The following is a 57671-nucleotide window of genomic DNA, read 5'->3' as shown; positions in this document are numbered from 1 at the left end:
CAACGCGCTCGAACAACTGGAGAATGTTCGGATGCCAGCCGGCGAATGCCGCAAGCAACTCTTCCCGGCTGCTCGGCGCATTCCACGACTCTTCGACCCACTCGGCGGTCTCGTTCACCGCCACGATATTGACTGCCTGGCCACGCCGGACATAATAGGTCACAATGTGCGACTTCGGTCCCAGCCAGAACGATGAGTCGGGGCTCACAAAATCAAGCGAGCCGTCCACAGGCACGACCGCCCTGAAGCACATGTTGCCGGTAAACTTCGGCGCATCGTCGCCAAACAGTTTGCCCCGCACGATTGAGCGCACACCATCAGCGCCAACAATCAGGTCGGCCTCAAACTCAGAACCATCCTCGAAGATTGCCACTGCGCTGCTCGCGGTCTGCCGGACATCAACACACGCGGCCGAAAGCGTCGCTACGCCATCGGGCAAAGACTCGACCAGCAACTGGTGCAGATCGGCCCGATGAACGTGGAAGAACGGTGCGTTGTACAGGCGCGGGCATTCGTCGGCCAACGGAACACGGAAAATCTCCCTGGCCGTGTCCCAGTTCCGGCCAACGATGGCTTGCGGCACGAACGCGACCTTGCGTAGCGCCTCCCCCAGACCCAACGCCTCCAGCACCTTGACCGCATTGGGCGTGACCTGAATGCCGGCGCCGATCTCGCCAAACGCGGGGGCACGCTCGAACGTATGCACCTCGATTCCCTGCTGCGCAAGCGCGCTTGTGAGGGCAACACCTCCAATACCGCCACCGACCACGCCGACCCGAAGCTTCCTAGTCATCTTGCTTACTCCCGCTAAATACCCGTCCAAACGGCCACCACTCATATTTATGTGGCCGTACTTTTAATTTCTAACCGCAAACAATCGGCTCTCAGACAGCACTCGTATCCGGGCGATGAAGCGATACCAGCAAGGCACTGTTAATCTGCTGCATTGCAGAATGCATCCCCTCCGTCACCTTGGGCGACAGCCCGCTATCGCTGGTTGCAGCAAGTAGATCGGTCAGCACCTCAGACGCATGCGCCGAAGTACTGTCAGGCAAGACCGCCGCAATTGCATTCAGCGCGCCAACAAGGCCAAGAATCTGGCCACGCAGATTTTCAATATCGTTTTCCATAAAACTCACTCCTCCTGGCTTTTGTGCGCCTGCGCTTGGTCACCAATGACACACAGGCCTAGTTGTCCCATAAAGACTTGGAGACTTGCATTAATTATATATCTGTACAATTGTTAACGCAAAGAGATTTTTGCACCTTGGCGTGTGACGTCGTCGAGAGTCGTCAGCTTTTTGAACAGCCCCTGGGCGCGACACTGATGCGGGCAAGCAATAGCCCCGGATCTCTTTGAAATGGCCTAACGCTTTACCGTCGCCTTTTTGCTTCCTGATCAGCAACCCAACCGCAAGGTAAGGAACACGCAAAGCAAGGAAATCGAAGCGAGGAGCCTCCCACGGCTTCAGCACGAACCCGCCCAGGAAATGTGCATGCACCAATGAAAACTGCTTTACGGCCGCGCAGGCAACGACACCGGCACTCGTACTGCTTTCGCTAGAGACAAGGAATGTTTAAGCGTTTGCGCTGCCGCCATCCGAATTGATATGCGTCGCACAGAGCAGTCGATCACAATCACGTGGCCGGCGCCGGAGGCAGCACACTGCGCGCGGTGCGGCAGACTGCTTTACATGAACCTGCCCACCGACCTCAACGCCCTGGCCCGGAACTGCTGCGCGCGCTAAGCGGCTGATTGCCCAGGTCAAGGACAGAGGCTGGGAGATTGATGAGAAGACTTGGGACGTCGGCGAGAAAGAACGGGAACTGCGTTACCCGCAGCCCCGTATCGAGCGAGATGAACTCGCTGGACGAAGCGATCGACGTGGATCCGGCCACCATTGAAGTGGAGCTCAAGCAGCTTCAACCACACGCCACAGGGGAGCCGTCACTCAGCAACCGAAGCGCGCAGCGCTGCCGGCGCAACTGCCACGCACAAAGATCCACCATCAGCCGGACAGCACCGTAGGTCAGTGTGACTGCGAGCGTGCGCATGGGCGAGGACATCAGGGGGAATCTGTACTACAGACTAGAGCGTGTTAGGCACTTTGAAGTACTGGCACTGCGTGAACGGGCATGAGCATTGCGAAGACCACGAAATGAAGTCCTGCAAGGGTTTCGGGCAACAGTGATTGCAATGCTTCAAAGTGGGTGGTGCATCCAAAAGCTTTACCTACAGGTCGAGAACGATGGCCGAAGACGGTATGGCCTGGCATGCCAAAGCGACATCAGGTTCGTCGAGTTGTTGCCCGTTCATGTGTTGAAACTGACCTTCCAGCACTCTGACCGCGCAGCTTTCACACTGACCAACCCGACAGCCGCTCGGGGCTCCTATCCCCAGACCTTCGGCGAAAGAGAGGAGACTTCCATCTGCGCTTTTCCATGTAGCAACCTTGCCGCTCCGAGAAAACTTCACCTCAAATGAGAGGCCTGTGGGAATTCCATCACTCGCAGGAGTCTCAGATACAAACTGCTCGCTAAAGATCCTGAACGGCCTCACGCCACGCTCGCGCAGCAACGCAGTCACATCTTTGACCATTGGAGCAGACCCACACATGTAGAAACGTGCGCCCCGATTCACCAGTTCCTCAGAGATCAAATCTTTCGAAATGCGACCAAGGTATTGATAGTCCGTTCCTTCCTCGTCTGAATCTAGCGGCGCTGTGTAGCAGTTGACAACACGCAGAGAGGGCAATCGCTTCTGATGCTTCTCCAGTTCGTGCTTGAACGCATGTATAGAGCTATTCTTGTTGCCATAAATCAGAATCGTCTCATGCTCGCTCGCAGCATTTTGAAGCGAGCGAATATACGAAATGAATGGTGTGATACCGATACCCGTCGCGAGGAGTACGACCGGCTCCCGGGTATGTATCGGAATTGTGAACACGCCCCCAGGTGCGGCCACCTCGACGATATCACCGACCTTCAGTATTTGATGAACAAAGGAAGACATCACGCCGGGCCTTCCTTTTAACCTCGAATCTTCGCCGACACAAATCTCATAGGTTGTGCGACCATCGACGTTTGCGGCACTTACCAGGGAATATGCCCGCTCTATAAATTTGTCGGTGTTTCCGCATGCACTACGGATTTTTAAATATTGCCCAGCGACGAAGTTTGGGAGCAACTGTCCGCGGTGTGACTCAAGACGTAACCACCTTGCGTTTTTCCCCTCAAAACGCATTGCGCTCACCCTCATTTCCCGAAATCCGTGCCACGACAGGTCTTCTATCGGTTCGATGCTGCACCGCACCGCCTTGTGGTTCGTTGAGCCGCTAATGGGATCACGCTGTTCGGATGAGACCAGATAATTGAAGTTTGTGTTTCCCTCTCCAAATAGTTTCGTCTCGGGAACCCCGAGCCCTTCCGAACCTTCCCAGAAACCAAAATCGCCCACTAGTACGTCGTCATGCAAACGACCTTCTATCTCCGCTATGAAGCAGGCGAATCCTGACTTCGACGTAGCGCGTACCCACTGTCCGGCGCGGATATCGAATCTGGACGCGACCGCTTCGTTCATCTGAATAACAGGGTTGCGTGCGCGCTTGCGAAGGCTGGTGATTGAGCGAAACGAACTGTGTGTGTAGTAGCCGCTCTTCATGCAAGTCAAGACCAGCGGATATCGATCATCTGTCTCGACCTCTTCCAAATGGAACGGTACCGGGGGATATCCGTATCGCAGAAATTTTTCCGAATATAGTTCAACCCTTCGTGTTTCAGTAGCAAAGCCAACGACCTTGCCGTCCTCTACTTCCGCATATTTTCTGTTGCGATGCTCAAGTGGGCGGACCATCCGGTTATCGTTTCTCCGCAGATCGTCCACAGTGAAGCCAAGTGGCGCAAGGATATGGTTCCAGCCGGCCTCGATGCTACCTCCAAAGAACGCATCACTGAACCCAAGCCGACACGCAAGGTCGAAGACGATGTCAAGATCTGACCGGCTTTCGCCTCTCGCCTTCACAAATGCGGGGCGAAGCTGGATGAGATTTTCTGCATCTTCGCTGATCTCGAAGCCGATCCGAAGCGACTCACGCTCCCATGGCGTGCTCACCGGCAGGACGATGTCTGCGTGGCGTGCGGTGGGAGTTTCGATCATGTCGCACTGCACGTGAAACTCAGTTTCTTGAAGTCCGGCTCTGATCTCTTCCACATCCGTCTGGGTTGCGAGATGATTCGTGCCAAAGCCCACAATGGCTCTGATCCGGTACGGTTTTCCAGATCTGACTGCGCGAAAGACATCAGTGGGCTTGACCCGCCCCTCCGACGGTGGACCGATTGGCCGCTCAGAAAGCCCAATAGCCTTCGCGAGTTGGCTTTTTTCTAACAGGTCGGGCTTATCGACCTTATTGACTGGCTGCTTTGAATAGATTCGATTGCAGCCCACATCGTCGAAGCAGCCGCGCAGCGCGTACAATGTAGCAAGTGCTCTTTCGGTTTGCGCAGCGTTGGGGCCCTGTCCCACGCCCGTCCAGGCGTGATAGGCGATTTTCTTGCTTGATCCAATCAACTCTGCAGCCTGTTGCAGGTTTTCAATAGAGACACCCGTCACCGCCTCTACCCTTTCAGGCTTCCACTCGGCGCATTGCGCTGCAAACAGACGGAACGCGGTATCACATACGTGTGTCCCGTGTGGAGTTTCGATGTTCAACGAAGCGTCCAGCTCAAAGTCGATGCTACCCTGATGCTCCGCCGCCATGGTGGTGTCATAAATCCGCGGGGCGCATGACTTCTTGTCCCAAACGACAAAGCTGTCGTTGTCATCAGGCCAGATGTCTTTTGCACGAAGGAAGAGCCCCGTATGTCTGCTTACGAGAAGAGGCGCATTTGTCCAATTCCTGACGAACTCATCGTCATAGCGGGACCGACAAAGTAAGAGATTCGATAAACCAAGAGCGAGCGCGGCATCTGTCCCGGGTTTGACCTGAAGCCAGACGTCGGCGGTCGATGCGAGAGGTGTCGGACGTGGGTCAACGACAATAAGCTTTCCTCCGCGCTTGCGCCCTTGGGTGATCGCTTCAGACTGTGCGAGCCATGTGCTCGTGGGATTGTGGCCCCAAAGAATAGACAATTCGGCACGAGAGTAGTCAGCGGTCGGTATTGTTACCCCGAAAGTGAATTTGTGTGCGTTGTCCTTGTGCCAGTTACAGATCTCCGTTGAGCCGAGGACGTTTGGGCTACCAAAAACACGGACGAAGCGATCGATCCACTCTATCGAATCTCCAATTGCGGTCCCACTCTTGGTAGTGACCGCAAATGCCACGGACTCAGCGCCCGACTCACTCCGAATCTGTGACAGCGTCGAAGCCACCGTTTGGAGTGCCTCCTCCCACGAAATCCGGACCCACCCAGGATCAATCGCGTTCTTCGGGTTTGTCCGTTTCATAGGATAGAGGATGCGATTCGAAGCCTCGATAATTTCCGGGCCCGCGCGCCCCTTCATGCACATAGCGGCACCGGTCGGGTGGCTAGGATCGTTTCGCACTGTTACGAGCCGATCTCCTGCGACCGTGTTAATTGTGCCGCATTGAGACCGACATAGTGTGCAGAAACCTCGGATCTCTTTCATGCATAGCCTGCTTGTCTGTTCGTTGGTGAAAGATCCAGCGCGTTCGCAACATTTTCAACTGCCCTGTGGCAGCGTAGACCATCGGGTTCGATCTGGGCGTCGAAAAAAGTCAATTTGCAGCGATTAAACATCATCGTCTGTTTGTGCATCTGCTGACGTCCAGATTTATCGCAGTCAGAAACGATGTCTGAGGTTCACCCGGATCGCCACTTGACTGGATGTAGTTGAAGGCGTCAGTGAGGCAATGCTCGCGACTGCAGGTGCCCCAGTCGAATCAATGCCGATTGCCCGTTGCCAAACGGTCACAAGGTTGATATCGGTCCGTCTGGACAGAGCGTAGTCGACTCCCGCATTCCACTGCAGGTATTGGGCCGTACCTGTTCTGGAGTATATGAAAGCGCCACCGAGCTGCCAAGCGGGGACGATCCGGTAAAGGATGTTGGCTTCAATATCGTTAAACTGTGGCGTACCACCGTGATGCGGAGTAGTAGGCGTGAAAGCTACATTCTTGAACCGGGTGTTCGAGTAGATCGCTCCCAAATCGATAGCGCCAATCTGGTAGATACCGCCGACAGCGATAATTTGCAGCGTCTGAGCCGAGGCAAATCCTCGGTAGATAGGCGATGTCACTGGTGTTGTGTAGCCGGGCTGATTCGGCAAAGTGGTTCCGCCATAAGCCGGAATTGATGGGTCATTTATGTTCAGATATCCAGCACCAAGCGTAAGACTTCCGATCTTATATCCTGCTCCGAAAGACATTGCTCGCTCACTCGCGAGATCGCCCGCCACACCACCCGGAGCGTACATTGCCTTGAAGGAAAGACCGCTAACAACAGGACTTGCATATTGCACGGAATTATCAAATCGAATCGTCGACTGCATGTTATCAACGTCACCGGGATGCGCTCCCGTCCAGCCCGCCCATCTGATGGCGCTACTTAGCGCACCGACATATTGACTTAATGGTTCATATTGCCGCCCCGCGGTGATTGTGCCAAACGGTGCTACGATCCCAACGAACGCTGAGCGACCAAACAAACGCCCGCCCTGGCCTAGCTTTCCGGTCGAAAGATCAAATCCATTTTCGAGAGTAAAAATGGCTTTATAGCCACCGCCCAGATCTTCCGCACCCGTCATCCCAAATCGGCTTGTGTTAGTTTGACCGGTCGTTGCCTGAATAACGGCTCCGCCTTTCTGATTATTCGAGTAGATGAACCCGTCCTCGACAATACCGTATAGCGTCACCGACGATTGGGCGAGTGCGCTCCCGGAAGCCAGAATCAATGACGTAGCGAAGGAAATTTTAAACATAGTTACAAGTTTTCTCATTAGGATTCTCCAAAACATGTCGGTGCCACAGCCTCTACTCCTAGAGGTGGTTTATTTTCGTTAGTATTTCTAATTATTTATTTTTCTTCAAGACGCTTTTAAAATACTTTAGGACGAAAGAAAATTGTCTCTGTCCTTCATCCCTTGCCCTTCCAGAAACCTTAGCTTGCGTCGCGCTGCGCATTGGACGGCGCAGATCCTTTGCAACGGTTAGCACTATAGAGCCAACCCATGATTGCTATGCAGATCGAAGCGACAAATGCCGGCCCGGCTGCTGCATGAAAAATCGCATCGGGCGACCAGTCTGCGGCGTACAGGAGGCCGGCGAGATATGTCCCGCTCGCCCCGCCGATCCGGCCGACGCCATATCCCCATGCCACTCCGGTTGCCCGAAGCCCGGCGGGATAAAAGAGTGAACCTAGCGCGACAACGCCTTTCTGCCCCCCACCGACGGCAAAGCCGCAGCAGAATACGGTAAAGATCAGTAGCGCACTTGCCCCACCTAGCACGGCAGATACCGCTAACATCATGATCGCACTAAGCAGATAAAGGCTGGACAGAACCATGTAGGGGCCGATGCGATCCATTAAGGGGCCCAGGACCACACCGGCGACCATACCTCCGACACTGCTAATTGCTGTCACCCAAACGATAAGGTTAACTGGATAACTAACTGACGTAAGGACCGTCGGCAGCCAGCTTTGCAGGAAAGAGTATTCGGCAGTGCTCATGGCGAATACTCCCCAGATCAGGAACGTTCCCGCGCGCAGATCTGTCGAGAAAAGACCTCTCACGTCGGTGCTGTCCGCCTTCGGATCGTTTGAGATAACCTTCGCCCCAATCGGCAGATCCACATGCGGATAGAGCCGTTTGAGCATTAAGAGAAGGTTCTCGTCGCCGTGCCGGCGTGCAATGTAGGGTGCCGACTCTGGAATGAAGGGCAATAGGAAAAGGGTTAGAACGAGCGGGCCGATTCCCCCGACCCAAAGCGGCCCTGCCCATCCGTACGTCGGTATAAGCGCGCCGCTGCAAAAGCCCGCAATGGTGTAACCGAGAGAATATCCTACGTAAGTCAGCATAACGAAGGTCGCGCGCAACCGTTTCGGACTATACTCGGACGTGAGTCCGACGGAACAGGGAACTGCTGCCCCCAGAGCAATTCCCGTCACCAGTCTCAGGGCGATCAGCTCGTTGGCGTTTGTCGCAAGCAACGTCAACAAGGTTAATAGGCCGGTCGCGACTGCTGAGATGATCGCCATCTTTTTCGGACCAAATCGATTCGCAAGAGGCGAGATACCAAAATTACCAATTAGAAGTCCTACGAAAGCAGCTGAAAATATGGTACCTAGAATCGGTTTCGGCAGGTGCCACTCTTTCGCCAGTACCGGCACAATATAGCTAGCGACCTGTATATCGTATCCGATGGAGAGCAGCAGCAGCGCCAAAAGGACAAGCGCAACAACTTGCGTTTTCTTGACGGATTCACGATCGATCACGTCGTGAATGTTGACATTTACTCCTCCCACCATGCCCTCCAGCTTCAATAGTCGTATCGATCGTGCGGGGGTCTGGCAAGGAGAACACCAGCCCTGTCAGGCCATTCTTTGGGACAAATCTGTTGTCGCCGTGCAAACTATTATATAGCCATAAAATTATACATAGTTGAGGTTTACCCTATGTGACGCAAACCCGCCTCGCGTGGACCCTATTGGGCACTGGCCGGCAATAAGACCGCTGGACGACTGCGAAAAATCCGTATTTTTGGCAACGTTGGGCGGCGCCCGCGCTGACGGTTGTCACTGCGTTCTGAGGCAAGCCGCAATTTTGCTAAGGACAGGGTGCGCGGATCTCGTCAAGGCTGCGGGCGCGCTTCGCGCTATCGTCCGATTGCAAGCCGGATACATGCATGCACACCGTTTCGACATGACGAACAAGAAGCTTGCAAAAGGCGCCGGGTCCATACATGCACGAAAAAGAGCGAATACCCCAGGCAGCATCCCAAGGCGCGGTAAACATCCCCGGGGCATTCGCCGAGATCGGCTCGATATTCCAGGGCTGGCGAAAGAAGACGACGCCGTTGAAGACGTATCGCGTGATGCACTCACGATGGAATCAAGCTAAACCTGCAAGACAAAAAATGCCAATCTGCGAACTGCAGGCATTGCTCCTGCCTAGGAGTGGATGTCTCCCACCTGCGTATGACCGGCTTCCTAACGGAGCGCGCAACATCGTCGACAGGACTCGAACACGAGCTTTGGGGATGCCTGGAGGTATCCAAACGTATAAGCGCACTATGTCCACGTAGAACCCCTGTGACCGTTCGTAGAATGGTTTTCCTGGAGTCGTCCGTCTATCTTGATTCCATGGACTTCGCGATTTCATGTGAATGTCAACCATGTCAAACGTTCTGCATAACTGGGTTTATATCGGTAGCAACGCGTACGAGGGTACACGTTGATCCCCTGGTTGGATAAGAATGTGTATCGCCGGACTGTTGACCTTAGCAGAATCTGTATCCAGTGAGCGCCACGATGAGCACGAACGCAAGGGATTTGCTTGAGCTGCGCCGAGATGATCCGACGTCAGCAGAACTGCGGAAGATGGCCGCGAACATCATCGCCGTCGGCGTCGCAGATCAACACAAGGGCTGCTGACATGAGCGCTCTCGGAAAGTGGCACAACCGACCGCTGCAGGTCCGTGTGTTGGATCGCTGCGATGAATGCGGCGAGTTGAAGGAAGACGTCCGGAAGCAAGTGAACTACTGGCCGAATATTACCGCGGTCTGCTGTGCGAAGTGTTTCGCCGAAATGACTGGGGAATGCAGCGGCTCTGCACCCTGCTAGGAGCCAACGATGACCGGAACGATCGTGACTGCGGGCCTGTCCGCCTGGGGCATTCTGGTGCTGTTCGCGTGCTCACTATGCCGCGCTGCCCGTGATGCTGATCGTCGAATTGATTGGAACTGTCGCAGACCGCCGGCACACGTCCGGCGTCGCGCGAGCCGGATCGTACCCTAGCAGAAGTGCGCAGTCGGCCGCTTAGCCAATCTCCTTGCACGGAAGCCGTGCGCCGTCGTCTGTGCGGGGACTGAATCATATAGGTTCTGTCGCATTAACGCGGAGACGGTAAAATTCGAGGTTGACGAAAACGCTTTGGCCGCGCGATGAAGAAGACACTGGCGCCACGAACGACGCTCGCTCCGGGTATCGCCAAGGTTCTGGAGCGGCTGCACTATCCGCTTGAAGTGATACTACTGTGCGTGCGATGGTACGTTGCCTACTCGCTGAGTCTTTGCAATCTTGAGGAAATGCTGGCTGAGCGCGACATTGGCGTCAATCATTCGACGGTGCATCGCTGGGTCATCAAGATGATGCCGCTATTCGAAAAGACATTTCGCAATCTCAAGCGTCCGGTCGGCAAGAGCTGGCGGGTTGACGAAACCTATATCAAGGTCAAGCGCTCGTGGAAGTATCTTTAGCGGGCAGTGGATAAGGCGGGAAACACCATTGATTTTCTGTTCCGAGCCAAGCGGGACAAGGCTGCTGCGCAGCGCTTCTTCGAAAAGGCAATCGTTCAGTATGGCTCGCCCGAGACGGTAACCATCGACAAGAGCGGCTCCAATCTGGCCGCGCTTAACGCGGTGAATGCCGAGCGCCAGATGTCCATCAAGGTTCGTCAGATCAAGTACTTGAACAACATCGTGGAGCAGGACCATCGGGCCATCAAACGCCGGACCCGGCCGATGCTCGGGTTTAAGGATTTCAACTGCGCGCCCGTCATTCTGAGTGACATCGAGGTGATGCACATGATCAAGAAAGGGCAATGTTCGGGCAAAACTAAATGTCGTCAGCCATCAGCGGGCCGACCTGAACAATCAGCTTGTTCAGGTCAAGTCGGACCTTTGCGGGAGTCGTGCGCCTGAACAGCGCACGAATGCGGCTTACCACGTCCGCCGTGGCTTTAGCATCACGGACGACAGCCTCTACGCTGAGTCGGGCTTGCTCGATGTCGGGCGGCGTCGCAGTGAGCCAGCGCCGGCACGCCTGCCCATTGGCCAACACGGCCTGTGGCGGCTGATTGATTTCGTGCGCGATGGACGCGGACAACTCGGCCACTGTTGCCATCTGTGATGCCTGCGCAAGCTCTTCCCGGACGTATCGCAGCGCGTCTTCCGCTCGCGTGCGCTCGATGAATTGCCCGACCCGGTAGCCGACGGTGGTCATCATCTGCAAGAGCTCGGGATCGGCATCGCGGACCTCGCGGCTGAAAAATTCGAACACGCCCACTACCCCGCTCCTGAGCGTGACCGGGAAGGCGAAGGCGGCGTGGAACCCTGCGTTCGCGGCAGATTCCGGCCGCTGGAACTCAGGAGTGGCGCCATGTCGGGTATGCATACGGGTGCGCCGCTCGACCATGCTCGCCCGGGGGAGCCCATGCCGATGCCGGCCGTCCCCGACAGCTCGGAGCCGGCCCGCGCTGAGGCGGCGAGGGCCATGCCCGCACGCGCACCAGCACGTCCGCTTCCGGATCGACGCGCCAGAATGTGCCGTGATCCCACTCGAGTGCCTCACACATTTCACGCAGAATGCGCGGCGCCGCCTCTTCGAGCGAGCCCACTTCCGATAGCGTCCGCGTGACGCTGAATTGCGCGAGCAGCCGCTGCTCGCGGTGCCTGGTGATGTTACTGGCGAGCGCGATGGCGAAAAGGCGGCCGCTGCGGTTGAACGCTCGTGCACGCACCTCGACGGGAAAGAGACTTCCGTCTTTTCGCTGGCGGCGGCCGCTGAGGGTCACATTGCCATCGTCCCGCCGACGCGAAGAACTCCAGAAAGCGGATACCGGCCCGTTCACCCGCTGCATCGACCAGCGCAGGCACAGACGCCGCCCGTGCGGACGGAACGATCAGGTTCATGCGTCGCTACACGCCCAGAATCCTGCCGACCGCTTCATTGAATTCGGCCTTCGCTTCATCGATCGCCTCGTCGGCTTCCTCCTCGAGGTTATCGACGTTCGCATCGATCACCTCCTGCAGGGTCAGATAAGCAGCAATGATGCTGTCCAGCTGGTCGTCACCGACCCGCGCATAGACGGCCTCGCCGAGCGCCTCCATGAAGTCACCGCGGCTTCCGCCAATCAGGCCGTCCGCGTTGGTTTCCAGGTCATCCTTGAACTGTTCCACGTCTGCCATGCTTTCCTCCGGAAGGTTCAGATACAGCGTTGCTAGGACAGTGCGCAAGCCCTGCGCCTGTCGTCAGGCGGTACGTGGGACCACGTCGGAACCTTATCCGATCAGCGGTTTTCCACTTGGGGCCGGCGCTGGCTCGGTAATAGCGGGCCCATTGGGCGGCGGCTTCGGCGCGGCGACCGCCACACGTCGAACTGACCACACACGTCGAATTAAAAGCCGTGCCGAATGGAAAGTGTCGCGCCGGTACTGTGCGAACCAAGAGCCGCGACGCGTGCCGTGCCCGAAAATACCCAATCATCGACTGTCAACGAGAGCCTTCGCTGCGGTTGTGCACGGAGCGTAAGAGTCGGGTTTGGCAACTCGACGAGCGAGAGTTGCGGCGCCGTCGACTGACCTGGATGTAGAAAATTCGACGCCTGCTGTGGCGCCGGTTCAGGCATTTGTATCGCTTTGCCGGTGCCGAGATGAAACTCGTGCATTACCTGAGCGCTACAGAAGCCCTGTATTTGCCCGTAATACGGCCTTGCTTGACTTGCCTGGAATTCCATTTCATAGCGATGCAAATAGCTTAACGGTTGCGGAATGGGCGGAACAAGCTCCTTGGGCATCGGCTCGAGGTTCGCAACCGTCATCTCTTCGGGCGAATTGATGATTGGGCCGTCCGCGAACGCATATCCGCTCAGGACAAAAAGTATTACGCCGACAATCCTTTCTTTCAGGCACGTCATGGCATTCCTCCGATGAAGGAATCGAAACGTCCCAACCACTGGCCGTTACTTCTAAGAAATCGGCTTCGCGGCTTCGCTTGCGTCCAGACATTCTAGTCATGAGTGGCGCAAAAACGGCCGAAAGAGGACTGGTAGATGTTCGGATATGTTGCGGCACGGCGTATGCGAGAGGACGACCAGAAACGCTACCGCGCGCGGAAGGGAGGAGCGATGACTAGGGATTCATTCGTCGAGCAGATCGAGCGAAACGCCAAGGTCATCAACGCCATGCACTACGCGCGCTATGCCTTGGTCCGACATCACATGCTGCCGGTGACAGTGGAGGGGTAGCAATTTCGGATGGACTTCTCGCTTGAAATTGAAAAGCTGACAGAGGCCATGGAATTGCTGGGCGTTGACATATCGCGTGGACTGCTTGCGCCTCCCTTCAGTAAACCGGACGCGGATGACGGTTGATGCGTTGCCAAGACAAGCCGATTGATCAGCGCCAATGGACGCGCAGGAAGGTCGAAACAAAGATGAGGGCATCCGCCGTCTATCCGTCAGGCCCGCTGATTGCGGCTTGGTCCTAAAATCAGCAGGAGCGAGTATGCAATTGACGATCGACCAGTTCAAAACGCAATTGGCAGAGTTGCTTCGGGATCTAATGCCATGCACGTCCGCCGACCTGACGGACAACACCATCGCCTATTGGGATGGACGCAAGGTTGTCTACTGTTATCTGAAAGACGACAGCGATCTGATCGATAAGGAATTCGAGCTTGACAATCGTCTCTGGAAACATTGGGAGGAGTATCTGTCGGAGTGGATGGTTGAACCGACATTCAGCGTCAGGCCTGAGCTGCAGGACCGGCTGAGTCAAGCGCCGACGAACGGGCCTCGATAGTTGATGTCGGCCGTGGAAGGGACGAACTTCGCAGCACCGGCGGCCGCCTTTCGGGCAGAGCACCGCCGGCTGTTCGCGTTGCAGATATAGCTTGACGCGATCTGAATCCTACGCCGGCGCAGGCGCCATCGACGTCAGTGCCTTTTTTGCAGCCGCATAGCCATCGTCAAACAGACGCTGCCGGATCTCGATCGGCATATTGCGATCGAGAGTCGACGCGTACCGGTGCGACGTCTGATGGCCCGCCTTGACCAAATCTGAAATTTTTGCCAGCATTTGGTCGGCAGTCGGACTCGAGTGGTAAGCCTCGACACTGACCATCGAAAATTTGAGCCAGGAGGCAAGCTTCATGGTCGCGTGCCAGATCGACACCGGCGAGCACGACATCGTCATCGAGCAGCATCTCGACACCTTCATAAACGGTGGCGGCATCGCTGCTATCAAGCGACATCGGCAGATACCACACGCCCCGTAACGTAAATACAGTGCCGTCCAACTCCGCGGTCACGGCGTGGCCGTTTCCTCGAGTGAATCCGACTGTCACAGGCATCGGTCCGCCGCATATGCCCGACATCGACGGCCGGCGGGGTCACCGCATGTACCAGAACGCCAAGACGCCCAGACACGACCAAGCGGGAAGGGTTGCCCCCGGCGAGATGAGCCTGCACCTTGTCCGAACCACGCTCTTTTCCTGATATAGTTGCCGCTGGCTGTCGTCGCCCGCCGCACGGGCCCTCCGGGGCATGACGAAGACGATGCATCAACGCACCCATCCCATTCAATCGTCGTTGTTTTCGATGGGCGGTCCGCAACGCGTGCACCGGATGTACCGCCCAGGAGAAAGCAATGGACACTCAGCAGTTGAAGCTGCTGGCCGGGCTCGTCCGCGGCCTTTTGCAGCCCTCGCACCCTTCCTTGGCTTGGGCAATGGCTCCATCTGATCGCAGCGCTCCCCGGGCTTCGTAACTGGCCCGAAGTGATGGCGTTTCCGGATCGCGTCGCCGCGACCGAGCTGGACACCACGTCGACCAGCCGCCTGGCGTTCCGCCTGAAAAAGCGCTTCGCGGTCGACATGTCACCGCGGGAACTGCTCGCAACCCTGTCACCGCCCGGAGCGGTCGCCAGCCGCAGCGCACCGCACGTCTGGCCGGCGGGCCCCGTTCCCGGCGTCTACCTCACCACCTCCCAGGACGCCCTCGACGCTCTGCTGGAAGTCTATGAAGACGCCACCGACGGCGCGGTCGTCTACGCCGTGCGCGCTGGCAATCAGTGGGCCGGCAGCATCGACCTGGGCGAGTACGGCCTCTGGTCGTCCGGCCTGGACCGCGTGCCCAGCGGCACGCTGCTCATCGTCGGGCCACTAGAGCTCGACCAGCAATCGTGGGACGACGCGGGCGAGCGTCTCGAATGGCATGTAATCATGCCCTGAACTCCGGGCATCGCATCGCCGTTCTCCTCGACACCCCCACGCCTGAATCCGCCCAGGCGGATGTCCGCTTGCTTGTGACGTCGCGCCCGGACCACACGGATCACGACACGACGTTAACAGGCGTGGTAACGGACGATGGGGAGCTGGAACCGCGCACGCCGTTCGCGCAACCGTGGCCCCACGTTGAGCTGGTGCCCACCGTGGCCACCCCGGACGTGTTCCCAGCCTCGATCAAGGGTCGGCTGAGCGAGGCCCTGGCCGGCAAGACGAACGGCCTGCTGCTGTTCGGGTCGGGGAGCATCGACGAGCATCCAGCAATGCACCTGGTGGCAGCATCGCTCGCGCTGACCGAGCGCGCAGGCCCAGCGGCTCGTGTTATGCCTCGCCACCGCTCCACCCCGTCGAAGGACTGGGACGTGCCGGAATCGATTCGCGCGCTGCCATACCTCCCGTCGATCGAAAGCGCCTACGCCCGCGGGTACCGCCGGATCATCTACACGCCGAGCTATACACGTTCCGGCCAACTGCTTGCCGTCAGCAACGACGCGCTGCTCATCAGCGGCTCCTACGGCAGTGATCTTGCGCAGGTGTTCATGGCCTCGTCCCGCTACGGTGGATCGAAGGACGAGGAAAGCCTGCTGAAGCGCATCATCGCCGTCGCCGCGACCGTCGACATCCCGACGAGCGACGGCACCGCGTCGGTCGCCGACCTGTACATCGCAAACGGCCAAGACGTCGGAACGCTGAAGCGCTTCAAAGAGGTTGACGAGTTCATGGCTGCCCATCGCGTCGTCCGTTGGGAAGACGAGCTGAGCAGCCTGCTCGAAGCCGGGTCGGTCACGGACGAAGCCGTCAAGAAAGCGTTCCCGCGCAGCCATGGGATCGCAACCTTCCTCGACGAGTACACGAAGAAACCCGGCATGGCTGCTTAAGCCATCAGGAGATCCGACGTCAGGTGGCGTTCGACCTCCTGGCCGATAACAAAGCGGTTTGGGGTGTTATGGATTTTGCCTGATTTTTGCACGAGCGGCTGGCGTTCATTCGTCAGCTCTCACACGCTCGAGTTTCGTGAACAGCATTTCTGTTGCGAGGAAAATCCTACGCCACGTCGACGCACCGTACGTCAAGCGGGGCCGCCTTATCTACAACGAGGAAGAGCCCTTCGTCCCGCCGTACAGCGAAGGTGGGGAGCACCCTTTTCAAAGAGAGTGGCAGGAGGCCCATGATTCCATCGACGTGCCGGGTCACACGTGCCCTTGCCTTGTGGCCTCATCGTTGCGAAAGGCCGGGTGCGGCCACAAAGCGACTATCGCGACGAGCCGCCGAATGGCCGCTCACGGAGGCCATGCGGCCCATGGGGCCTGTCGTTCGCCAGTGTCGCGCCAGTTTTCTGCAAAGCACATCTCGGCATTGCTGCAAGGCGTCGGTTTGGCTCGTTCCTTGCATAACGAGCGCGAGTGCATTGCACGAATCCTCGCGCCGGACAGACGGGGCGTTTCGGGCTGACGAGGCGCAACGAACGATTGCCGCGCGCGCCATGGTTTAGGGACTAACGCTTGAGTAGCCATAAGGAGCAGCGATTTAAGCGCAAGCAAATACAAAGTGCATCGCAGATGCAATTTTTACTTGAGCCGGGGCTATCCGCCCCGACGACTTAAAGCCGCCGACCGGGCGTGGCTCCAATAACAAAATTGACCAATGATCATGAAATCGCCGCAAATCGGTCCGTTCCCTGGACTTGCAGCATATCTTGAGGGAAAACGCGGACTTATCACACGCCGTTGGCTGCGTGCGGTGCGATCCGATCCGGCGATCGAACCAGCCGGCAGGCTAACGACGGGTCAGCTGGTTGATCATCTGCCGTCGCTTTATGAGGAAATCTGTTCGGTTTTGCGGACCGAGCAGATGACGCTCGCCCGGTTGTACAGCGACGCCAGAAAACACGGTCGTGACCGCTGGATGCGCGGCTACCAGCTCGATGAGCTATTTCGGGAGTTGGACCAGTTCCAGCGCTGCGTACAGCGGGCAACGCGCGAATTCTTCGCGAACACGCCGGCATTGCGTAGTGCCCAAGCCGCGGCACATCAACTGATCGAGGATTTGTTCAGTGCGACCATCCTCACTGCGATCAGGCAAATGATCGACGAACAGGATAGGCGGATCTCAGCGACCATCGAAGAGCGCGATCGTGCTCTGGCCGCGCAGCAAAAGAGCGAGGAACGCCTTCGAATGGCAGCATCTGCGGCGGGCCTCGGTATTTTCGAGTGGAATGTTCCAACGCGGGTGGGCATTTGGGAAAACAAAAGGATGTATGAAATCACGGGGCAGCCTGAATCTCGGGGACCCCTGTCATGCAAGGCGTTCGTGCGCGAACTTTGTCATCCGGATGACGCGCAGGCGCTAATCATGCATTACACGGAGACCATGCAACACGGGGGCGACTTCCATTCGGTTTTTCGAATCCTGCGTATCTATGACCGTGCGCCACGCGTAGTCGAGATGCATGGCCGCTTCCGCTCGGAGCCGGATGGTTCGATCCGCTCTTTCATTGGTACTTTGACCGATATCACGCGACGCACGGTCGCGGAAGAGTCGCTTCGCGAGACGAATCGTCGCAAAGACGCGTTTCTGGCAACGTTAGCCCACGAACTTCGAAACCCCCTGGCGCCCATCCGTAACGCGGCGCAGATTCTTAGGCAAGTCCGTACGGACATGCCGCCCGAAGTCGAATGGGCGCGCGTGACCGTCGAGCGACAGTGCGCACACTTGACCCGACTGATAGATGATCTGATGGATGTGTCACGCATCAGTTGTGGAAAGATCCGTCTGCAACGAGAAGTGTTCGATTTCAGAGCGGCGGTACAAGGCGCAGTTGAAATCAACTTGCCGATCGCCAACGAGCACCGCGACCGTATCAACGTCAATATTCCCGGTGAGCCTGTACTGGTGAACGGCGACCGAACGAGGCTGACCCAGGTCGTTTCCAATCTGCTGGACAACGCAATCAAATACTCGGACGAGGACACCGAGATAACGATCGACGCCACAGTTCACGATGACCAGGTGCAAATCGTCGTAAGCGATAAAGGCATCGGCATCCCGGCATCGCAACTTGACCGTATGTTCGAGGCGTACGTCCAGCTTGCCTCACCGGATGGCCGGTGGCGATCGGGCCTCGGTATCGGGCTGTCTGTCGTACAGAACCTCGTTGATATGCATGGCGGCAGCGTCGCCGCCGCAAGCGATGGCTTGGGAAGTGGATCGCGGTTCACGGTCACGCTGCCGATCGCGCGGGCGCCTGCCATTGGAACTACTGACCCAACCGAGCCGGCGGGCCAACAGACAAGGCGGCTACGCGTTCTTGTTGTCGATGACAACCGTGATGCAGCTGAATCGCTGGCGATGATCCTGCACGACCATGAAGTCCAATGTGCTTTCGATGGAGAGGCTGCGCTTACTGTCGCACAAGAATTTCATGCCGATGTCGTCATCCTCGACATTGGCTTACCCGGCATCAGCGGATACGAACTGGCGCGGCGGCTAAGGGCACTGCCCAGAACCGCAAACGCGGTTCTGATTGCGCTCAGTGGATTCGGTGCACCTGAGGACCTTGCGCGGTCACGCGAAGCCGGGTGTGAACAGCATTTTGTAAAGCCGGTTAACCCCGAAACGTTGATCGATTTCTTGCGTGATAGTGCGGCAAGGCGGGACCTTTGAAAGGCGAGGTTTACCTTTCAATGGGCGACTGCTTTATGCATTGTTCCGGGCACAACCGCCAGTGCAGTGCCTGCAGCCGAGGCGGTTAAAGTGAAGAGTGAATGACTAATGACGCCGCCTAAGCAGACGTCGAACCGGCGGCGCCGTACGGCCGAGAAGGGTCGGGTACGATCATCCGGCAGAGACGCGACCCGCTGCGGTAATGACACCTACCTCAGAGGCCGTAGAAGCCATCCTCGTCGCGCTGATTGGGCTTGCCCTCTATCGCGCCGGTGCCGCCGCTACCGGTGAATGCGTATCCTCTAGATAAAAAAGCGCCGCCCCTTTTTGGGTGCGACGCTGTTCGACAGAAGTTAGACCAGTTCGAGAATCATCCGAGTCAGGTCAGTGTTTGTAACGGGAACTGCCACGATGGCTGGTCTATTCTCTGCAGCTACAGACCACCTCACCTGTTGGCTGCGCGGCCCGCACAGACGATAGATCGGCATACCTCGCGGATCACCCGGAACGTCACCGAACCGGAAGCTGAACCGCTCGGGGGCCCCACCTTCCAGGTCGCTATTTCAGGTCAGCTGGGTCGGCATTCTTGCGAGCCGCGGGAACTACTATGTTGCCGGATTTTCCGAACTGCGCGGGTCTCTGACATCTCAACGTTGAATCAACTCCTTGAATACGACGCCGGTTGGCAAACGGCTCGATCGACTTGGGCGAGCGGGAATGCCGAAGCCGGCGTGAGGGGACCTTCGCGGCTGTCACGCGCCGTTGTCGGCGGCTACCTCCGTGCTGCCAAATGGAGCGTAGCTGGTTGTCCAGTTACGACATTTAGAGCGGTCGACCTAGCGATATCAAAATCTTGTAATGCGATTGAAGTCTTACTAAGATGAATTCGTAAACACTCCCGACGTAGCCGGACGAGGAGGCAATCATGACGCTGACCCGTATGGAAATGGACCGGAAGCTCGATGAGCATTTCGGCTTCGAGAAACACGACGATGTCGATGGCGTCCTCGCGACGCTCGCCCCTGACGTGGAGCACGATGTGGTCGGCTGGCCGCCCGGGCCGGCGCGCGGTCGCGCAGGCGCGCGGCCGTTCTACGAGGCGCTTTTCGCGGACCTGTCCGAGAGCCGGGTTGAGTGCTTGCGGCGCCTTTACGGTGATGGGTTCGTCGTTGATGAATCGTTCTGGCGCGGCAAGGCCCCGGGCAGACCGTTCGGCCTCGAAGGCCGAGGGCGTGCGCTCGAATTCCGGCTGCTGCATGTCGTGGAATTCGCCGAAAGTGGCGACATCAGGCGAGAAAACGTCTGGGTCGATCTGGCGGCAATCATTCAGCAGTTACCGCAGACCTGACATGGCAGATATCCAAACCACGCGGCGCCAGAACCAAAAGCGCCGCACTCGAAAGGATTTGCTGCAGGCTGCGTCGCGCCTCATGAAGCAGGGCTGCAAACCGGGTCTGGAGCAGATCGCCGAGGAAGCAATGGTGTCGCGGGCCACGGCGTATCGCCATTTTCCGAGCATGGACGCGCTGCTTCTGGAGGCGTCGCTAGAGGTGGCCATGCCGGACGCCGACGAATTCTTTCGCAAGCACGCATCGGCCGATCCGGTCGAGCGTCTCACGCGCATCGACGCGGCGCTGCACGACATGATCCTCGCCAATGAAGGGCCGCTTCGCATGATGCTCGCGCATTCGCTGGAGCGCGCGGCGAAGGGCGAGAACGACATCGAGGTGCCGCTGCGCCAGAATCGTCGCACGCCGATGATCGAAGCGGCGCTCGAGCCGGCGCGCAAACAGTTCAAGCCCGCCGCGCTCGAAACACTTACGCAGGCACTCGCGCTTGTTATCGGCACCGAAGCGATGGTCGTCTTCAAGGACGTCCTGCAGCTCGACGACGCGCGTGCTCGCAAGGTGAGGCGCTGGGCGATCCGCGCGCTGGTCGATGCGGCAAGGCGGCCGGAAGCAAGAGAGTGATCGGTTTCTTTGTCGGATATGGGCGGTTCAACACGCCGTGCAATCTAGCGCGACATCGAGTTGAACCATGCCGCTTTGCGAAACTGAGATACTACAATTGCAGTACCCAGTCGCTATCTAGCGTGGCGATGTGATCACTAGCCACAGGCCGCCAATGATGCATCGCCACGCGAATCATGCTTGGACGAGAGGTGCAGACGGAACGGCGACGGCCCTGGCGCGCGTAACGCCTGACATCTTCGACGAGGACGATCCGGAGCACCTGCGCGTTTTCTATGACCGCATAAAGGAGTGTCTTGATTCGACGCCGGGCGGCATGTTTCGCGTGGTCTGGGGCTTCAGCATAATCATGAGCAACGACATGGTCGACCCGGATCTCGACTACCTCGCTTTTCATCCGCGAATTGTCCAGGCGCTGGCGCGGCCGCCCGCCGGCGCGATGACCTGTCCCGCCGAGATTACGCCGGAGCTGCTCACGTCTCGAATCTGCGCGGCACGCAGCATCCGCTTGCCGGGTCGATAGCGTCGAAATGGTGTGGAGATCAACCGGCTTATACCGTCGCAGTCCGAGTGCACTCGATTGAATCGATGTACGTGTGCGCTCGATTTTCGCCGTATTTAAACGCATGCTGCTCCGAAAGGAATTCGAATTGCTCTGGAAAACTTACAACCGTCTGCATCGGATGCTGCGACGACGAAACCTCCCACGACACGCGGTATCGCCGCGCACCGCCCCCGATTTGACGCTTCGCTACTGGAGTGACGTGGACTTCGATCCGGTATCCGCGATAGGGCGCATAGGCTTGGCTCGACATGGCTTCCTCCGACGATGGCGTGCTCGCAAATACGCGCATCGCGTGTGCCTGTCGACCGCACGCCAGGGGAAGTTCTTACGGAAAAATCAGCCAAACGGCGAATGGGAACTATGAGTGATATCCAACTGCAGGCAGAGGCGGCGCGTTCTCTCCTGGCAACAGACCATGGGGGCATGCGCGTGGGCTCCTACGCGCTGGTGCCGTCGATGAACATCCGGCCGGCCTGGAAGCCCGATTGAAAGCTTCGTTCATAGTGCGCGCCTCGCCGACACTGCCAACCTTGTGCATCTGGTCTCCGCGCGTGCCGACGTACACATGAAACGGTCAGCTGTCAGAGCGAATCTCGTATGCCGTAACCACGTGAACCAGCCGGTTCTTGTGGTCGTACTCCATAACCTGACGATAGCCCGTCTCGATTCGGCGCATGGCTGTCTCCTGTCGGATGCAGAGGAATCCTAGCATGACTCAAATTCAGACCGCCACGCTCGACGCAGGAGCGGATATGCAACCGTCTGATGAACAGATCGTAGAGGCCGGCTATATGCACACTGTCGAAACCGATGAGCCGCTTTTCACGTTCGACCGCAAAAGAATTGATCGCAATGGTTCGCGAACTGCTATCTGCAAGCAAGCCTGCAGTGCTGCAGGACAATGAGCAAGACCCAGACGTCGAGCTGTGCCGTCACTGCGGCGAGCCGACAGGCAGGCCGGGTTTCTGCGTCTGCAATGGCGCCAAGTACGAGCGCAAGCGTCGCACCGCATCCCCTGCCGCGCCAGCGCAATCGGGGGAGCCGGTGGCGACCGTGCGCGACAATCCAGGACGACATTGGCACAGTCATCGAGGCGACGCGCCCGCTAGAAGTCGGAACGCAACTCTATCTTGCCCGCAGCCAGCACAGACGGAGTGGGCGCTGACGGACGAGCAGATTCGACGCGCGGCCGATGCATCCGGATTGGGTTCGTGATCTTCGCGATCAGTGCGATGGCGCTGGGCGTCCCCTGCCTGTTCAAGCAATGGGGAAGAGTGGGCGTCCGGCGAAAATTGCGGCGGACCGCTGACGCAGACCGCGCGGGTGGCGGACTATTGGGACGGCGAGTGGGAATTCAGCACCATGACGCCGGGTTGCGCTGAAGGGATGCACTGCGATGATGAACCAGTGCCCTATCGCTGCGGCAAGAAAGCGGCCGGCCGCCATCTCGACGGCCGCACGCATGACCAATTCCCGCGAGGTGTTGCATGAGTAAATTACTCAACAGCGTCGCCGGCGGGCAGCCGATCGGCCTTCACGTTCGCGTCAAGCTCTGCTTCGAGGCGGGCAGCATCGGCAGACTTCAAGGGACGGTCGCGCATCTCTGTGTAGCCGTCGCCGTCGATGGTATAGGACCAACTCCATCTGCCTCGCACATCTTGACCGGCGTTGATGCTGACGACGTGTCCGTTGCGGATGTGTTCCCAGTGCGGCACGGATCTCTCCCAGATGGTTTTCGAGGAATCCTAGCATGAGCACAGTCATCACCCCTTGTGGCGTATATCGCTATTGGCTGACGCGCCCAGCCGAATCAATGTCGCCCGAAAAATCGAATGCGCTGTTCGTCATGCTCAATCCGAGCACTGCCGACGCGCGGCTCGACGATCCGACCATTCGCCGATGCCGCGGCTTCGCGAAGCTGTGTAATTGCAATGGTCTGGCAGTCGCCAACCTGTACGCGCTGCGCTCGGCAGACCCGGCCGCTCTTTGGTCCCATCCGGATCCGGTCGGGCCCGATAACGACGACTACCTGTGGAATTTCGCTCGCGAGTGCGGCGACGTAATTTGCGCATGGGGCTCGAATGCCAGGCCAGAGCACGCCGCGCGCGTCGGCAGCATCATGCTCGACGCCGGCGCGCGCCTTTGGTGTCTCGACACGACGAAGGACGGCTCGCCGCGTCATCCACTATATATGCGCAACGATCAGCCGCTAATCGCATGGAGCCCCGCAGCTGTCACGGCATCCGCAGAGAACGGGGACAACTCACGAACGGCAACAATCGCTCGCTCTGTGGTGCTATCGGGGTCGCCCCAGCACTGAGGCAAGTACCGCCTTCCTCCAGGCATGGTCGGGAGGCTTGCGCTCAGGAACTTGCGGAACAGGAGCACTCGACTCGCATGTCCACCAAAGGCCCGCCGGTAATCCATTGGATGTGTTTTGCCTCATCCAGCAACCGCATGAGGTGCATCGGTAAAGGACGTAGCGTGTTATCGGCGATTTTGGCGTACCGAAAACACCCGACCCAGAGCAGTGGAGTTTTTCGTGTGGGGGGACCGTTGAGGCTCTTCCGATCAACGTCTCGCAAGCAAGGCACCGTTCCATTTCGCCCTCCCTCTCCGACACAATCGACCTATGCAAATAAGAATAGGTCATATATGGATGAGGTCGAAGCAGAACCGAAGGCAAAACTTGCCTGATCGAAACGGAAGCAGCAGCACAACGAATGATTGAAATCACGCGCAAACACTGGGTGTGAATTGAGCGACTACCTATCAGCGCACGAACTGGCCGACCTGGTCGGCTGCAAACCGGATCAGCGCGCCGCGATGACGCACTGGCTCACCGATAACCACTGGCGATTCGTCGTCGACAAGAATGGCTTGCCGAAGATGGCTCGCGAGTACCGCGACCGGAAGCTCGGACTTACAACTGAAACCAAGTCAACGAAATACGATGCCGGCCCGAACCTCCAGACCTTCGCGTGAGAAGCACGTCGCCACGAACGAGTCGACGGGCATTGATCGCCTCTACAAGCGGTATGGCGTGCGCAAAATCTCCTTCTGGTACAGGTACCCGGACGCGGCCGCAGCGAGACGCTGACGTCCGCGAAGCTCGGCGACCGGGCAGAGATCACAGCAGCCGAGCGCAGCGCGAAACGCAAGGCGCTCGACATTCAGGTAGGCCAGATCCTCTCGGTTCGCTCGCCGACATGATCGACCGCTTCAAAACGGATGTTGCACCGACGCACTTTCGCGACCAGTCGAAAGAAGGGCTGGCAGTACGCGCAGGCGCATGCGACCGCCTGACGAAGTTTTTCGGGGATGATGCAGAACCAGGCTGAAAAGGATGTCCGGACTGTCGTCCGATGAAGTAAAAATAAAAGCGTTTTCGAAGTAAGAGTAGTAGCAGCGTTGATCTCGGCCGTATTCGTGCATTGCTTTGGGTGCGACTGCTCTGCAAACCGTTCATCGTTCCGGCGTATGTCTCAGCGGTTCCGCGATCAGCGCCGAAGGAAGCACGCTAAAACCTCATTTTTCCGGCTTGGCCCGCAACCGCAGCCGCGCTGCCTCGATTGACTGGTGAAGTTTGGCCTGCAAGGTCTCGCGGGAAGGCAGCACGGTCAGGTATTCAGCGACGTGGATGCCGCTCCTGTCCAGCTCGAGCAGTTCGATCTGCTCCTGTTTCTTGCCGGCGCACAAGATAATCCCAAGTGGCGGCAGTTCGTCAGGTTCCTGTTCGTGTTTCGCCAGCCAGCGTAGATACAGTTCCATCTGGCTCTTGTATTCAGCCTTGAATGAGCCAAGCTTCAGTTCGATTGCCACGAGCCGCTTGAGCTTGCGGTTGTAGAAAAGCAGATCGATGTAGAAATCATCGTTATCAATCTGCAGCCGCTTCTGGCGGGCCACGAATGTGAAGCCAGCGCCGAGTTCAAGCAGGAATTGCTGCATCTCGCGCAGGATGGCGTCTTCGAGATCCTTTTCGAGGTAGTGATCGTTCAGGCCGAGGAAGTCCAGCACATACGGGTCTTTCAACAGCACGTCCGGCTGTACGCGCCGCTCCTGCCGTAGCTGCGCCAGATCATGCCGGATCGCGTCTGCGGATTTCCGCGAAATCGCACTGCGCTCGAAGAGCATCGAATCCATGCGCTCCTGCAATTGCCGGGACGACCAGCGTTCCAGCCGACAGAGCTCAAGGTAGAACTCGCGCTTTAGCGGGTCGTCGACATAGATGAGCGTCTTGATGTGCGTCCAGCTCAATTCTCTCCGCACTGCGGAGAGAATTGCCGAAAACGGCACGGACCGCTGGTGGCTTGAAGTGATGGGCAAAGGTGGCAAGGAGCGGCTGGTGCCCGCCACCACGGAAATGATGACGGAACTGGGCGCCTACCGGCGGGCACGCGGACTGCCCGCCCTGCCCTCGCCGGGCGAGGACACGCCGCTCGTGCTGCCGGTTGGCCAGTCGCGCAAACCGCTCACGCGCGCAGCGTTGCACCAGATCGTGAAGGACGTCTTTAACGGTGCGGCGCAATCCCTGCGCGCACGTGGTGAAGACCATGCGCCGCGCGCGGACCGCCTCAAGCAGGCGTCGGCACACTGGCTGCGCCACAGCGCCGGGTCCCACATGGCGGACCGGCAGGTCGATCTGCGACTCGTGCGCGATAACCTCGGCCATGCGTCACTGACGACGACCAGCCAGTATCTTCACGTCGACGACGATCGCCGGCACCGCGAGACCGACGAGAAACACCGTATTGACTGGTGATGACGGGTAACCGATGGCAGCCATAACTCACCACCACCTACCGGCTGATCTGGACAGCGTTGGTGGTGAACCTGAACTGGTTCACCCGGACGCAGGCGGACTTTTCTTCCGGCGACCGCAATGATGCGACGCCTCCCATCTGCAAACGCCTTGAGCATCCGGACCTGGTAGCGTCAGGCGGCAACCAGAATGGCACCTCGGGCGCTTTCCGCGTAATCGCACAGGCGACCTCGCCGCGATGCCCGGTCAGGCGAAATGAAATTTCATGTCGGTCTGCCGCAGTGTAGATTGCGCCTGCGTATGCTGGAGGCAAGGTTTGCGGTTGAGGGAGACGCAGACGTGCCAGACGGTTAGTTGCATGTTTGTATCGACACGGACTTCCAGAGTGAGCCTTTATGGGAGACGACATTCACAACCATGCGAAAGCGCGCTCGCCTGATACTGCGTGCCGCTGTCGAAGACGGCGCTCATCCACCCTATCGGGTGCCAGGTGAGGCGCCATTTAGATTTGCGTTCGCGTTGGGTGATCGGCGGTACTCGACCCTGACGAGACATTCGACCTTCAGAGTTGTAGCCGGCGGCTCACAGACCCGGATCGGTCATCGGGGGCGGTTTGCGCAGCTTGGCACAGTCGTCGACATTGCCGTGGTGCATCTCTTTGAGAGGGGGCATTTGTCCGACAACGGCTCTTCGCATTGGCGGCGATATGAGTTAAGAGTCCCCGAATTTTGACTACACTTGATAACACTATTGAGAAGCCGGTCTGCCGCACCTCAGTTCCCCCAACTCCTTCTCGTGCATACGCGTTGCCAGGTGAGGCAGCCCACCAGTCCGCCGCACTGTTCGTGCGGCATGCTCAATACCTTTTTAATCAAAAGGCAGGAGACGATCATGCAAGCGGTTTTAAGAACATATTCCGGAAAGGGTGCCAAAGAGTTATTTGACGTGTTGGAGAAGCGAGCGGCAGAAGTCGAAGAGCTACTGCGTAGCGTCAAAGGATTTGTAGGCTATACGCTGACCCGCAGCGACGATGGCGGATTTTCAGTGACTGTATGCAACGACAAAGCGGGAGTCGACGAGAGCGTTCAAAAGGCAAAGGACTGGATCGCAAAGAACGCGGCAGATACAGGTGCGGCCGCGCCGAAAGTATCGGAGGGCTCGGTCATCGTTCACGTCAAATAGCTCTTGCTTCGCGGCGGACACATGCGGACCTTCGTTCCATGTTGCGAGGTCCCGCCTCGCAGTCCGCCTTATCCTTGGGCTCCGTGGCGAGCGTCGGTCCCACTGCGCAACTCATAGCGGAAGAACGACTATTTCTCGAACAGGGTACCTGTGCGTGGGTCGAGAGTCGCCAGTCAGTCGCGCCCGAGGGCGCTTCCCTTGCCTTGACGCGGCAAAGCCCATGTGGCGAGGTCAGCGGCGGTATTCGCCCCCCCCCCCGAACGAACCTTCGGCGTGCTCGATACCGAATGACCGGAGTCAGGGGCGTTATCGCCCTTGGCGAAACCCCCACCTACTTGCTGGGTAAATGCCTGGGCGCGTGACCGGTGATCTTCACTTTCATGGATTCGTCGAGGGACGAGACAGACCAAGCCAAGGCAGTGATCGCTCGAATTCACGAGGGGGGTACTCTTAGGCATCCGGATTCGCAACTTTACGCTTTCTCTTCGCCGCTGCTCGCCGACAGTAAGTACAGGTGGGAGAATTTTAATGAGCAAGAAATCGTCGCAGGTCCTCGACGGTGGCGGTATCGGGCGAGCGCCCGAGAAACCGGGAGAACTCGCGCACGATGCGCAAATAGTTGGCCTGCGTCTTGGGGCAAAGCTGGCGCATGCGCATGTCGTCGATCATGCGCTGACGCAGCGGGCTGATGCCCTGGCTGGGGGTGGGTCATGACTCTGCTCCCGTTGAGTGACGAGGCGGATTGCCTCGTCACTCAACATGAAAACAGAGTCGGTTTCTTCTCCATTACCCCTACCGCCGCCCGGAGCCCCCTACCGCGCGAGCGGTTTCGTTCTTCGACCCGTTTCGGTCTCTCACGACGAGTTTTCGTCCGTCGGGTCTCGGCTCGATTTGAGACGGTCGCCAGCGATGCGATTACATTTATGTGCAGTATTTTGGACGGGACGTAAGTCTCGCATGAACTGTGGCCAGTACACCGATGAGCGCATCTAAAGTTCGGGACTGTCCAGTACTTTATGCAGCTCTTCCAGGGTGTAGGGCTTGCGCAATGCCTTCCAGCGGAACGGCAGCGCTGGAACATCAGGCATCTCGTTGCCCGAGGCGAAAATGACACGCAGCGCTGGCCTTAACTGCACCGCGCTTTCAGCGAGTTCGATACCCGACATGCCAGGAATCGCGAGATCGGCGAGCAAGACGTCGAATCCCTCGTCCTCAAGCCAACGCAGCGCCTCTGCCGGCGAGCCAGTTGTAGCCGAAGCATGTCCGAGCAATTTTACCAGTTCGCTCGTAGCTTCCAGCAACGCAGGATCGTCGTCGACCAGAAGAATCCGCAGACCTGTCATGCCGGCGTTTGCTGCTGATAGCGTCGCGTCCTCGCTTTCAAGGATCGCGCCAGTGCCGCCCAGTATCTGGCGGATCTTGTAGGCGAGCTGTTCCCGGCTGTATGGCTTGCTCAACAGTTCGACGCCCGCGTCAAGCCGTCCGCCGTGAATAACCGCGTTCTGCGTATAGCCGGAAGTAAAAAGCACCTTCAGGCGCGGCAGAAGCTGCACCGCCCGCGCGGCCATGTCGGGACTGCGCATGGACCCGGGCATGACGACGTCCGTAAAAAGCAGGTCAATGTGGATGCCACTTCGGACGACGGTCAACGCCTGTTCGGCGCAGTCTGCCTTCAGCACGCTGTAGCCAAGGCCCGACAGCATTTCGACAACGGTCGATTGCACTTTCAGGTCGTCTTCCACTACGAGGATGGTCTCCGTTCCGCCTAACAACCTGACACTCGGTCTCGCGGGAGGCTCGATTGCCGTTTCGGTGGACCGCGGCAGGTAGATCTTGACGGTGGTGCCATGCCCGATCTCGCTATAAATTCGAGTATGTCCGCCGCTTTGCTTGACGAAACCATAGGCCATGCTCAGCCCCAGTCCGGTTCCCGACCCTTCAGGTTTCGTCGTAAAGAATGGGTCGAACGCGCGCTCGAGCACGTCCGGCGGCATGCCAGTGCCAGTGTCGGTGACGGCGAGCATGACATACTGGCCTGCCGGCACATCGGGCAGCCCGGCAACGTAATGATCGTCGAGCATCGCATTGGCCAGTTCCATGGTGAGCTTTCCGCCATCCGGCATCGCATCGCGCGCGTTGATTGCCAGATTGAGGATGACGTTCTCCAACTGATGAATGTCCACGATCGTGTTCCATAACCCGCCAGCGACGACCGTTTCCACCTCGATGGTCTCGCCTAGTGCGCGCCGCAACAGATCATCCATGCCCCGTATCGCGGGTGCCAGATTGATCACAACCGGTCGCAAGGGCTGCCGACGTCCAAAGGCGAGCAGTTGGGATGCTAATTTGGCGCCGCGCTCTACCGCGTCGATCGCCTTGTCGAGCCGCTCGCGGGTCCATCCGTCGCTGGCATGACGGTTTTCCAGCAGTTCCAGGTTACCGCGCAATACCTGCAATACATTGTTGAAATCGTGCGCGACGCCGCCTGTCAGCTTACCGATGGCCTCCATCTTCTGCGACTGGAACAATGCCGTTCTGGTCTCTTCGAGAGCCCGGTTCGCTTCCATCCGCTCGGTGTTGTCACGGGTGATCTTCGCAAATCCAGCAAGCGTTCCGTCCTCGTCGTAAATTGCGTCGATTACGACGTGCGCCCAGAAACGGGTGCCATCTTTCCTGACCCGCCATCCTTCCGCTTCAAATCGCCCATCCCTTGCGGCAGCGGTCAGCCCGCGCAGCGGCAGTCCTGTCGCAGCGTCTTCCGGCGTGTAAAAGCGCGAAAAATGCGAACCGATGATTTCTTCTGCGGTGTAGCCCTTGATGCGCCGTGCGCCGGAGTTCCAGTTTGTGACCACGCCTTCCGGCGACAGCATGAAGATCGCATAGTCAGTCACTCCGTTCACCAGCAAGCGGAATCGTCGCTCGCTTTCCAGCACTGCGTCGTGCGCGGCCTTTTTATCCGTGATATCGCGCACGATGTTCACAAAACCGACAAGTTGCCCGCCCTCCGTATGCAATGCGGTAACCAGGTCGCTGGCCCAAAACGTTGTGCCGTCCTTGCGGGTTCGCCAGCCTTCGGTGTCGTGGCGCCCTGTCCGTCGGGCTATGTCGAGGCCGACCGCGGGCGCCGCTTTTTGGCGGTCATCCTCTGTGTAGAGGATGTCCAGCATCTGGCCAATGATCTCGTCCGGCTGGTATCCGTGGATAGCTATGCCGCCTGGATTCCAGGTCAGAATCCGGCCTTCCACCGAAAGCGCACAAACTGAATAGTCAGCGACAGATGCAACCCACTTGTCCGTCCAGTTCTGGATCGTATCGCCTGGTTGCCGTTTGTTCGGCATATTCGACTCCCGATTTGACTGTCTTTGAAGCTGGCGTGGCCGCCCAACATATTACCCCGTCATTCGATGCGATCAGGATGGGCGGCCCGCGCGTTCCTTTCGTCCGTGGCTCGACCGAGCGATCAAGGTCTTTTGATCCGGCCAAAGCCGACGGCAAGCTCAGCGCAAAGGCCTCTTCCGCAAGCGAGCGAATTCGGGAATCGCGGCGAAGGGAAGAAAGCGTTGACGGTGCGCTGTCCGCCTGTCCTGCGATGATCGGTTGGCCGCAACGAAACGGAAATCGGCCATTCGGCAGTTTCCCGCGGATGTCTCGTTATGGCAGATTGTCGTCGGATGAGTGGCGCGAGCCAGACCGGCGGAATTGGCGATTGTCGCTATAAATGGGGATGTTTGCGTGCTACAGATCTGCGACAGCAGGCGTAGCGATCCATATCTGACGGGCCTTGCGCCTGTCATTCCACCCCCTGAACTATCGTGGCCCGAAGAGGCTCGGTAAAGCAACTTTGGTCGGCCCGGTTCGACACGTTCATGGCTCGCCTAGCGGGCATCCGGCGAACGGCGAAATACCCCGTCAAGCATATCCGCAAGTTTCCAGACTGGACACGGCCGGCGACACAGGCCGTCGAAGCCAATCTGCTTCATATCGTGCGGCGTCTCCTCCGGAAAGGCTTTAGTCATCGCGATCATCAGGACACTCCGGAACTCGTCGTCTTGTGCCGCCTCGCGTACGAACCGGAAGTCGTCGGCATGGCACAGGCGCGTGTCGATCAGCACCGCGCGCGGCTTCCAGTATTCAAGCATCAGCGTGAAGTTTTCCATGGTCGACGTGCTGACAGCGACAAAACCCTTCAACCTCAGCAGCAACGCCGCCGATTCTCCAACTGAAATATCGGCATGGGCGACGACCACGCCTTGAGAGTCGACCTCTCCGGGCGTCCGCTTGGAGTGCCAGAGGGCAAACTGTCGCTCGTCTTCGTGCGGTGGGCGTCGGGTCATTGGCGGTTCGGACATTAAGGCCGCCTCGGTTAAGCTGCCGTGAGCAACCGGCGTCCGGATAAAGCTTCGGTCCAGCTGGGTTGGCGGGCAAACTTGCACCGCTGGAGGGTCAACCGATCCGCGGATTGGATAACCGACACTGATCTTTTACACCTGGCACCCGCTCCCGTGTAGTTTTTTTGCGACTGTGGCGCCTGCGCCTGGCGTGACAGCAGGCACGTGGCGCAAGCTTTGCACGGAGCGGAAAATCATCACACAAGACACCCGATTTGCATCGGTCCGGAGCTTGTATAGCATTGGCACACACGTCAGCGTTCCCAACGTTCGGCGTGTGTGTTTGTTCGCCGCAGCGCTGTCTGCGGCTTTTTTGTCCTGCGGTTGGCGTTGACGCTAAGACTTCGCCCCGGCAGCATTATTATGAGAACCTGCGCGGAGAAGTTCATTCCGGAATCGTTAAACGGGCCAAAGTGGGCTCTTGCGGTCGTCGTCCAGATGGAATCGTTAAAAGCCCTTCGCGTGGACGGTCGACTGCTGTATTCACAGTGCGATTGTGATGAAGCGCGACGCAGGCTGGTGGGCGTTTCTGCAGCCCTGTCGCGCTCTCTTGAACGTCGCGTTGTTGCCCTCGAGAAGACTCTTTGGGAACGTACTAAGTGAGCTTGCGGCACCTATTTTGTGCCAGCCCATGGCTGGGCAGGAGCCAACCCGACGCGTACAAACAACGGCCTGTTGATGGCGGAGCTAGCGCATGCCGAGCGCGGCCTTGCGTGCTACAGATTTGGTAAAGCAACAGGGTAAGCCTTATCTGACGGACCTTGCTCCCGTCATTCCACGCCCTGAACTATCGCCGCCAGGGAGGGCCCAGCAAGCGACTTTGAGTGGCGCAATTCGACCGATTCTGTTGCAAGGGCAAAGGTCTTGCTTTGCTTCAGCACATCAGCGCCCGCGCCAGAAGTTTGAGTTATAGCGTTTGGCGAAGCAGTGGATTTTGGCGGGGCGGGGTCCCCATTGCCCGTCATGCAACCGCCTGGTTAATCCGCGTGCTTCCCGGCTAAGCTACGGCCAACCTTCCCGCAAGTGCTCACCGTGCAGCACGCGCTGGCGGTCATAGATTGACCGTGTGGGGTTTCCATCGGGGGAATCGTTCCAGAAAGCCATCGCTCGCCGTCAGCATGTATCGCGCTTTGATGCCTAGCGTGATATAGCACGCATCCTGCACCAGTGTTGCACCACCGAACACCTGTAGATCGCGCTGCAAATCAGGAAGTTCGGCTTTTGCTACGTCCAGAATCAGAAGGACCACGACTTCCCCTAAAGCTCAGCTTTTACCAACTATGCATCAAATCCGGCAGCAGAGATAGCTGAACTGAGCTCGGCGAGGATTGACTCAGCTCGACCCGAACCAGCGCCATCGCGGGTTTTTCGAATGTCGCCGCTATTCATGACCGATTTTCGGCGGATGAGCGCGCGTGAGTCGCGACTGCATAACAGTCGGCTGAAGCTCTGAAAGGGAAATGTTTCGTGTGAGACTGGTTCACCGGATTCAAATGACGTCTCGTTCGAAGGCGGCGAAAGCCAGTCGCTCAAGAGGGCCCCATTTGAAGGTCCGCCCGACCGTAATGCAATTTCCGTTCGAAGCGGACGACATATACAAACCGTGTCCCTCGCGTACGCAATCATCCGCAAGCTGCGCGATCGGATCCGCATATGGAAACTGATGCACGTCCCACCTCGCGTGTTCACGGAGAAAATCTGTTTTGTGTAGCGCCGCCAGGTGAGCGAGCAATAATTGATGATAGCCAAACTCCGTGTGGGTGAAGATCAAGGCGCTCCGCGGATGATAAACAAAATACCCCGCTCGTCCGGAACGCACGTCATCCACCGCATCCACCAGATGCTCCGCGTAACCGAAGCGGGCGTGCCGCCAAAGATAGCGATACAAACCCTGCTCGATGGCCGGCTGTCGTATATCCGTAAAAGCCGACAGAAGTAGGCGCATAAGTGCTGGAGCGTCATCCACTCGATATCGCATGTGCCGTTCTCGTCGCAGTGTCGCTGATGCTTGAATCAATCTTTGCCAGGTTTCGCGGTGCAATCTGCATTCCCGACAAATTGTCAGTCTTCATGCGGAATGAAACCGGACTCATACCGGAGCGGCTACATGCCTCGAATCGACCATGCCGAATCGATTGCACCAAAAGATTGGAAAGGTAATGCGTGAAGACTGTCTGGTAATTGCAACGGCCCTGCATCACCGCATGGAGCGCCTATCGGCCAGTGCGCTTCAAGATGAAGTGTTAACCGTGATCGACTGGTCAGCCATCTGGCGCGCAACGATCTTCGCCTGCGCATTTTGCGTAGGGAGCAAGAGCAAATTGGTCATCATCGTTACGCCCGAATCGGTACTACGTCCAGTTCAGAGCTGGACATCTACTTTCCCGGAGTCGAAACCAAGTTTGTCCAGTACGTATATTTTGTGCCGAACGCGCTAACTACTTCAAGGAGAAGGGTCCGTCGATTTCCGCCAGGTGCAAATCCACAGCATTGTTGAACTGACCTAATCGGAAAGCTTCCTCCGAAGGTTCATCGAACGGTGCTCTCACCCAAGCTTTGGCCACTCGCAAGAAAATGGCTATATGTTGACGATTCGGCTGCCGACCCGATCCGTGCGTTCAGCAGCCACGCTATCAGATTCGTGATCGCTTTTTATAGGGTGCGTTGACGAACGCGGGGCCCACAGGCTTCGGCGACATCACGCCACGCCGCCGCCTGGCACGCAGCATGTGCATGGTGGAGCCGATCACCGGCAGCTTATTCGCCGCGAGCCGGATTGCCGTCTCGCTGGCGTTTCCCCCGGGGAGAGAGTTATACCGACAACACATTCTCAGAGGTTGGGCCCTGGGGCGATTGTTCGTCGTCAGGATGGCGGTCGTTCTTTCGCCAAAGACCGCTTCCGACCAAACGGTTGTCGGAATGGCCGAGCGACTGCCTGCGTGACTGTCCGATATTGGCGGAAGAACCGAGGCAAAATAGGCGTGGAGGATACGCGCGACTGGCGGCATCGCGCCGCTTGCGTTGCGCCAATCGGACGGATGGAGATGCGCTATGGAAAAGCTCATGAAAAACTGCTCGACGGTTGCCGCGTTGACGCTCCTACTGACTGGAAACGCCGCTGTCGGCGCGCCAGATAGCGGCCGACATCTGACCCCAACCGAGTGCCGGGACCTGGCCGAGACTAAAATCAACGCGCCCCGGACGAAGTCACAACGCCGCAGCGAGCTTTCGGCTCTGAGCAAAGCGGGCTACAACCCGTCACCATGGCACGACGACCCACACTACCCGGCAGATCTACACGCGGCGCAGCGCCGGGTTGACCATTGGTTCGAAACGGAGTGCAAGTAGTCTTAAACCCAGGCGAAAAGGGCCCGAGGCTACTACGGTCCTCTTCAAATTCAGCTAGCCCGCTTTACTGATACGCCCAGTTGGCAACGGGATCGGCATTAACAGTGTTTTCGTGCCTTGCAGCGGCACTTTCGGAAGATAATCCGCGAACGATGAGATATGTGCGCTTACGCACAACAGCCCGAAGTCACGCGCCTGCCACTCTGGGCCTTCCCTTGATCTCGCCGCACCGAGCACCAAGCGTTGCGAGCGCTGTTTCGCGCCCCCAGGTGGGCACCGTCAGTGCCAAGTAGCGGTTGCCCCGGCAAACCCCTGAGCAGCAGAACTCGCCACGGACCGCTGTCTAGGGCCATGCGGTCGTTCAATGCCCAATGTTGGCTGCGACGAATGACCTTAGTGGCCGATTGTCGTCGGATGAGCAAGTGCGAGCCGGGACTGCGCTAGAAGGCGCAATGAGCCAAGAGGAGAAGTTTCGCGTGCTAAAAATCTGCAAAGCGACTTTTGAGCGGCGCAGTTCGACCGATTTCTGTTGCAAAAGGCTTGTTTTGCTTCAGCACATCAGTGTCCGCGCCAGAAGTTTGAGTTATTGCGTTTGATGAAGCAGTGGATTTTGGCGGGGCGGGGTTCCCATTTACCCGTCATGCAACTGCCTGGTTAATCTGCTTGCTTCCCGGCTAAGCTACTTGGCCAACCTTCCCCCAAAGTGCTCACCGTGCAGCACGCGCTGGCGGTCATTGAGTGACTGTGTGGGGTTTCCATCGGGGGAATCGTTCCAGAAAGCCATCGCTCGCCGTCAGCATGTGTCGCGCTTTAATGCCTAGCGTGATATAGCACGTATCCGTTCCGGAGGTTGCAAGCCTGTGCGTCCGCGCGGAGAAGCCGTCGGAGAAGGCAGCTCTAGTCCGTGTAGCGAGTCGAACACGAACAGGCCCGAGTAATCGACGCGCGTGCCCCGATGGCCTGCTGTTAGAAAAGAACGTGCCGCCTCGTCCTGCGGTTGAATATCACTTGTAGTTCCAATCCGTCGTTTGGCTGATTTTTCCTTGAGAACTTCCCCTTGGTGGGCGTTCGGCAGGCACACACGATGCGCGCATCTGTAAGCACGTTGTCGTCGGAGGCAGCCATGTCGAGCCAAGCCTATGTGCCGTATCGCGGATACCGGATCGAAGTCCACGTCACTCCAGTAGCGAAGCGTCAAATCGGGGGCGTTGCGCGGCGATACCGCGTGTCGTGGGAGGTTTCGTCGTTGCAGTATCCGATGCAGAGGGTCGTAAGTTTTCCAGAGCAATTCGACTTCATTTCGGAGCAGCAGGCGTTTAAGTACGGCGAAAGTCGAGCGCACACGTACATCGATTCAATGGAGTGCACTCGGACCGCCAGGAGACAAGCCGGATGACTCGCTACGAGTTCGCCGTTGTCCGCGCCGGCGAATCGATTCCGTCCGCCTCGCGGAGAGAACCACGTCCTTTTAGTCAACCGCAGCCTACGCCGCCGCTGCTTGCACTTCGACAGGGGCGCGGCGGTTCCAGGCGGCGATAGCTAAGCTGGCTGTCACTCTCAGGGCGCCAGTGGATCACGGACACGCTGCTCGGCTCGCTATAGCGCGTGCCCATCAAAACCTTCCCTTGTCTTTGATGGTCGTCGTGCCTGAGCCGCAAAGCGGGCACGTCTTCAGCCGGACCGGGTCTGTATTCGTGGTCAGTCGACCTCGACCTTGGCGCTATCGACCAAGACGTTTGCAACCTGCGCCACGGCGCGTGCCCGGTCTACATCCATCGGGTTCTCGCGGTCGCGCGGGTCCGCAAGCGTCTGCATCAAGTGCTCGCACAAATCGGTAATGGTGCTCATGACTGTTCCTCTTTAGCCTCACGGGCGATTCGATTTACTTGACGTGTGATTGCGCCTTTGAGCTGAACCAGCTTGGCCAACTCCGGGTTGCGCGAGGTAGATGGTTGCGCGGCGCTAGTCTCGCGCGACTGACGAGCTTGAGCGCATCGAGCGTGATCTTCTGGACCTCGCCACTGCGGCGACGAGGCAGGAAACAAACAACGTGACCGCGCGGTACCGGGCCGTTTACGGTCTCCCATACACGGCGATGCACGCCTACCCAGCACCGCGCCGGCACGGGATGAGCGTCATCGGTCTTTCGCTCGAGGTAGCCGTCTTTGCTGACCCGGTGCGAGCCGATCGGCAAGCAGCTGTGTCGCGCTGCGCCGCTCATGGAGCCCTTCTTGAACTGTGTGCGCGACAGTTCGGGTGCATGGCCGCGATGCCCTTGGTGCCCTTGCTCCAGGACTCTTGGCCGGCCTTGAACTGAGATGCGATCATGTGTGGGTGCTGCCGACCACGCTGTGTGCCGCCGCACCGATCCGATTCGATGAATTCCGTGGCTTTCAGACGAGGCCGCTCGGCCGCCCCAATGAGGCGACATTCTCGGCAGCTGCGGCGTTCGCTAATCGATACGGCGTCGCAGATTCTCCCGTGGTCGTCAGTCTTCGTGGTGTGATGACGGGAACGACGCATCGCTCGCGTTCGGCGCAAATGCTCCAGCAATTCCCTCTTTAGCGCACCGCGGGCCTGTATATAAAAGCTCCTGTAGATCGTCTCCTGCGACACCTGATAGTCCTTGTTGATCGCGCAAGAGTGCTTGAGCCAACCAGCAATCTGTTCTGGCGACCACTGCAACTGCCCGCTACGACCCGGGCGAGTTCCCGATTCCCGAGAAGCCGACATGAACGGCCGGACGCTCGGGTGTGGCGAGCCGCAAAAACCCGATACCGAAGGTCGTCTTGCCACTGCCTGCCGGCCTGACGATCGCGGATACAGAACTGCCCGGCAGCCCGCCGCAGTTCATCCAGAAGCAAGACGGTACGATCGAAAAGCGCCCGCACGGCAATATGGACGAGACGCTCGTACCGAGAGGAAAGGACAACCCACAGGAAGGTCCGTACGTGCCGGAACACCACGGCGTAGACCCGGACACGAGCCCCGACCCTAGCGATCACCCCGGGGCAAGTCAGACCTCGGTGCCTGATGGGCGGCGTCGGGCCGCTTCGCCGCGGGATCGACACGTCGCCTACCCCTGACACGTGTCAAGCGAGTCGGCCCGGGCACTCGGCGTGTCCGCGAGTGGGTCCTCGTCGGGGTTGTTGTCGCCGGCGAAAAGCCGCTGGCGATTCCGACTGAAGCTACGGGCGATCTTCCTTCGCGACTGCCGCATCCTGCCCCGCGCCAAGGTCGGCGCCGGTCACCGGATCTGTCTCAGTAGCAGAGGCCGTTCTCGATGCCATCGCGCTCAACACTTCGACATCTTCCTGTGAGACCTGGACGCTGGCAAGGCCATCACCCCCGTCGACCGCAGGCTGCGGCTGCTCGACGAAGTCCCAACCCGGCCCGTCATTCCATGGACCGCGCGGCGCGTCATCGCCGTCGGACATGTTGTAATACACGTTTGTAAATTCAGGAACGCCTGGCAATTTCCCTTGCGGGAAATTTGGCTGGATCGAGTGCAGGGCTTTCTCAAACGACTTCTGATGCGCAATTTCGCGGGTCATCAGAAAACCGAGCGCTTCCTTGATACCCGGATCATCGGTCACGTTGATCAACCGTTCATAGACGATCTTCGCACGGGCTTCCGCAGCAATGTTCGATCGCAGATCTGCTGTGGGCTCGCCAATGGTGTCGATGTAAGCCGCCGTCCAGGGCACGCCCGCCGAGTTCGTTAGTGCGGGGCCGCCACCGTAGAGCAGCGCGGTCGTGTGCGAGTCGTTACCACCTCCAGTCAGCGAGCGATAGAGCTCCGCTTCCTTTTCCACGCCTTCTGCCAGTTGCCCTTTCGCGCCCTTGTTGAGCATGGCAACGATGGAGCCGATGATTTCCAAGTGACTGAGTTCTTCGGTCGCGATATCGAACAGCATGTCACGCCGGCCCGGATCGTCCTCGCTTACCGCCTGGGTGAAATACCTGCACGCGGCGGCCAGTTCGCCCTGCGGACCGCCAAACTGTTCGAGCAGGAGATTGGCAAGGCCCGGATTCGGTGCCGCTACACGGACGGTGTACTGCAGTCGCTTGTTGTGAACAAACATCGCATCTCTCCAAAAATAAAGTGGGTTCCGTCAGAAGCGAATCCCCTGCAGAGCGGGGAACACATCGGACGGGCTAGGTGTCGTTGGAAACAAGGCTGCGGCCGATGACGAACGCATATGCGGAATGTCCCGGACCCGGGTCTCAGAGCGATCGCTCCGGCGTAACGTGCGCGCAGGAACGCAACTGTGATAGGCCTGCGAGCGTCGGTCTCGCATGCGTCGTGCCCGAAGGACAAGGAGCACAATCAGATGGCGCAACAGCTCGCTTCGAAGAAAGGTGTCGTCCAGTAACGGCCGTTTTCCGTTGCGCGTGCAGAAACGCGGTCTGACACTGCCTCGCGGCCCCCAGCTTTTCGCGGGGGACTAGCAGTCGTCCGCCGCGCCGTCCCGCCCCTTCTCATCCGCCGCGCCATCGACGTGTCCCTGCGAACGCTGTTCATCCGCGAGTTCGGCTTCGACTAGACTTCTCGCCCTGCGCCAGTACTCGTCCGCACATCCTTCCATGCTGCCGTCGTCCTGCCAGAGCTCATACGCTTTGGCCCGGATGCGCTCCTCGACCGTCGCTGTGTGCATGCACAACTCCTCGGTCGTAGCCCGTTGCTCTCAACTATAGATCGTCGTTGTGACAATGGCAGTTCGATCCCTGCGATGTGTACGGCTGCCAATCCGTGTTATCGCTGAACCCGAAAGCCTGGCGATCCTACCGATCTGGATGCATAGATCAGGACGCTCATTGAGTCGATGGTTCCGAGTGGCGCCGCGGGATGTCGGGCATATCGGGCATAGCACCGGTGGAAAACGAGCCGAAGCCAATCAACTGCACCGTCTTGCCCTTCGTCAGTTCACCGGTGATCGCCGAGATCACCGCGTCGATCGCCTCTCCCGTGGCGGCCTTGTTGCCGCCCGTCTTCGCCGCGACCGCGTCCACTAGTTCCTGCTTGTTCATGGTTTTTCCCGTTGAGCGAGTGGATATCCCGTCACCCTAGCTATCGGTGGGACTTCATGCAACGGGGCCATTGCTCTGCCACACCCCGGCGTCTGTGCCCCCGGGCCGAATCCGGCATGCTGGCGTGGCGAACGTCGGGCGAACTGCACACGTGCAAAACTGGTCGCCGCTCCGGTCAAGGTCAACAGCTATGGGTCAGTCCTGCAGGCTCCCTGGCCCGTTGGACAGGGTTAAAAGGCCATCGAGTTCGCTGGTCGCCAACTCTCCGCCCCCTGATGGCCCGCAGCCTCGCGCCTGCGGGCGAGCCGGGCGCCGGAGGCGTCATTCCGCCCGTCCGCCGACGCCCTCTCCCCGGAACCAGGTGAGTGACCGCAGCCGAAGGGTTTCCCACTTGCGCCAGTGAAACCACGCCGAATCGGGGTGAGCGTCCGGTAGGTGACGCGCGGGCGTCGGGAAGTAAGCAGCTCAGGCGTACGAAGCCGCGTCAACGGCAGGGCCGGCCGCGACTCCCTCTCGCCGCTTCGTGCGGATCACGCGGTTTGTGCGCGGTATGAGCGGCAACGAGTACCCGGTAACCGGCACCTTTATGGCACCGCCGCGCGGGCCTCGACTCGCGTGATCGCGGCCCGCGGCTAGATGATTGGCGCACCGCCCGTTACCGCGATTGTCGCGCCCGAGACATAGCTGGCTTCATCCGACGCGAGCATCACGTAAACAGCCGCCAGTTCTGCCGGCTGTCCAGGCCGCTTCATCGGCACCTGCTGGCCGAACTTCTCGACCTTTTCCGGCGGCATCGTCGACGGAATAAGCGGTGTCCAGATCGGCCCCGGGGCCACGCAGTTCGCGCGAATACCCTTTTCCGCAAGCAATTGCGCAAGACCGCCCGTGAAGTTCTGTATCGCGCCCTTTGTGGTCGCATAAGCGATCAACCCGGGGTTCGGGTGATCCGCATTTATCGACGACGTGTTCACAATCGCACCGCCCTGCTTCATGTGCCTCACCGCGGCCCGCGTAATCCTGAACATCGCGCCGATGTTGGTATCGAAAGTCTTGTCCCATTCCTCGTCGGTGATTGCGTCGAGCGACGGATAGGTCATCTGGTACGCGGCGTTGTTCACGAGGACGTCGAGCCGCCCAAACGCCTCGACCGCGCGTTCCACGATCTCGTTGCAGTGCTCGCGGCTCCTGATATCGCCGCGCAACAGCACCGCTTTGCGTCCAGCTTCCTCGACCCACCGCGCGGTTTCGCGTGCATCGTCGTCTTCATCCAGATAGGCTATCAACACGTCGGCGCCTTCACGCGCAAACGCGATCGCGACGGCACGGCCGATGCCGCTGTCGCCGCCAGTGACAATCGCCGCCTTGCCGGCGAGACGGCCAAACCCCCTGTATGAGTATTCGCCGTGATCCGGCCTGGGCGTCATGTCGGCGGTGCGACCGGGTGTCTGGTTCTGCTGCTGCGCCGACATAGGCGGTGTGGGACGTTCGGTCTCAGTCATGACGATCTCCTGATGAGGGGTCCATTGCGCCGATCTACGTTCACGTAGCGCTGCAAACGCATAGACGAGCAACCCCTGGGCCCGGGGCGCTGGCCGAAGCGTTCACAGGGGCTGAAGCATTCTGGATACGGTGATTTGCGCGCCCCCCGCTGGCGTCGGCGCGCTGAGACATCGCCTGCTGCTTCAATGGAACGGCCGCCGCAGCTTCATAATTCATTATTGTCTGTGCCGGGGCGATCCGTGATCCAGAACGTTTCCCGGTCCTAAACTCCTCGCGCGCCTGCGCACATCGAGTACTGCATAATTCGCACGACTGGCCAGAAAACACCGCAGGGAGTCGCGGGTTCCTTTATGCGCGCGTCGGAGTGAAGCCGGGACCCGCCGTAGGGCGAAAAATCGGCCCAGGGAACATCAGGTAGCAGTGGCCGCATCGGAAAAGCGAGACGTAACGGCACCCGCGCTGCTTTTTCGGTCAGATGGCCGCGACAGCCTCCGTCGAAGCTCGTGATCACGTGTCCGTATTGCCCTGCGAGGCTGTCAGTTCACGCGAGGTCTCAACCGCCTCCGATACCTTGTTGCACTTTGCCGGTGCCCCCGCACGCCTTGCACTGCTCCCCTTCTATTTTGCCGGTGCCGTGGCACGCGCGGCATAGGTCTTCGCCCGTGCCGGGTGCGTCGGCTGGCGCTTCGTCACCCGGATTCATCTGTTCGCCACCCTGATTGGCGTCTTGCATGATTCTCTCCTTCGCTTTAACGTCCATGGATGCTGTACACCGCGGCTCGCATCAGCTTTGGCTCGCGCGCTTCGCACGCACGCTCACCTGACTTCGCATCGGATTCGGCTTGGGTACGGCTCTTGAGTTCGGCAGGCAGGCGCCTGCCGCTGCGGCGCGGCCCGTAGGCGGACCGCGACGCTCTCTTCTAATTTGCGCATCGGACGTGCCTGTCAACCGCCGATAGTAGTGGCCGGGTGAAACGCGCCGAAGCGTCGGGCATAGATCGTTCAATGGCGTTCGGCGGTGCAGGCTCAGTACATGGGCCGGCTCGGGGCGGCGCCGTGCCAGTCATTTTTGATTCGTGGGCGGTTGCGTTTCACCTTCATCAAGGATCTTTTCTTCTTCGGCGGCGCTGTCGGGGGATGGTGTGCCGGATTCGGGAGGATTATCAGGTGTCCGCTTTCCCCCGTCTGGCTGGTCATCAGGAAGGTCAATTTGACTGCCGGGCAGATCTGAGATCATCGAACTCTCCTCTCGTTGCGGAATGCAATGTGTGGCGCGCAACTACCGTACCCAGCGAACAAAAAGCCGTCCGCAACTGCCGTGTCGCCCTGTTTGCATCGGTGAGACGCGCGCGTCCGCTTAGCCACAGCCATGCCACTGTCGACGCCGATAGGACCCTCGCGATCCGGGCGTTCCTGTCCACTGCCTTGATTTGACCGGTTCCTGCGGCCTGCTTAACGACCGAAATCTCGCCCCCTGACCGCGCTGAAACGGGACAAATGTAGTTCACGCCGGCCCGTCGTCGCATTACGCTGCATCCTGCGTTGCATCAGCACTGTCGCCGCCTGCGCTCTCTTCCTCGACAAGGCGGTGAGCCCTCTGCCAATACTCATCGGCGACCCTCCATGCTACCGTCAGCCTCCCAAAGCGCATACGCCTTCGCGCGGACCCGTTCCCCAAACGTTGTACTTCCCATGGACAGCCCGCCGACCCTTAGGGCGCTCTCTACGGCGAGAAGGGCACGGCGACGACCACGACCGGCACGATTGCGATGCCGCGTGTGACCAGCCGACGCGCCCAGTAGGGCATGCGAAGCCTGAGAACGCCCTCCATGACAATCTGCCCCGCGAGCGTCGCCGTCACGGTCGAATTAAGCCCCGAGGCGAGCAGTGCAAGCGCGAACAGCGTCGATGCAATGCCGAGCCCGAGCAACGGCGAAAGAAGCCTGTAGGCCTCACCGATTTCGGCGACGTCCGTGTGGCCGGTACCATGAAACACGCTCGCTGCGACCATCAGGATCGCCGCGTTGATGAAGAGCGCGAGCATGAGCGCAATGGTGCTGTCCGTCGTGGCCCATCTGATCGCATCGCGCCGTCCCTCATCGTTGCGCGCGTATGCCCGGGTCTGCACAACCGACGAGTGCAGATACAGGTTGTGCGGCATAACCGTCGCGCCGATGATGCCGATTGCGACATAGAGCATCTCGCGGTTGGTCACGATTTCCGGCGAGGGCACGAAGCCCCGCAGCACGGCCATGACCGGCGGCGCCGCCGCGACGATCTGCACCGCAAAGCACACCGCGATCACGAGCAGCAGCGCGATCACTAAGGCTTCGAGAAAGCGGAAGCCCTTGTTCATCAGGAGCAGCAGCAGAAAGGCGTCGAACGCGGTGATAAGCACGCCGGCGATAAGCTTCGATCGAACTCGTCGACCGGCCTCGAGAACCTCCAGGCGAACCGTGACACGGGCAGTTCTCTATCGTTGGACATGTGATTGATTGCTCTGCTGGATCGAGTTGGGTCGGGAAGGGTCCCGGGAGACGATACCGGCCGGGAATGCGCCCGGCCACTATTCCTCGTGCCGCGTAATGATATCGCGGTCTTGTTGTGGCAGTTTCAACCAGCGCCGATGCAGCGCGCGCTCGACCGGACGACCAAGGATTAGTAGCAGGACCAGAAGCACGGTGGCTGTGAGCGCAATAGACCATGCACCTATACCGCAGACGATGCCCAGAGCCGCCGTTACCCATATGGACGCCGCGGTCGTAAGCCCACGAATTTTCTCTTCGCCGCCGGTCTGAACGATAACGCCGGCACCGAGGAATCCAACACCAGTAACGATGCCCTGAATGGCGCGAGCGGCATTCGCATCAATCCCCACTCCGCTTACGGCAAACCCTGCGCCCGCCATGGTTACAAGGCAAGCGCCGAGCGCAACCAGACCCAAGGTTTTCACCCCGGTGGGTTTGCCGCGGAGATTGCGGTCCACGCCCACCACGCAGCCAACAAGCACTGCGACGACCATTCGCAGCAATACTTCACGGAAAACTGGCTCAGGCAGCATGACCGTTACCCTTCTGCAACCTATGTAGACAGTCGACCGCGAGTGCGCCATCACGGACTGCTTCCCTGACTGCCGACCAATACGTCTCCACGGGCCCTGAAGCCGGTGGCAAACGCGGAACTAGACCGCTCCCGGCTCTATAGTGCTCGCTTGCTCTCAGTCTTCGGTGCCAGCCAGCTTTCATGTTCGGCCACTCCTGCCGTTTCTACACGACATTCAGTGTATTCAACAATCGCGACACTGGCGGACGTCGCCCCTCCTTCCCGGGTCCCAACGTCAGAGGCAGGGCGCTCCAGTTGGTCGCAGCATAAAGGGAGAACATCGGTACAGTACGATACTGTCGCTTCAGATGCGCAATGACGTGTTTCCCGCTTGAGCTGACGACAGAGCTCGACGCCGTCCACAGTGGGCATCGACCTCAGCCCTTGCAGCGGCAAATCCCTCGCTGCCATTGCCAGCGATTATGACCCGATATGCCGCCAGACGAACAATGCGTGTCCAGGACTTCGCGATGAACGGGTCGTCGTCGAGGATGGTTTTCATTTGGTCCCTAACCCTTTGTTGCCAGCCATCGGCACGCGCATGCCGACGGCTTTGACCGAAGTCAGTCGACCAGGGAAGCCGTCCAGTCCCCGCAGGCTCGTGAGTTGCAACGCTTCATTCGCGCTGGCGCTCGAGCTGAGCCGGCGTTTGCTGCCGATAGCGCGATGATCCATCTCGTCATTCGGGCGGTCATTCGCCCATCGCCTGAATCTGAGCCACCCCTTGCCGCATCGGCCTTGCGAACCAGACGTTGTAATTTTCACGTGTACGGGTCGTAATTCCTTCAGGGGCGGCCATCCTGCGCCGCTCAAGGAGTCCGCTGTGAATAGAGCCGTCCAGGGCTGGCACGACCCACCGGCGCGCTGCATGGATTGTTTACACGCGAGTCGGCCATGTGGCTGGTGGCGCTCAGTCAGCATTTTCGAGGGAACGCAGGATGAAAACGCTTAATCGTGGCATGCTAGCCTGCCAGTTAGCGATCTGGACAGTTGCGCTGCTTCTTTCGTTCTGCGCATGACCGCACGACCCCCGCTGCGCGTAAGCCGCTTGAACGGTCATGCAATCAGCACCCTGTTCACCAGCAGACACTCCACGTCTGCAAAGCACGGCGCGGCGCATGGGTTCCAGGCGTGCTACGTGCTATCCCAGACTGGAACCAGCAGCGTGGAACCGGCAGCGGATGCGCATGCCCGCCCATTACCGCGCCCATTGGCGACCAGGGTCGCTGCGAAAAGATTAGCTCGATGAAGGGAGCCATATTGTTATGCGCAGCGAGGCAGGCGCAGACAGATGCTATGAAGCTTGACGAGAGACGACAATGCCCCCGACTTTCTACACGCGAATCCTGGCCGGCGCCATCATGGTGTTCGCCTTGGCCATTTCCACCGGCTGCAAACCCGGTGACAAAGCAGGGGGGGCAGCGAATGCAGATTCGGCTGCCAGCAGTTCCCCTTCCCCCGCCAGCCGATGATTTCAGCATGCCCACAGCGCGAGCATCTGGACACGATGATCTCGCGCGTTTCCGCGGCGTTCCCGGGGGCGTTATGCACGCGATGTACATCAGCACGACTGGACTCGCATCAGGACTGCGGGACGAGCACGCGCCCCTTTCGGGCACTGACGCGATCGTGGCAAGGGACTTTCGCATAGTCGCCTCTGAACAGCATGGTCGGTCCGCTTCCGCGGCACGATCACTGCTACGACGGTTCTACTTTTCGGAATGCGCGCCATGCAAAGTCAATATCGCGGATACACAATCCATGTATCGGCTAGCCTGGTCGATGGAGACATCGTCGGCTACGCCCGTATTTACAGGCAGCAGGGTGATGGCCTCGCCGCGGAAGACGTGCACGAGATGGAATTTCATCTGGCGTTTGTCGATGAACATGAAGCAATGGCTCTCGCACGAGAGCGTGCTGTTGCCTGGGTCGACGAGCATTAACGCGTGGGCGGGATTCTAGGCGCCTCCCCACACAGCCGCACCGGCAAGGAAGCTCGCGAACGACCCGCCAGACGGTGGCGAGTCCCGTCGCTCCATCCCGCGCGCCCACTGCGGGATAGCGGTGTCGATACCTTGTCCTGCGATGCACTGAGAGAGGCGCAGCGGAGCGACCCGGCAGACACACGCCAGGAGCACTCTCTCATCCAGAGTCGCACGATCGCGGCACGGCCCATGCTCGGCCGTCGATATTTCCCAGGAACCGACCATGAAACAACGGGCCACCGTAGCGTGTAGCAGAAAGGGACGGCTGCTGCTCATCGCTAAGGAGCGCCGCCGTTGGGCAATGCCTGGCGGCCGACCGGAGACCGACGAACCTCTGTCGCGCACGGCCTTCCCTGAGTTAAGCCAAGCCGTCGCCCGGCAACGAAATTGCTCGGTGCCGCTGGGCCAGACTGAAGGAAGTCAAGCGCATGCCCGCAAGCATTCCCACCAAAGGCATCGCCGATTTGCTTTTGAGAGCAGGTCCTATGGTCGAGCGCACTGCGGGAAGCGCAGTGCGCTCCAGCAGCATGGCACCGAACATGGCCCGCGCTATGCGCGGGTGTGCACTCCGCGCGCCCTTTGCCGCAAGCAGCGTACCGCTGGTAGCGTCAGGTGAGAACCGTCAATCGAATCACCTGGTTGGTCCAAGCAGGAAAGTGTCCGGCCTCCGCCCGAGCGACGGGCAATCGTTTCCCGTATGTAGTGCACCCTGCCAGCACCACGCGGCCTCGCCAACGACAGATCGGCCCTTCCAACTGGCTTATGCAAATGCTAGATCGGCACGTGAATTTCCGACAGCGTGCCATGCCGGATGACAAGTTGGGGCTCGGGAATGGTTCGGGATGGCAAGCGTTCTTATGGCGGACGACGATGTCGTGACGTCGGCGGCATGACCGGCCACCCGCATCCCCTGAGGCATACGCGGTAAGAACGCCAGCGACGGGCAATTAGCGCCGCACGCCGATTATCGACGCGAATCCGAAAACGATACAGGGCGTCATGGCCGTCCGCGCAAGGCGTCCCCATGCAACCAGTCGGGAACGGGCCAACACCGGCCCGCAAAGTAGGCCCCCACAGGCACGGGGACAACGGTTGTCACGATCATCAAGGTCCGGATCCAGCCGAATGCGCGGATCACTGCCGTGAGCGGCACGTACGGTGTGCTGGCCTCGCCTGCCGCACGCGCAGCCGCAACCGCAACCGCGGCAGACACGCTTTTCGGGGATGGCGTGCTCGCCGCGTCGCGAGCCGATTAGTGGGCCACGCCCTTTTTCGCCGCGAGATCTTGCGCCATTTTGTAATGTTCCTTGATCGTCGGGAGCGCCTTTTGCGCCGCTTTTTTCAGGTCGGCGTTTTGTCCGTCCGATATCTCTTTTTCGAACACCGCGATGGCCGACTGATGACCTTCCAAGCCCACCTTCTGTATGTAAGCCTGATCGAATTCCTTCCCATTCAATTGCTTCAATGTGTCAAGAATGCTGGTGTCCGAATTGTCTTTCGGCACCTCGACGCCATGCGGTGCAGCCATCTTCAGTTGCATGGTCAGCTTGGTATGGTCCACCATCATGTGACGAGCAAACGACTTCACATCCTTGTCGGTGGACTTGCTGGTCGCGAGCTTCGCTGCGTCGATTTCAGTCGACGACGACATGCTGGCGGCCTGAACGAAGTCCTTGTCCATCCGAGGCAGGGGATTCGCTTCAGTAGTGGAGGCGGCTTGGGTCTGTGCGTTGACCACAGGTGAAAAGAGCCAAAAAGAAGCACCTGCGGCGGCGAGAAGTGTAATCCGTTTCATGCGTAACCTTCCTTGAATATGTTGAGTGGGTTATGACGGCCGAAGGCTCATTGCATCTACCGGGCCGCAGCAACCACCATGCCGGGTCGGTGAGGCGCAAGCTTGGTACCCCCGCGCGGCGTCTGCTTTCCCCGGCCGTCCATGCTGAAGCTCAATGCGAGTGCGACATCGTGCTTGTATCTTCCGAGGGAAACGGCTGAACGACTGCACGCTGCGCTCGCAGTCGCGGCAAAACGTCTTCGTAGTCATCTTCGTCGGCGAGCACACTGTCGCACAACGACACGTGCGGCCATTTCAGGCCCGCCAGGGAAAGCCATTCAACGCCTCGGCGCACGAAGACGCGAGGTGCACAGGCGCACCGCTCGAGCTCCGCACGGCATCGGTCACGTCTCGCGCTTCCTCCTGATCGTCGACGACCATCACTGACTGACCTTCGAGCGACCTCGCGCCGTCAGGACGCTCTATAGACGGGTCGCGCGCTGCATGCCGGTCGGAATCAGCAACCGGACGCAGCGGCAGCATCGGGACATATGCGAGCGGCCCATGCATTGGCACTGGCGTAAGGCTGGCGGCAGTCGCGTCAGCGCCGTCTCCATCCCACGCACAGTCAATGGCTGCGCCGGCTTGTCGCCCATCCCCGGCACGCTCACCCACGCGTGATTGTTGTGACGATCCACCCTCCACGCGATGCACTGCCCTTGACTTGCCTGCGCGATCTCGTGACGGCACAGGTCCGCGATCAGCAGATATAACGCAGTCGGCTCCCCGGTCACGCGCAAATGGCTGCGTGCAGCTAGTCATTAGTACTGCGTATTTAGCCTTTGTCCGCCAACGCGTCCGTAGCACCCGTAGTGCTGAGTGCTTTTCCTTGCCAAAGTTACACGTCCCACTTGTAAAAACAGGGACTGCCACAGCGCTTCGAAAACGAGACCGGGGCGCGCCACAGCGCTTAGGTCGTCGCGGCAAAAGCATTTACGTTGTCCCGCGTCCGTTCTGTAGCCGTTTGGCACACCGCATGCTGCGGCCCGCGGTAAGCCGCGACCGGGCAGATACGCACAGCCTGCCCCGGGAAGCCGACTTCGCTCAACGTCCGCCATTCACCACACTGCGGAAGGTATCGATGAAAATCGCTCTTATCAGTGAACACGCTTCGCCGCTCGCACTTGCTGGTGGAGTCGATAGCGGTGGACAGAACATCTACGTGGCAAACGTCGCGCGCCAGCTGCTCGAAGCCGGCCATCAGGTCGACGTGTTCACGCGGCGGGACCGCGCGCTGCTGCCGCTCATCTCCGACATGGACGGCGTGCGAGTGATCCATGTGCCTGCCGGTCCGCCGATGCAACTGCCGAAGGAACAGCTGCTGCCATTCATGGATGAGTTCGCAGCATTCCTCATCGAATTCTTTCGCCGAGAAAGTGCGAGGTACGACGTGATGCACGCGAACTTCTTCATGTCCGGTCTCGCCGCGTTGAAGGTGAAGGCGGCACTCGGCATTCCACTCGTCACCACCTTTCATGCGCTCGGCCGGCTGCGCCGGATTCATCAGGGCACGAGCGACGGCTTTCCGGACGAACGCTTCGCGATCGAAGACGACCTCGTTGCGCTGTCGGATGTCATCGTCGCCGAGTGTCCGCAGGACGAAGCCGACCTGATCGAGCACTACCATGCCGACCCTGCGCGCATCCGGATCGTCCCGTGTGGTTTCGACGCCGACGAGTTCTGGCCCATCGGGCGCGCCGTCGCACGCGAAGCGCTCGGCTGGAAGCGCGACGAATTCATCGTGCTGCAACTCGGCCGGCTCGTTCCACGCAAAGGGATCGACAACGTGGTACGGGGCGTGAGCGTTCTGAAGCAGGCTTTCCGCGTGTCCGCGAGACTGTATGTTGTGGGCGGCAACTCCGACGTGCCGAACGAACTCGCGACACCAGAAATCGCACGCTTGCGCAGCATCGCCAGCGAGTGTGGCGTGGAGGGACAAACCACGTTCGTCGGGCGGCGCGGCCGTGCGCAATTGCGCTACTTCTATAGCGCCGCCGATGTGTTCGTGACGACGCCGTGGTACGAGCCCTTCGGCATTACACCGGTCGAGGCAATGGCTTGCGGCACGCCGGTGATCGGCGCCGACGTGGGCGGGATTAGTTATTCGGTGGCCGATGGCGTCACGGGCTTTCTGGTGCCGCCGCGCGATCCGGTCGCGCTCGCCGTGTGTCTGGATCAGTTGAGGCGTGACCCCGATATGGCGCGCCGGATGGGCGAAGCGGGGCTCGCTCGCGCGCATGCCGAATTCACCTGGCGCGGTGTGGGCGAGTCGCTCGCGCAGATCTATGCGCGCGTGGCGCGGGCGCCACAGCCGGTGCCGACGGAAACCGTCGTCGGGCAGAGCGAGATGCCGAGGCGCGCCGCGGCGGGAGCGTCGTCCGGCTAACGCTGCGGGCGCACGCAGAGACAGGCATCGCGCGATGCCGCGGCAGTGGCACACCACCTCGGCACCACTCACATTTTTTCGCATGGACGCTCATCATGCTGCGACCCGCTGTATTTCTCGACAAGGACGGCACACTGCTCGACGACGTGCCGTACAACATCGATCCCGCGTTGATGCGCCTGGCCCCGGGCGCGCGCGACGCACTGGCGCTGCTGGGCGCGTCGCCGTTCGCGCTGTTCGTCATCAGCAATCAGCCCGGCGTGGCATTGGGCCTCTTCGCGCGCTCGGCGCTGAAGGATGTCGAAGCGCAACTGCATCATCTGCTCGCCGGGTGCGGCGCGACCTTGAGCGGCGCGTACTGGTGCCCGCATCATCCGGATGGCAAAGTTCCGCCGTACGATGTCGGCTGCGATTGCCGCAAGCCCGGGGCCGGCCTGTTGCTGCGCGCAGCGCGTGCCCACCAGATCGATCTCGCGCACAGCTGGTTTATCGGCGATATTCTCGACGACGTCGAAGCCGGCAACCGTGCCGGCTGCCGCACCGTGCTGCTCGACAACGGCCACGAGACCGAGTGGATCGAAGGCGCGCTGCGCGTGCCGTTCGCGCGCGCCGCCAATTTGCGCGAAGCCGCGCAGATCGTAGTTCTCCATGACGGCGGCACCCCCACCACGCCGCTTTATGCGCAAGCCCCGCGATGAACGCCCCGTTGCTAATTGCGCAGCCGACGCTCGCTCACGCGCGGGTGCCGCTGGAAGCATCTCCGCTGACGCGTTGGGGCGACGACGTCAGGCGCATTCTGTGCGTGCGGCTCGACAATCTCGGCGACGTGCTGATGACCACGCCCGCGCTGCATGCATTGCAAGAGTCCGCTGCGGATCGTCATATCACGCTGCTTGCGTCGCGCAGCGGTGCGGCGCTGGCGCCTTTTCTCGACGATGTCGACGACCTGATCGAATACGACGCGCCCTGGGTGGCGCCTGGGTCGAGCGCTGTGCGCACGCTGGCCGAGGATCACCGGATGCAGGAGCGTCTGCGCCGCAACGGTTTCGACGCCGCCGTGATTTTCACGGTATACAGCCAAAGCGCGCTGCCGGCTGCGATGCTCTGCTATCTGGCCGGCATCCCGCGCCGTCTCGCGCATTGCCGTGAAAACCCCTATGCGTTGCTGACCGACTGGTTGCGCGAACCGGAACCCCAGCAACGCACGCGTCATGAGGTGGAACGCCAGCTCGATCTCGTGCGCCAGGTGGGCGCACACTCGCCCGACACGCGCATGCGCTTCCGTGTGCATGAGGCCGACCGGCGCACGCTCGGCGCGAAATTGTCGGCGCGCGGCGTGGATCGCGCGGCCGAATGGATCGTGCTGCATCCCGGAGCGACCGCAGCGTCGCGCCGCTATCCGCCCGAGCGTTTCGGCGAAGTCGCCACCCTGCTCGCGCGCGAGACCGGCGCACCGTTACTGATTACCGGCAGTTCCAGCGAACGACCGCTGGTCGAGGCGGTGATCCGCGCCGCCGCGCCAGGCGCTCGCACGCGACTGCACGATCTCAGCGGCATGCTGACGCTCGGCGAACTCGGCGCGTTGATCGAACGCGCGAGCGTGCTCATTTCCAACAACAGCGGGCCAGTGCATCTGGCTTCCGCGTTGGGCGCTCCCGTTGTCGACCTGTACGCGCTGACCAATCCGCAGCATACGCCGTGGCAAACGCCGTATCGCGTGCTGTTCCGCGATGTCGAATGCCGCTGGTGTTATCGCAGCGTGTGTCCGCAAAAGCATCACGCGTGTCTGCTCGGCGTCGCGCCTGGCGAGGTCGTGCAAGCCGCGCTCGAATTGCGTGCCGCCATGCCGATGGCCGAGGCCGCCCCGAACCCTGCCGCGAATAGCAACGCCCGCCATACCGACGCGCCGCCGCTTGCCGACGAACCGCTGGTTCCCTGACCCCTCTTTCATTGCGAACGCCCATGTACACACTCGGAATCAATGCCGTCTATCACGACAGCGCCGCTGCCTTGCTGCGCGACGGCGTGGTCCTCGCCGCCGCGGAAGACGAACGCTTCACGCACGTCAAACATGCGAAACGCCCGGTGCCGTTTTCGACCTGGCAGTTGCCCTTCGATGCGATCGACTACTGTCTGAAGGCCGCCAGCATCACCCTTGCCGACATCGACCACGTGGCCTATTCGTACGACCCCGCGCTATTCGGCGGCATGCCGGGCCGTGCGGGCACCACCATCGAGCTACCGTTCCATCCCGCCAATACACGACTGACGGACCCGTCCGCATCGCCATGGGATCCGCTGTTCCTGAGCTACATCGCGAACGCGAAAGGGCAATTGCTCGACGGCGCGCCGCATCATCTGCGCAAGCGTTTTCAGGGCGTGGACCGCGAGCACGGCTTCGAATGGCACTTCGTCGAACATCATCTTGCCCACGAAGCAAGCGCGTTCCTCGCGGCGCCGTTCGACGACACCGCCGTGCTGACCATGGACGGCCGTGGCGAAGGCGTGACGACTAGCATGGGACAATTCGTCGGCGGCGAGTATGCGCGGCTCAAGCAGGTCGAACTGCCGCATTCCCTCGGGCTGCTCTATGAAGCCGTCACCGACTGGCTCGGCTTCCTGCACTCCTCAGACGAGTACAAGGTAATGGCGCTCGCATCATACGGCAAGCCCCAATACGTCGATGTATTCCGCGAGATCGTTCGCTATCGCAATGACGGCAGCTACACCGTCGAGGCACCGCGTCTGACCGCGCGCTTCGGACCGCCGCGCGAGCGCGGCGGTCCGCTCGAACAGCGCCACTTCGATATCGCGCATTCACTGCAGCGCGTGCTCGAAGAAACCGTGCTGCAACTGGCCGGCTGGCTGCATCGGCAAACCGGGCTCAACACCCTCAGCATGGCCGGCGGCGTCGCGCTGAACTGCGTGATGAATTCGAAGTTGCGCGACGCCGGCCCATTCGACGACATCTGGGTTCAACCCGCCGCCGGCGATGCGGGCACCGCGCTCGGCGCGGCGCTATGGATCGATTACCGCGAGCGCAGCGCACGCGGCGACCGCCGGCGTCGCTGGATCATGGATCACGCATACCTCGGTCCGGAATATGGCGAAGCGGAGATCGAACAGTTCCTGCGCTGGTCGAAAGTGCCGTATCGCAAGGTTGCCGACATCCCCGGGGAAACCGCCGATCTGCTCGCCAACGGCAAAGTGATCGGCTGGTATCAGGGCCGCACGGAGTTCGGGCCGCGTGCGCTCGGTGCGCGTTCGATCCTCGCGTCGCCGGTCGATCCGCACATGCAGGGCAAGCTCAACGAGATCAAGGATCGTGAGGACTTCCGCCCGGTTGCGCCGGTGGTGATGGAAGAACATGCGAGCGACTGGTTCGTCGGTGGCCGGGCCGCGCCGTTCATGCTATTCGTTTTTGACGTCCGCCCCGACAAGGCCGACCGCATTCCAGCCGTGCGCCACGTGGACGGTACAGCGCGCGTGCAAACCGTCAACCGCACGCAGCATCCGCTCTACTATGACCTGCTGGCCGCGTTCATGCGACGCACAGGCGTACCAATTCTCGTGAACACGTCGTTCAACACGCGCGGAGAGCCGATGGTGAACTCCCCGCGCGACGCGGTCGAATCGTTCTGGACCTCGCCGCTCGACGCCCTCGTGATCGGCCCGTTCCTCGTCGAGAAAGCAGGAGTACGCGCATGAGTTCATCCGCGTCCGCTCCGGCCGATCTGCGTGGCGACTTCGGCAGTCCGCGCGGCGCCGCTGAGCCGATTGTCCCCGGCAGTGCCGGTGCGCTGCACTCACATCTGGACATCAGCGTGGTCGTGCCGACCTATCGTCGGCCGGCGCTGCTCGCCGCGTGTCTTAACGCGCTGTGCCAGCAGGATTTTCCGGCGGACCGCTACGAGATCGTGGTCTGCGACGACGGTCCGGACGAAGCCACGCGCACGTGCGCCGAGCATCTTGCAGAGGACCAGGCGGCGCGGGGACTGACGCTGCGCTACGTACCCGTCACGCGCACGCAGGGCCCGGCCGGCGCACGAAACGTGGGCTGGCGGCTCGCGCGCTCGCCGCTGATCGCTTTCACCGACGACGACACACTGCCCGACCCGCACTGGCTGCGCGCCGGCGTCGCGGCGCTCGCGCAAGACGCTGCGGCCGCCGCTGGAACGATCCTTGTGCCGCTGCCGCCATTGCCGAGCGATTACGAAGCGGACGCGAGTGGCCTGGAACGTGCCGAGTTCGCCACCGCGAATGCGTTTGTCGCCCGCAGCTTTCTCAGTATGACGGGCGGCTTCGACGAACGCTTCACCTCCGCGTGGCGCGAGGACTCCGATCTGCAATTCACGCTCATGCGCGCACGCGCCAAGATCGTGCGCGCAAGCGATGCGGTAGTCGTGCATCCGGTGCGGCCCGCGCGCTGGGGCGTAAGCATCGCCCAGCAGCGCAAGAGCCAGTTTGATGCGCTGCTTTATAGAAAACATCCCGAATTGTTCAGAAAACGAATTCGCGCGCGGCCGCCGCTGCTCTATTACGCGATTCTGTGCGCCGCATTGGCCGCGCTGATGGGCGGGGCCGCCGGCAACGCATCCCTCGCGTCTGGCGGCGCCGTCGCGTGGTTCGTGCTGACAGCGTACTTCTGTGTGATGCGCTTGCGCGGCCGCGATCGAAGCTGGCGTCATATCGCCGAGATGGCGTGGACCTCGATTCCAGTTCCATTCCTTTCCATCTTCTGGCGACTCTACGGCGCCGTCCGTTTCAAGGTGTTCTTTCTATGAATGCAGCTCCGTTTCTGGCGACGCTCGCGCCGCGCCGCATCGTCATCTTTCGCGCGCTACAACTCGGCGACATGCTGTGCGCCGTGCCCGCGCTGCGAGCGTTGCGGCAGGCGGCGCCGCAGGCGCACATCGCATTGATCGGCTTGCCGTGGGCGCAAGCGTTCGTTGAGCGTTACGCAGATTTCGTCGACGAGCTGATTGTGTTTCCCGGCGCGGTTGGCTTTCCCGAACAGCGCGAATCCGACGCCGGCCTCCCCGCGTTTTTTGCGCGGATGCGCTCGCGGCGTTTCGACCTCGCAATCCAGTTGCATGGCAGCGGCGGCATCGCGAATGATCTGCTGCTTGAATTCCGCGCACGGGCCAACGCAGGCTTCGTGCAGCCGCACGAGGCGGCACGGCGCGGCGCTTTTATCGGCTGGCCGGACGGGTTGCCGGAGTCCGAACGCTACCTCGCGCTGATGAATGCGCTCGGCGCGCCTGTAATGGACCGGCAGTTGTGGTTCCCGCTGGGCACGCGCGACGGCGAGGAGTACGCCGCGCTGGTGGCCGAGCATGGTATCGAAGCGCAGCGGCTCGTGCTGATTCACCCTGGCGCGCAATTGCCGTCGCGTCGCTGGCCCGCCGGACGGTTTGCCGGTGTGGCCGACCGCCTGGCCGCCGACGGCTGGCAGATCGCCATTACTGGCACCGCCGCCGAGGCGCCGTTGACCGGCGCCGTGCGCGGCGCAATGACCGCGCCCGCGCTGCCTCTGGCCGGCGCCACGTCGCTCGGCGGACTGGCCGCGCTCGTCGCGCGTGCACGACTGGTGGTCTGCAACGACACGGGCATCTCGCACATTGCCGCCGCCACGGCCACCGCATCGGTGGTAATCGCGTCCGGCAGCGACACCCGACGCTGGGCGCCGCTGGATCACGCACGGCATCGCGTGCTTGCCGACTATCCCGCATGCCGGCCATGCACGTTCCGCGACTGCCCTTATGGTCATCCATGCGCGCTGAATGTCAATGTGGAGCAGGTAGTCCAGACCGCGCGCGCGCAACTCGCGCAGGACAGCGGGGCGCATCCCGGCGCGCCGAGCGCGCTGCATGCATCTGCGGACCCGGAAACCTTCGAGGAGCAGCATCATGCTGCGTAATTGCGGCCGTCTGCGCGTGCTAACCTGGCACGTGCACGGCAACTATCTGTACTACCTGACCCACGCGCCGCACGACTTCTATCTGGTCACGAAACCCGGCCATCCGCCCGGCTATGCGGGCATGGTTGGCGTGCTGCCGTGGGGCGACAACGTGCACGAGATCGGTATCGACGAGGTCCCCGATTGGCAGTTCGACGTGATCCTGTATCAGCACAGGACTCACTGGGAACATGACCGCGAGCAGGTGTTGAGCGGAGAGCAACAGCGTCTGCCGCGGGTCTATATCGAGCACGATCCGCCCCAGGACGATCCGTTCCAGCAACGGCATTGGGTCGACGATCCGAACACGCTGATGGTGCACGTCACGCATTTCAACCAGTTGATGTGGGATTGCGGCGTCACGCCGACGCGGGTGATCGAACACGGCGTGGTAGTGCCCGAGGGCGTACGCTACAGCGGCGAACTTGAGCGCGGCATCGTGGTAGTGAATCACCTCGCGCAGCGCGGGCGACGGCTCGGCGCGGACGTGTTTGCCGAAGCGCGCACCCGCGTGCCGCTCGACCTGGTCGGAATGGATGCGCAGCGGCTCGGCGGCATCGGCGAAATCGGAAACCTCGATCTCGCGGCCTTCACCTCGCGCTATCGCTTCTTTTTTAATCCGATTCGCTGGACCAGTCTCGGTCTCGCGATCGCCGAGGCGATGACGATCGGCATGCCGATCGTCGGTCTTGCAACCACCGAACTGGCCACCGTGATCCGCAATGGCGAAAACGGTTTCGTACATACCGACGTGG

48 protein-coding genes and 8 pseudogenes (2 of these 56 running past the window's edge) are annotated in these 57671 nt (G+C 60.0%); 26 read left to right on the top strand and 30 right to left on the bottom strand.

Annotation, left to right across the window (positions count from 1 at the left end):
- The 6 genes and pseudogenes from B0G74_RS33640 to B0G74_RS33615 all read right to left on the bottom strand — a co-directional run.
- Nucleotides 1-793: the 5' portion of an FAD-dependent monooxygenase gene (locus tag B0G74_RS33640; RefSeq protein WP_132380434.1), read on the bottom strand. Its footprint begins 419 nt before the window's first position; only the first 793 of its 1212 coding nucleotides appear in the window; it begins with the start codon at nucleotides 791-793; the stop codon falls past the left edge of the window.
- Nucleotides 794-884: 91 nt separating this feature from the next.
- Nucleotides 885-1130: a hypothetical protein gene (locus tag B0G74_RS33635; RefSeq protein WP_132380432.1), complete on the bottom strand. Its 246-nt coding sequence runs from the start codon at nucleotides 1128-1130 to the stop codon at nucleotides 885-887.
- A 969-nt stretch (nucleotides 1131-2099) separates the two neighbouring features.
- A pseudogene (locus B0G74_RS47020) lies at nucleotides 2100-2186 on the bottom strand (IS5/IS1182 family transposase); the annotation flags it as partial.
- A gap of 47 nt (nucleotides 2187-2233) precedes the next feature.
- Nucleotides 2234-5626, bottom strand: coding sequence for a molybdopterin-dependent oxidoreductase (locus tag B0G74_RS33625; RefSeq protein WP_132380430.1), 3393 nt, complete (start codon nucleotides 5624-5626; stop codon nucleotides 2234-2236).
- Between the two features lie 174 nt (nucleotides 5627-5800).
- Nucleotides 5801-6955, bottom strand: coding sequence for a porin (locus B0G74_RS33620; RefSeq protein WP_132380428.1), 1155 nt, complete (start codon nucleotides 6953-6955; stop codon nucleotides 5801-5803).
- Nucleotides 6956-7116: 161 nt separating this feature from the next.
- A complete protein-coding gene (locus B0G74_RS33615; protein ID WP_243658440.1) occupies nucleotides 7117-8499 on the bottom strand; it encodes an MFS transporter in 1383 nt (460 codons plus the stop codon).
- Between the two features lie 987 nt (nucleotides 8500-9486).
- Here B0G74_RS33615 and B0G74_RS47550 point away from each other — a divergent pair.
- Both B0G74_RS47550 and B0G74_RS33605 read left to right on the top strand, forming a co-directional pair.
- Nucleotides 9487-9609, top strand: coding sequence for a hypothetical protein (locus tag B0G74_RS47550; RefSeq protein WP_279388632.1), 123 nt, complete (start codon nucleotides 9487-9489; stop codon nucleotides 9607-9609).
- Between the two features lie 510 nt (nucleotides 9610-10119).
- Nucleotides 10120-10878 (top strand): annotated as a pseudogene (locus B0G74_RS33605) (IS6 family transposase).
- On the opposite strand, the gene B0G74_RS45950 reads toward B0G74_RS33605, so the two are convergent.
- The 4 genes from B0G74_RS45950 to B0G74_RS33585 form a co-directional block, all read right to left on the bottom strand.
- On the bottom strand, nucleotides 10793-11350 hold the full coding sequence (locus B0G74_RS45950) for a histidine kinase dimerization/phospho-acceptor domain-containing protein (protein ID WP_243658439.1): 558 nt from the start codon (nucleotides 11348-11350) through the stop codon (nucleotides 10793-10795). The pseudogene B0G74_RS33605 and the gene B0G74_RS45950 sit on opposite strands and share 86 nt — an antisense overlap.
- Complete coding sequence (locus tag B0G74_RS45945; protein WP_165923975.1) at nucleotides 11322-11750, bottom strand: hypothetical protein; 429 nt, start codon at nucleotides 11748-11750, stop codon at nucleotides 11322-11324. The genes B0G74_RS45950 and B0G74_RS45945 overlap by 29 nt, the downstream gene beginning before the upstream one ends.
- Before the next feature lie 124 nt (nucleotides 11751-11874).
- Nucleotides 11875-12144: a hypothetical protein gene (locus B0G74_RS33590; RefSeq protein WP_243658438.1), complete on the bottom strand. Its 270-nt coding sequence runs from the start codon at nucleotides 12142-12144 to the stop codon at nucleotides 11875-11877.
- Between the two features lie 209 nt (nucleotides 12145-12353).
- Complete coding sequence (locus B0G74_RS33585) at nucleotides 12354-12872, bottom strand: hypothetical protein (protein WP_132380424.1); 519 nt, start codon at nucleotides 12870-12872, stop codon at nucleotides 12354-12356.
- A gap of 589 nt (nucleotides 12873-13461) precedes the next feature.
- Here B0G74_RS33585 and B0G74_RS33580 point away from each other — a divergent pair.
- The gene (locus B0G74_RS33580; protein ID WP_132380422.1) at nucleotides 13462-13758 is read left to right on the top strand and encodes a hypothetical protein; all 297 of its coding nucleotides are present in this window, start codon (nucleotides 13462-13464) and stop codon (nucleotides 13756-13758) included.
- A gap of 108 nt (nucleotides 13759-13866) precedes the next feature.
- Here the strand turns inward: B0G74_RS33580 and B0G74_RS46275 are convergent, their stop codons facing one another.
- A complete protein-coding gene (locus B0G74_RS46275; RefSeq protein WP_207915749.1) occupies nucleotides 13867-14109 on the bottom strand; it encodes a hypothetical protein in 243 nt (80 codons plus the stop codon).
- Between B0G74_RS46275 and B0G74_RS47545 the strand changes: the two genes are divergently transcribed.
- From B0G74_RS47545 to B0G74_RS47005, 9 genes and pseudogenes are all read left to right on the top strand, one after another.
- Nucleotides 14108-14233: a hypothetical protein gene (locus B0G74_RS47545; RefSeq protein ID WP_279388631.1), complete on the top strand. Its 126-nt coding sequence runs from the start codon at nucleotides 14108-14110 to the stop codon at nucleotides 14231-14233. The genes B0G74_RS46275 and B0G74_RS47545 overlap by 2 nt on opposite strands.
- Nucleotides 14234-14737: 504 nt before the next feature.
- Entirely contained in the window at nucleotides 14738-15187 is a 450-nt protein-coding gene (locus tag B0G74_RS47015; RefSeq protein WP_243658437.1) for a hypothetical protein, read from the top strand.
- Nucleotides 15166-16119, top strand: a complete 954-nt coding sequence (locus B0G74_RS47010) for a hypothetical protein (protein ID WP_243658436.1) — start codon at nucleotides 15166-15168, stop codon at nucleotides 16117-16119. Before B0G74_RS47015 ends, B0G74_RS47010 begins: the two co-directional genes overlap by 22 nt.
- A 772-nt stretch (nucleotides 16120-16891) precedes the next feature.
- On the top strand, nucleotides 16892-18904 hold the full coding sequence (locus B0G74_RS33565) for an ATP-binding protein (RefSeq protein WP_132380420.1): 2013 nt from the start codon (nucleotides 16892-16894) through the stop codon (nucleotides 18902-18904).
- Between the two features lie 925 nt (nucleotides 18905-19829).
- Nucleotides 19830-20252 carry an ester cyclase gene (locus tag B0G74_RS33560; protein WP_132380418.1) on the top strand — a complete coding sequence of 141 codons (423 nt, stop codon included), beginning with the start codon at nucleotides 19830-19832 and terminating at the stop codon, nucleotides 20250-20252.
- 1 nt (nucleotide 20253) lies between these two features.
- Nucleotides 20254-20874 carry a TetR/AcrR family transcriptional regulator gene (locus B0G74_RS33555; RefSeq protein WP_132380416.1) on the top strand — a complete coding sequence of 207 codons (621 nt, stop codon included), beginning with the start codon at nucleotides 20254-20256 and terminating at the stop codon, nucleotides 20872-20874.
- Between the two features lie 154 nt (nucleotides 20875-21028).
- Nucleotides 21029-21397, top strand: coding sequence for a hypothetical protein (locus B0G74_RS33550; RefSeq protein ID WP_132380414.1), 369 nt, complete (start codon nucleotides 21029-21031; stop codon nucleotides 21395-21397).
- 752 nt (nucleotides 21398-22149) lie between these two features.
- Complete coding sequence (locus B0G74_RS33540) at nucleotides 22150-22344, top strand: hypothetical protein (protein ID WP_132380410.1); 195 nt, start codon at nucleotides 22150-22152, stop codon at nucleotides 22342-22344.
- A gap of 278 nt (nucleotides 22345-22622) precedes the next feature.
- Nucleotides 22623-22710: pseudogene (locus B0G74_RS47005) on the top strand (DUF5131 family protein); the annotation flags it as partial.
- Nucleotides 22711-22935: 225 nt separating this feature from the next.
- Here the strand turns inward: B0G74_RS47005 and B0G74_RS33530 are convergent.
- Nucleotides 22936-23154: a hypothetical protein gene (locus B0G74_RS33530; protein WP_132380408.1), complete on the bottom strand. Its 219-nt coding sequence runs from the start codon at nucleotides 23152-23154 to the stop codon at nucleotides 22936-22938.
- 35 nt (nucleotides 23155-23189) lie between these two features.
- Here B0G74_RS33530 and B0G74_RS33525 point away from each other — a divergent pair, with 35 nt between their 5' ends.
- Together B0G74_RS33525 and B0G74_RS33520 are read left to right on the top strand one after the other, a co-directional pair.
- Nucleotides 23190-23759, top strand: coding sequence for a DUF1643 domain-containing protein (locus tag B0G74_RS33525; protein ID WP_132380406.1), 570 nt, complete (start codon nucleotides 23190-23192; stop codon nucleotides 23757-23759).
- A 437-nt stretch (nucleotides 23760-24196) separates the two neighbouring features.
- Complete coding sequence (locus tag B0G74_RS33520; RefSeq protein WP_165923974.1) at nucleotides 24197-24424, top strand: DUF4224 domain-containing protein; 228 nt, start codon at nucleotides 24197-24199, stop codon at nucleotides 24422-24424.
- Between the two features lie 543 nt (nucleotides 24425-24967).
- Here B0G74_RS33520 and B0G74_RS33515 read toward each other — a convergent pair.
- Nucleotides 24968-25720 (bottom strand): annotated as a pseudogene (locus tag B0G74_RS33515) (PDDEXK nuclease domain-containing protein); the annotation flags it as partial.
- A gap of 7 nt (nucleotides 25721-25727) precedes the next feature.
- On the opposite strand from B0G74_RS33515, the pseudogene B0G74_RS33510 reads away from it, so the two are divergent.
- Nucleotides 25728-26201 (top strand): annotated as a pseudogene (locus B0G74_RS33510) (tyrosine-type recombinase/integrase); the annotation flags it as partial.
- An 891-nt stretch (nucleotides 26202-27092) separates the two neighbouring features.
- Nucleotides 27093-27383 (top strand): hypothetical protein, encoded by a 291-nt coding sequence (locus B0G74_RS33500; protein ID WP_132380400.1) that lies wholly within the window; start codon nucleotides 27093-27095, stop codon nucleotides 27381-27383.
- A 537-nt stretch (nucleotides 27384-27920) separates the two neighbouring features.
- Here B0G74_RS33500 and B0G74_RS33495 read toward each other — a convergent pair.
- From B0G74_RS33495 to B0G74_RS33475, 5 genes and pseudogenes are all read right to left on the bottom strand, one after another.
- A pseudogene (locus B0G74_RS33495) lies at nucleotides 27921-28052 on the bottom strand (phage integrase N-terminal SAM-like domain-containing protein); the annotation flags it as partial.
- Between the two features lie 320 nt (nucleotides 28053-28372).
- Entirely contained in the window at nucleotides 28373-30721 is a 2349-nt protein-coding gene (locus B0G74_RS33490; protein ID WP_132380398.1) for a PAS domain S-box protein, read from the bottom strand.
- 537 nt (nucleotides 30722-31258) lie between these two features.
- On the bottom strand, nucleotides 31259-31732 hold the full coding sequence (locus tag B0G74_RS33485) for a response regulator receiver protein (RefSeq protein ID WP_243658435.1): 474 nt from the start codon (nucleotides 31730-31732) through the stop codon (nucleotides 31259-31261).
- 1090 nt (nucleotides 31733-32822) lie between these two features.
- The gene (locus B0G74_RS33480; protein ID WP_132380396.1) at nucleotides 32823-33020 is read right to left on the bottom strand and encodes a hypothetical protein; all 198 of its coding nucleotides are present in this window, start codon (nucleotides 33018-33020) and stop codon (nucleotides 32823-32825) included.
- A 240-nt stretch (nucleotides 33021-33260) separates the two neighbouring features.
- Nucleotides 33261-33749, bottom strand: a complete 489-nt coding sequence (locus B0G74_RS33475) for a hypothetical protein (protein ID WP_132380394.1) — start codon at nucleotides 33747-33749, stop codon at nucleotides 33261-33263.
- 1073 nt (nucleotides 33750-34822) lie between these two features.
- Between B0G74_RS33475 and B0G74_RS33465 the strand changes: the two genes are divergently transcribed.
- On the top strand, nucleotides 34823-35119 hold the full coding sequence (locus tag B0G74_RS33465) for a DUF4148 domain-containing protein (protein ID WP_132380392.1): 297 nt from the start codon (nucleotides 34823-34825) through the stop codon (nucleotides 35117-35119).
- 1698 nt (nucleotides 35120-36817) lie between these two features.
- On the opposite strand, the gene B0G74_RS45940 is transcribed toward B0G74_RS33465, so the two are convergent.
- Together B0G74_RS45940 and B0G74_RS47000 are read right to left on the bottom strand one after the other, a co-directional pair.
- Nucleotides 36818-36967: a hypothetical protein gene (locus B0G74_RS45940; RefSeq protein ID WP_165923956.1), complete on the bottom strand. Its 150-nt coding sequence runs from the start codon at nucleotides 36965-36967 to the stop codon at nucleotides 36818-36820.
- A gap of 597 nt (nucleotides 36968-37564) precedes the next feature.
- Nucleotides 37565-37857: pseudogene (locus tag B0G74_RS47000) on the bottom strand (IS30 family transposase); the annotation flags it as partial.
- Between the two features lie 51 nt (nucleotides 37858-37908).
- On the opposite strand from B0G74_RS47000, the gene B0G74_RS33445 reads away from it, so the two are divergent.
- A complete protein-coding gene (locus B0G74_RS33445) occupies nucleotides 37909-38205 on the top strand; it encodes a hypothetical protein (RefSeq protein ID WP_132380386.1) in 297 nt (98 codons plus the stop codon).
- A gap of 102 nt (nucleotides 38206-38307) precedes the next feature.
- On the opposite strand, the gene B0G74_RS33440 is transcribed toward B0G74_RS33445, so the two are convergent.
- The 9 genes and pseudogenes from B0G74_RS33440 to B0G74_RS33400 form a co-directional block, all read right to left on the bottom strand.
- Nucleotides 38308-39204, bottom strand: a complete 897-nt coding sequence (locus tag B0G74_RS33440) for a manganese catalase family protein (RefSeq protein WP_132380384.1) — start codon at nucleotides 39202-39204, stop codon at nucleotides 38308-38310.
- Nucleotides 39205-39567: 363 nt separating this feature from the next.
- Nucleotides 39568-39777 carry a DUF2934 domain-containing protein gene (locus B0G74_RS33435; protein WP_132380382.1) on the bottom strand — a complete coding sequence of 70 codons (210 nt, stop codon included), beginning with the start codon at nucleotides 39775-39777 and terminating at the stop codon, nucleotides 39568-39570.
- 98 nt (nucleotides 39778-39875) lie between these two features.
- Nucleotides 39876-40150: pseudogene (locus B0G74_RS33430) on the bottom strand (HU family DNA-binding protein).
- Nucleotides 40151-40782: 632 nt separating this feature from the next.
- Nucleotides 40783-41649 carry an SDR family oxidoreductase gene (locus tag B0G74_RS33425; protein WP_132380380.1) on the bottom strand — a complete coding sequence of 289 codons (867 nt, stop codon included), beginning with the start codon at nucleotides 41647-41649 and terminating at the stop codon, nucleotides 40783-40785.
- A 554-nt stretch (nucleotides 41650-42203) separates the two neighbouring features.
- Nucleotides 42204-42383, bottom strand: a complete 180-nt coding sequence (locus tag B0G74_RS33420; protein ID WP_132380378.1) for a hypothetical protein — start codon at nucleotides 42381-42383, stop codon at nucleotides 42204-42206.
- 330 nt (nucleotides 42384-42713) lie between these two features.
- Nucleotides 42714-42887 carry a hypothetical protein gene (locus B0G74_RS45935; RefSeq protein WP_165923973.1) on the bottom strand — a complete coding sequence of 58 codons (174 nt, stop codon included), beginning with the start codon at nucleotides 42885-42887 and terminating at the stop codon, nucleotides 42714-42716.
- 486 nt (nucleotides 42888-43373) lie between these two features.
- Nucleotides 43374-44057, bottom strand: a complete 684-nt coding sequence (locus tag B0G74_RS33410; protein ID WP_279388636.1) for an Nramp family divalent metal transporter — start codon at nucleotides 44055-44057, stop codon at nucleotides 43374-43376.
- Between the two features lie 159 nt (nucleotides 44058-44216).
- Nucleotides 44217-44711 carry an MgtC/SapB family protein gene (locus B0G74_RS33405; protein ID WP_165923972.1) on the bottom strand — a complete coding sequence of 165 codons (495 nt, stop codon included), beginning with the start codon at nucleotides 44709-44711 and terminating at the stop codon, nucleotides 44217-44219.
- A 345-nt stretch (nucleotides 44712-45056) separates the two neighbouring features.
- A complete protein-coding gene (locus B0G74_RS33400) occupies nucleotides 45057-45254 on the bottom strand; it encodes a response regulator (protein WP_132380376.1) in 198 nt (65 codons plus the stop codon).
- Between the two features lie 1228 nt (nucleotides 45255-46482).
- On the opposite strand from B0G74_RS33400, the gene B0G74_RS33395 reads away from it, so the two are divergent.
- Nucleotides 46483-46695: a hypothetical protein gene (locus B0G74_RS33395; RefSeq protein ID WP_132380374.1), complete on the top strand. Its 213-nt coding sequence runs from the start codon at nucleotides 46483-46485 to the stop codon at nucleotides 46693-46695.
- A 1294-nt stretch (nucleotides 46696-47989) separates the two neighbouring features.
- On the opposite strand, the gene B0G74_RS33390 is transcribed toward B0G74_RS33395, so the two are convergent.
- Nucleotides 47990-48532, bottom strand: a complete 543-nt coding sequence (locus tag B0G74_RS33390) for a DUF4142 domain-containing protein (protein ID WP_132380372.1) — start codon at nucleotides 48530-48532, stop codon at nucleotides 47990-47992.
- Nucleotides 48533-49652: 1120 nt separating this feature from the next.
- On the opposite strand from B0G74_RS33390, the gene B0G74_RS33385 reads away from it, so the two are divergent.
- The 7 genes from B0G74_RS33385 to B0G74_RS33355 all read left to right on the top strand — a co-directional run.
- Entirely contained in the window at nucleotides 49653-50957 is a 1305-nt protein-coding gene (locus B0G74_RS33385) for a glycosyltransferase family 1 protein (protein WP_132380370.1), read from the top strand.
- Nucleotides 50958-51052: 95 nt separating this feature from the next.
- The gene (locus B0G74_RS33380) at nucleotides 51053-51655 is read left to right on the top strand and encodes an HAD-IIIA family hydrolase (RefSeq protein ID WP_132380368.1); all 603 of its coding nucleotides are present in this window, start codon (nucleotides 51053-51055) and stop codon (nucleotides 51653-51655) included.
- Nucleotides 51652-52896: a lipopolysaccharide heptosyltransferase II gene (gene waaF, locus B0G74_RS33375; protein WP_132380366.1), complete on the top strand. Its 1245-nt coding sequence runs from the start codon at nucleotides 51652-51654 to the stop codon at nucleotides 52894-52896. Before B0G74_RS33380 ends, waaF begins: the two co-directional genes overlap by 4 nt.
- 23 nt (nucleotides 52897-52919) lie before the next feature.
- Nucleotides 52920-54665 (top strand): carbamoyltransferase C-terminal domain-containing protein, encoded by a 1746-nt coding sequence (locus tag B0G74_RS33370; RefSeq protein ID WP_132380365.1) that lies wholly within the window; start codon nucleotides 52920-52922, stop codon nucleotides 54663-54665.
- Nucleotides 54662-55741: a glycosyltransferase gene (locus B0G74_RS33365; RefSeq protein ID WP_132380364.1), complete on the top strand. Its 1080-nt coding sequence runs from the start codon at nucleotides 54662-54664 to the stop codon at nucleotides 55739-55741. Before B0G74_RS33370 ends, B0G74_RS33365 begins: the two co-directional genes overlap by 4 nt.
- Nucleotides 55738-56877, top strand: a complete 1140-nt coding sequence (locus B0G74_RS33360; protein ID WP_132380362.1) for a glycosyltransferase family 9 protein — start codon at nucleotides 55738-55740, stop codon at nucleotides 56875-56877. The genes B0G74_RS33365 and B0G74_RS33360 overlap by 4 nt, the downstream gene beginning before the upstream one ends.
- Nucleotides 56867-57671 carry the 5' portion of a glycosyltransferase family 4 protein gene (locus B0G74_RS33355; RefSeq protein ID WP_132380360.1) on the top strand. It continues 152 nt past the right edge of the window, so the window shows 805 of its 957 coding nt (coding positions 1-805); its start codon is at nucleotides 56867-56869; its stop codon lies beyond the right edge, outside the window. The genes B0G74_RS33360 and B0G74_RS33355 overlap by 11 nt, the downstream gene beginning before the upstream one ends.

Source organism: Paraburkholderia sp. BL9I2N2, assembly GCF_004339745.1.
Classification (GTDB): domain Bacteria; phylum Pseudomonadota; class Gammaproteobacteria; order Burkholderiales; family Burkholderiaceae; genus Paraburkholderia.
Note: the sequence above shows the minus strand (reverse complement) of the source record. Positions and strands in the feature narration are given on the sequence as shown.

Excerpts from the sequence above, each read along its gene's own strand:
- B0G74_RS33635 (WP_132380432.1), bottom strand. The coding sequence starts at position 1,130 with ATGGAAAACGATATTGAAAATCTGCGTGGCCAGATTCTTGGCCTTGTT.
- B0G74_RS33625 (WP_132380430.1), bottom strand. The coding sequence starts at position 5,626 with ATGAAAGAGATCCGAGGTTTCTGCACACTATGTCGGTCTCAATGCGGC.
- B0G74_RS33620 (WP_132380428.1), bottom strand. The coding sequence starts at position 6,955 with ATGAGAAAACTTGTAACTATGTTTAAAATTTCCTTCGCTACGTCATTG.
- B0G74_RS47550 (WP_279388632.1), top strand. The coding sequence starts at position 9,487 with ATGAGCACGAACGCAAGGGATTTGCTTGAGCTGCGCCGAGATGATCCG.
- B0G74_RS45950 (WP_243658439.1), bottom strand. The coding sequence starts at position 11,350 with ATGCATACCCGACATGGCGCCACTCCTGAGTTCCAGCGGCCGGAATCT.
- B0G74_RS33590 (WP_243658438.1), bottom strand. The coding sequence starts at position 12,144 with ATGGCAGACGTGGAACAGTTCAAGGATGACCTGGAAACCAACGCGGAC.
- B0G74_RS33585 (WP_132380424.1), bottom strand. The coding sequence starts at position 12,872 with ATGACGTGCCTGAAAGAAAGGATTGTCGGCGTAATACTTTTTGTCCTG.
- B0G74_RS33580 (WP_132380422.1), top strand. The coding sequence starts at position 13,462 with ATGCAATTGACGATCGACCAGTTCAAAACGCAATTGGCAGAGTTGCTT.
- B0G74_RS47545 (WP_279388631.1), top strand. The coding sequence starts at position 14,108 with ATGGTCGCGTGCCAGATCGACACCGGCGAGCACGACATCGTCATCGAG.
- B0G74_RS46275 (WP_207915749.1), bottom strand. The coding sequence starts at position 14,109 with ATGAAGCTTGCCTCCTGGCTCAAATTTTCGATGGTCAGTGTCGAGGCT.
- B0G74_RS47015 (WP_243658437.1), top strand. The coding sequence starts at position 14,738 with ATGGCGTTTCCGGATCGCGTCGCCGCGACCGAGCTGGACACCACGTCG.
- B0G74_RS47010 (WP_243658436.1), top strand. The coding sequence starts at position 15,166 with ATGGCATGTAATCATGCCCTGAACTCCGGGCATCGCATCGCCGTTCTC.
- B0G74_RS33565 (WP_132380420.1), top strand. The coding sequence starts at position 16,892 with ATGAAATCGCCGCAAATCGGTCCGTTCCCTGGACTTGCAGCATATCTT.
- B0G74_RS33560 (WP_132380418.1), top strand. The coding sequence starts at position 19,830 with ATGACGCTGACCCGTATGGAAATGGACCGGAAGCTCGATGAGCATTTC.
- B0G74_RS33555 (WP_132380416.1), top strand. The coding sequence starts at position 20,254 with ATGGCAGATATCCAAACCACGCGGCGCCAGAACCAAAAGCGCCGCACT.
- B0G74_RS33550 (WP_132380414.1), top strand. The coding sequence starts at position 21,029 with ATGATGCATCGCCACGCGAATCATGCTTGGACGAGAGGTGCAGACGGA.
- B0G74_RS33540 (WP_132380410.1), top strand. The coding sequence starts at position 22,150 with ATGACTCAAATTCAGACCGCCACGCTCGACGCAGGAGCGGATATGCAA.
- B0G74_RS33525 (WP_132380406.1), top strand. The coding sequence starts at position 23,190 with ATGAGCACAGTCATCACCCCTTGTGGCGTATATCGCTATTGGCTGACG.
- B0G74_RS33500 (WP_132380400.1), top strand. The coding sequence starts at position 27,093 with ATGCAAGCGGTTTTAAGAACATATTCCGGAAAGGGTGCCAAAGAGTTA.
- B0G74_RS33490 (WP_132380398.1), bottom strand. The coding sequence starts at position 30,721 with ATGCCGAACAAACGGCAACCAGGCGATACGATCCAGAACTGGACGGAC.
- B0G74_RS33485 (WP_243658435.1), bottom strand. The coding sequence starts at position 31,732 with ATGTCCGAACCGCCAATGACCCGACGCCCACCGCACGAAGACGAGCGA.
- B0G74_RS33475 (WP_132380394.1), bottom strand. The coding sequence starts at position 33,749 with ATGCGATATCGAGTGGATGACGCTCCAGCACTTATGCGCCTACTTCTG.
- B0G74_RS33465 (WP_132380392.1), top strand. The coding sequence starts at position 34,823 with ATGGAAAAGCTCATGAAAAACTGCTCGACGGTTGCCGCGTTGACGCTC.
- B0G74_RS45940 (WP_165923956.1), bottom strand. The coding sequence starts at position 36,967 with ATGAGCACCATTACCGATTTGTGCGAGCACTTGATGCAGACGCTTGCG.
- B0G74_RS33440 (WP_132380384.1), bottom strand. The coding sequence starts at position 39,204 with ATGTTTGTTCACAACAAGCGACTGCAGTACACCGTCCGTGTAGCGGCA.
- B0G74_RS33435 (WP_132380382.1), bottom strand. The coding sequence starts at position 39,777 with ATGCACACAGCGACGGTCGAGGAGCGCATCCGGGCCAAAGCGTATGAG.
- B0G74_RS33425 (WP_132380380.1), bottom strand. The coding sequence starts at position 41,649 with ATGACTGAGACCGAACGTCCCACACCGCCTATGTCGGCGCAGCAGCAG.
- B0G74_RS33420 (WP_132380378.1), bottom strand. The coding sequence starts at position 42,383 with ATGCAAGACGCCAATCAGGGTGGCGAACAGATGAATCCGGGTGACGAA.
- B0G74_RS45935 (WP_165923973.1), bottom strand. The coding sequence starts at position 42,887 with ATGATCTCAGATCTGCCCGGCAGTCAAATTGACCTTCCTGATGACCAG.
- B0G74_RS33405 (WP_165923972.1), bottom strand. The coding sequence starts at position 44,711 with ATGCTGCCTGAGCCAGTTTTCCGTGAAGTATTGCTGCGAATGGTCGTC.
- B0G74_RS33400 (WP_132380376.1), bottom strand. The coding sequence starts at position 45,254 with ATGAAAACCATCCTCGACGACGACCCGTTCATCGCGAAGTCCTGGACA.
- B0G74_RS33395 (WP_132380374.1), top strand. The coding sequence starts at position 46,483 with ATGCAAAGTCAATATCGCGGATACACAATCCATGTATCGGCTAGCCTG.
- B0G74_RS33390 (WP_132380372.1), bottom strand. The coding sequence starts at position 48,532 with ATGAAACGGATTACACTTCTCGCCGCCGCAGGTGCTTCTTTTTGGCTC.
- B0G74_RS33385 (WP_132380370.1), top strand. The coding sequence starts at position 49,653 with ATGAAAATCGCTCTTATCAGTGAACACGCTTCGCCGCTCGCACTTGCT.
- B0G74_RS33380 (WP_132380368.1), top strand. The coding sequence starts at position 51,053 with ATGCTGCGACCCGCTGTATTTCTCGACAAGGACGGCACACTGCTCGAC.
- waaF (WP_132380366.1), top strand. The coding sequence starts at position 51,652 with ATGAACGCCCCGTTGCTAATTGCGCAGCCGACGCTCGCTCACGCGCGG.
- B0G74_RS33370 (WP_132380365.1), top strand. The coding sequence starts at position 52,920 with ATGTACACACTCGGAATCAATGCCGTCTATCACGACAGCGCCGCTGCC.
- B0G74_RS33365 (WP_132380364.1), top strand. The coding sequence starts at position 54,662 with ATGAGTTCATCCGCGTCCGCTCCGGCCGATCTGCGTGGCGACTTCGGC.
- B0G74_RS33360 (WP_132380362.1), top strand. The coding sequence starts at position 55,738 with ATGAATGCAGCTCCGTTTCTGGCGACGCTCGCGCCGCGCCGCATCGTC.